This is a genomic window from Pelagicoccus mobilis, assembly GCF_016595505.1.
GTDB classification, from domain to species: domain Bacteria; phylum Verrucomicrobiota; class Verrucomicrobiia; order Opitutales; family Opitutaceae; genus Pelagicoccus; species Pelagicoccus mobilis.
The window spans coordinates 1-54,695 of record NZ_JAENIL010000049.1 but is presented as its reverse complement, the minus strand read 5'-3'; the positions used below and the strand labels follow the sequence as shown (position 1 = coordinate 54,695).

At 50.9% G+C, this 54,695-nt stretch carries 46 protein-coding genes; 31 read left to right on the top strand and 15 right to left on the bottom strand.

Annotation, left to right across the window (positions count from 1 at the left end; translation table 11 throughout):
* Positions 1–22: 22 nt before the first annotated feature.
* Together gltB and JIN87_RS21720 are read right to left on the bottom strand one after the other, a co-directional pair.
* On the bottom strand, positions 23–4,555 hold the full coding sequence (gltB, locus tag JIN87_RS21725; protein ID WP_200357731.1) for a glutamate synthase large subunit: 4,533 nt from the start codon (positions 4,553–4,555) through the stop codon (positions 23–25).
* Positions 4,556–4,681: 126 nt separating this feature from the next.
* Positions 4,682–5,023 carry a glutaredoxin family protein gene (locus JIN87_RS21720; RefSeq protein ID WP_200357730.1) on the bottom strand — a complete coding sequence of 114 codons (342 nt, stop codon included), beginning with the start codon at positions 5,021–5,023 and terminating at the stop codon, positions 4,682–4,684.
* Positions 5,024–5,357: 334 nt separating this feature from the next.
* Between JIN87_RS21720 and recA the strand changes: the two genes are divergently transcribed.
* The 6 genes from recA to trmB all read left to right on the top strand — a co-directional run bounded on the left by recA (position 5,358) and on the right by trmB (position 12,743).
* Positions 5,358–6,419, top strand: a complete 1,062-nt coding sequence (recA, locus tag JIN87_RS21715) for a recombinase RecA (protein ID WP_200357729.1) — start codon at positions 5,358–5,360, stop codon at positions 6,417–6,419.
* 196 nt (positions 6,420–6,615) lie between these two features.
* Positions 6,616–7,974, top strand: coding sequence for a tRNA uridine-5-carboxymethylaminomethyl(34) synthesis GTPase MnmE (gene mnmE / locus JIN87_RS21710; RefSeq protein ID WP_200357728.1), 1,359 nt, complete (start codon positions 6,616–6,618; stop codon positions 7,972–7,974).
* Between the two features lie 63 nt (positions 7,975–8,037).
* The gene (gene mnmG / locus JIN87_RS21705) at positions 8,038–9,888 is read left to right on the top strand and encodes a tRNA uridine-5-carboxymethylaminomethyl(34) synthesis enzyme MnmG (protein ID WP_200357727.1); all 1,851 of its coding nucleotides are present in this window, start codon (positions 8,038–8,040) and stop codon (positions 9,886–9,888) included.
* A gap of 181 nt (positions 9,889–10,069) precedes the next feature.
* Positions 10,070–10,759, top strand: a complete 690-nt coding sequence (locus JIN87_RS21700) for a response regulator (RefSeq protein WP_200357726.1) — start codon at positions 10,070–10,072, stop codon at positions 10,757–10,759.
* Positions 10,760–10,765: 6 nt separating this feature from the next.
* A complete protein-coding gene (locus tag JIN87_RS21695; protein ID WP_200357725.1) occupies positions 10,766–12,094 on the top strand; it encodes a sensor histidine kinase in 1,329 nt (442 codons plus the stop codon).
* A 58-nt stretch (positions 12,095–12,152) separates the two neighbouring features.
* Positions 12,153–12,743 (top strand): tRNA (guanosine(46)-N7)-methyltransferase TrmB, encoded by a 591-nt coding sequence (gene trmB, locus JIN87_RS21690; protein WP_200357724.1) that lies wholly within the window; start codon positions 12,153–12,155, stop codon positions 12,741–12,743.
* Positions 12,744–12,804: 61 nt separating this feature from the next.
* On the opposite strand, the gene JIN87_RS21685 is transcribed toward trmB, so the two are convergent.
* Positions 12,805–13,002: a hypothetical protein gene (locus JIN87_RS21685; protein WP_200357723.1), complete on the bottom strand. Its 198-nt coding sequence runs from the start codon at positions 13,000–13,002 to the stop codon at positions 12,805–12,807.
* Positions 13,003–13,174: 172 nt separating this feature from the next.
* On the opposite strand from JIN87_RS21685, the gene JIN87_RS21680 reads away from it, so the two are divergent.
* The 10 genes from JIN87_RS21680 (at position 13,175) to JIN87_RS21635 (ending at position 22,447) form a co-directional block, all read left to right on the top strand.
* Entirely contained in the window at positions 13,175–14,017 is an 843-nt protein-coding gene (locus tag JIN87_RS21680; protein WP_200357722.1) for a F0F1 ATP synthase subunit A, read from the top strand.
* Positions 14,018–14,100: 83 nt separating this feature from the next.
* On the top strand, positions 14,101–14,304 hold the full coding sequence (locus JIN87_RS21675) for an ATP synthase F0 subunit C (RefSeq protein WP_200357721.1): 204 nt from the start codon (positions 14,101–14,103) through the stop codon (positions 14,302–14,304).
* An 83-nt stretch (positions 14,305–14,387) separates the two neighbouring features.
* Positions 14,388–14,927, top strand: a complete 540-nt coding sequence (gene atpF, locus JIN87_RS21670) for a F0F1 ATP synthase subunit B (protein WP_200357720.1) — start codon at positions 14,388–14,390, stop codon at positions 14,925–14,927.
* Between the two features lie 24 nt (positions 14,928–14,951).
* Positions 14,952–15,347 carry a F0F1 ATP synthase subunit delta gene (locus tag JIN87_RS21665; protein WP_200357719.1) on the top strand — a complete coding sequence of 132 codons (396 nt, stop codon included), beginning with the start codon at positions 14,952–14,954 and terminating at the stop codon, positions 15,345–15,347.
* 48 nt (positions 15,348–15,395) lie between these two features.
* The gene (atpA, locus tag JIN87_RS21660; protein ID WP_200357718.1) at positions 15,396–16,928 is read left to right on the top strand and encodes a F0F1 ATP synthase subunit alpha; all 1,533 of its coding nucleotides are present in this window, start codon (positions 15,396–15,398) and stop codon (positions 16,926–16,928) included.
* Positions 16,929–16,966: 38 nt separating this feature from the next.
* Positions 16,967–17,845 carry an ATP synthase F1 subunit gamma gene (gene atpG, locus JIN87_RS21655; protein WP_200357717.1) on the top strand — a complete coding sequence of 293 codons (879 nt, stop codon included), beginning with the start codon at positions 16,967–16,969 and terminating at the stop codon, positions 17,843–17,845.
* A gap of 36 nt (positions 17,846–17,881) precedes the next feature.
* A complete protein-coding gene (gene atpD, locus JIN87_RS21650; RefSeq protein ID WP_200357716.1) occupies positions 17,882–19,300 on the top strand; it encodes a F0F1 ATP synthase subunit beta in 1,419 nt (472 codons plus the stop codon).
* A 91-nt stretch (positions 19,301–19,391) separates the two neighbouring features.
* Positions 19,392–19,796 carry an ATP synthase F1 subunit epsilon gene (gene atpC, locus JIN87_RS21645; protein ID WP_200357715.1) on the top strand — a complete coding sequence of 135 codons (405 nt, stop codon included), beginning with the start codon at positions 19,392–19,394 and terminating at the stop codon, positions 19,794–19,796.
* Between the two features lie 227 nt (positions 19,797–20,023).
* On the top strand, positions 20,024–21,316 hold the full coding sequence (locus JIN87_RS21640) for an MBOAT family O-acyltransferase (protein ID WP_200357714.1): 1,293 nt from the start codon (positions 20,024–20,026) through the stop codon (positions 21,314–21,316).
* A 3-nt stretch (positions 21,317–21,319) separates the two neighbouring features.
* The gene (locus tag JIN87_RS21635) at positions 21,320–22,447 is read left to right on the top strand and encodes an alginate O-acetyltransferase AlgX-related protein (protein WP_200357713.1); all 1,128 of its coding nucleotides are present in this window, start codon (positions 21,320–21,322) and stop codon (positions 22,445–22,447) included.
* Between the two features lie 22 nt (positions 22,448–22,469).
* Here JIN87_RS21635 and JIN87_RS21630 read toward each other — a convergent pair whose 3' ends face one another.
* From JIN87_RS21630 to JIN87_RS21610, 5 genes are all read right to left on the bottom strand, one after another.
* A complete protein-coding gene (locus JIN87_RS21630) occupies positions 22,470–23,960 on the bottom strand; it encodes a glycosyltransferase (RefSeq protein ID WP_200357712.1) in 1,491 nt (496 codons plus the stop codon).
* A gap of 83 nt (positions 23,961–24,043) precedes the next feature.
* Positions 24,044–25,285 carry a glycosyltransferase family 4 protein gene (locus tag JIN87_RS21625; protein WP_200357711.1) on the bottom strand — a complete coding sequence of 414 codons (1,242 nt, stop codon included), beginning with the start codon at positions 25,283–25,285 and terminating at the stop codon, positions 24,044–24,046.
* A gap of 3 nt (positions 25,286–25,288) precedes the next feature.
* A complete protein-coding gene (locus tag JIN87_RS21620; protein ID WP_200357710.1) occupies positions 25,289–27,328 on the bottom strand; it encodes a hypothetical protein in 2,040 nt (679 codons plus the stop codon).
* A complete protein-coding gene (locus tag JIN87_RS21615) occupies positions 27,325–28,683 on the bottom strand; it encodes an ABC transporter ATP-binding protein (RefSeq protein WP_200357709.1) in 1,359 nt (452 codons plus the stop codon). Before JIN87_RS21615 ends, JIN87_RS21620 begins: the two co-directional genes overlap by 4 nt.
* Before the next feature lies 1 nt (position 28,684).
* On the bottom strand, positions 28,685–29,470 hold the full coding sequence (locus JIN87_RS21610) for an ABC transporter permease (protein WP_200357708.1): 786 nt from the start codon (positions 29,468–29,470) through the stop codon (positions 28,685–28,687).
* Positions 29,471–30,095: 625 nt separating this feature from the next.
* Between JIN87_RS21610 and JIN87_RS21605 the strand changes: the two genes are divergently transcribed.
* Complete coding sequence (locus tag JIN87_RS21605) at positions 30,096–31,064, top strand: GDP-mannose 4,6-dehydratase (RefSeq protein WP_200357707.1); 969 nt, start codon at positions 30,096–30,098, stop codon at positions 31,062–31,064.
* A gap of 335 nt (positions 31,065–31,399) precedes the next feature.
* Positions 31,400–32,647, top strand: coding sequence for a glycosyltransferase (locus JIN87_RS29090; protein ID WP_200357706.1), 1,248 nt, complete (start codon positions 31,400–31,402; stop codon positions 32,645–32,647).
* Here JIN87_RS29090 and JIN87_RS21595 read toward each other — a convergent pair.
* Complete coding sequence (locus JIN87_RS21595) at positions 32,610–33,830, bottom strand: glycosyltransferase family 4 protein (protein WP_200357705.1); 1,221 nt, start codon at positions 33,828–33,830, stop codon at positions 32,610–32,612. The two genes, JIN87_RS29090 and JIN87_RS21595, sit on opposite strands and share 38 nt — an antisense overlap.
* Positions 33,831–33,960: 130 nt before the next feature.
* Between JIN87_RS21595 and JIN87_RS21590 the strand changes: the two genes are divergently transcribed.
* Positions 33,961–34,563 carry a methionine biosynthesis protein MetW gene (locus tag JIN87_RS21590; protein WP_200357704.1) on the top strand — a complete coding sequence of 201 codons (603 nt, stop codon included), beginning with the start codon at positions 33,961–33,963 and terminating at the stop codon, positions 34,561–34,563.
* A 124-nt stretch (positions 34,564–34,687) separates the two neighbouring features.
* Positions 34,688–35,209 carry a hypothetical protein gene (locus JIN87_RS21585; protein ID WP_200357703.1) on the top strand — a complete coding sequence of 174 codons (522 nt, stop codon included), beginning with the start codon at positions 34,688–34,690 and terminating at the stop codon, positions 35,207–35,209.
* A gap of 41 nt (positions 35,210–35,250) precedes the next feature.
* Here the strand turns inward: JIN87_RS21585 and metX are convergent, their stop codons facing one another.
* The gene (gene metX, locus JIN87_RS21580; RefSeq protein WP_200357702.1) at positions 35,251–36,390 is read right to left on the bottom strand and encodes a homoserine O-acetyltransferase MetX; all 1,140 of its coding nucleotides are present in this window, start codon (positions 36,388–36,390) and stop codon (positions 35,251–35,253) included.
* A 214-nt stretch (positions 36,391–36,604) separates the two neighbouring features.
* Here metX and JIN87_RS21575 point away from each other — a divergent pair, with 214 nt between their 5' ends.
* From JIN87_RS21575 to JIN87_RS21550, 6 genes are all read left to right on the top strand, one after another.
* The gene (locus JIN87_RS21575) at positions 36,605–37,165 is read left to right on the top strand and encodes a hypothetical protein (RefSeq protein ID WP_200357701.1); all 561 of its coding nucleotides are present in this window, start codon (positions 36,605–36,607) and stop codon (positions 37,163–37,165) included.
* Between the two features lie 40 nt (positions 37,166–37,205).
* Positions 37,206–37,772: an RNA polymerase sigma factor gene (locus JIN87_RS21570; RefSeq protein ID WP_200357700.1), complete on the top strand. Its 567-nt coding sequence runs from the start codon at positions 37,206–37,208 to the stop codon at positions 37,770–37,772.
* Complete coding sequence (locus JIN87_RS21565; RefSeq protein WP_200357699.1) at positions 37,765–38,613, top strand: anti-sigma factor domain-containing protein; 849 nt, start codon at positions 37,765–37,767, stop codon at positions 38,611–38,613. The genes JIN87_RS21570 and JIN87_RS21565 overlap by 8 nt, the downstream gene beginning before the upstream one ends.
* A 141-nt stretch (positions 38,614–38,754) precedes the next feature.
* Positions 38,755–40,008 carry an ammonium transporter gene (locus tag JIN87_RS21560; protein WP_378924254.1) on the top strand — a complete coding sequence of 418 codons (1,254 nt, stop codon included), beginning with the start codon at positions 38,755–38,757 and terminating at the stop codon, positions 40,006–40,008.
* Positions 40,009–40,240: 232 nt separating this feature from the next.
* Positions 40,241–41,152: a TRAP transporter TatT component family protein gene (locus tag JIN87_RS21555; RefSeq protein ID WP_200357698.1), complete on the top strand. Its 912-nt coding sequence runs from the start codon at positions 40,241–40,243 to the stop codon at positions 41,150–41,152.
* Positions 41,153–41,311: 159 nt separating this feature from the next.
* Positions 41,312–42,340, top strand: coding sequence for a TRAP transporter substrate-binding protein (locus JIN87_RS21550; RefSeq protein ID WP_200357697.1), 1,029 nt, complete (start codon positions 41,312–41,314; stop codon positions 42,338–42,340).
* A 106-nt stretch (positions 42,341–42,446) separates the two neighbouring features.
* Here JIN87_RS21550 and JIN87_RS21545 read toward each other — a convergent pair whose 3' ends face one another.
* From JIN87_RS21545 to rpmH, 4 genes are all read right to left on the bottom strand, one after another.
* Positions 42,447–43,190: a YebC/PmpR family DNA-binding transcriptional regulator gene (locus JIN87_RS21545; RefSeq protein WP_200357696.1), complete on the bottom strand. Its 744-nt coding sequence runs from the start codon at positions 43,188–43,190 to the stop codon at positions 42,447–42,449.
* A 41-nt stretch (positions 43,191–43,231) separates the two neighbouring features.
* Positions 43,232–45,061, bottom strand: a complete 1,830-nt coding sequence (yidC, locus tag JIN87_RS21540; protein WP_200357695.1) for a membrane protein insertase YidC — start codon at positions 45,059–45,061, stop codon at positions 43,232–43,234.
* 78 nt (positions 45,062–45,139) lie between these two features.
* Positions 45,140–45,553 (bottom strand): ribonuclease P protein component, encoded by a 414-nt coding sequence (rnpA, locus tag JIN87_RS21535; RefSeq protein WP_200357694.1) that lies wholly within the window; start codon positions 45,551–45,553, stop codon positions 45,140–45,142.
* A gap of 30 nt (positions 45,554–45,583) precedes the next feature.
* Complete coding sequence (gene rpmH, locus JIN87_RS21530) at positions 45,584–45,721, bottom strand: 50S ribosomal protein L34 (protein WP_200357693.1); 138 nt, start codon at positions 45,719–45,721, stop codon at positions 45,584–45,586.
* 193 nt (positions 45,722–45,914) lie between these two features.
* Here rpmH and JIN87_RS21525 point away from each other — a divergent pair, with 193 nt between their 5' ends.
* The 5 genes from JIN87_RS21525 to JIN87_RS21505 all read left to right on the top strand — a co-directional run bounded on the left by JIN87_RS21525 (position 45,915) and on the right by JIN87_RS21505 (position 54,337).
* A complete protein-coding gene (locus JIN87_RS21525) occupies positions 45,915–46,838 on the top strand; it encodes a metal ABC transporter solute-binding protein, Zn/Mn family (protein WP_200357692.1) in 924 nt (307 codons plus the stop codon).
* A 593-nt stretch (positions 46,839–47,431) separates the two neighbouring features.
* A complete protein-coding gene (locus tag JIN87_RS21520) occupies positions 47,432–49,012 on the top strand; it encodes an LGFP repeat-containing protein (RefSeq protein WP_200357691.1) in 1,581 nt (526 codons plus the stop codon).
* A gap of 27 nt (positions 49,013–49,039) precedes the next feature.
* Entirely contained in the window at positions 49,040–52,000 is a 2,961-nt protein-coding gene (locus JIN87_RS21515; RefSeq protein ID WP_200357690.1) for a phage tail protein, read from the top strand.
* A 109-nt stretch (positions 52,001–52,109) separates the two neighbouring features.
* Entirely contained in the window at positions 52,110–53,039 is a 930-nt protein-coding gene (locus tag JIN87_RS21510) for a C25 family cysteine peptidase (RefSeq protein WP_200357689.1), read from the top strand.
* Positions 53,040–53,137: 98 nt separating this feature from the next.
* Positions 53,138–54,337, top strand: a complete 1,200-nt coding sequence (locus JIN87_RS21505; protein WP_200357688.1) for a YncE family protein — start codon at positions 53,138–53,140, stop codon at positions 54,335–54,337.
* A 115-nt stretch (positions 54,338–54,452) separates the two neighbouring features.
* On the opposite strand, the gene JIN87_RS21500 is transcribed toward JIN87_RS21505, so the two are convergent.
* Positions 54,453–54,695: hypothetical protein (locus JIN87_RS21500; protein WP_234033552.1), on the bottom strand; the 243-nt coding region annotated here is incomplete at its 5' end.

The following is a 54,695-nucleotide window of genomic DNA, read 5'->3' as shown; positions in this document are numbered from 1 at the left end:
CTGAAGCACCGCGCTACGGATTCTACGCCAACGCTGGAACTTTCAATTCATCTAACTTCAAAACGTTCTTGGGTGTTTCGGGAGTTGATGGATGGGGAACTACTTTCCAGAACTTGCTGGTGGTTGTTTGCCAATCATCAAGCAATGCCTTCGCGTGTGGGCTGAGCGTAGACTCGTAGTGAGCTTCGACGAGTTTTTTGAGGACGTCGATTTCACCGCCATCGCCGAGTCGTTCGATCCCTACCATGGCTGGATTATGGAGGGGTTCGAAACTGTTGTCGGTGTCGTAGACGAAGGCGAGACCGCCGCTCATGCCGGCTCCGAAGTTTGTACCCGTTTTTCCGAGACAGACCACAACTCCACCGGTCATGTATTCGCAACCATGGTCCCCTACTCCTTCCACGACCGCGACCGCTCCGGAATTACGCACTCCGAAACGTTCCCCTGCTAGACCGGCGGCGAAGAGGTTTCCTCCGGTAGCGCCGTAGAGGCAGGTGTTGCCGAGAATCGTGTTTTCGTTCCAGGTGTATTCTATTTCATCTTCTGGACGGATAATGATTTCGCCGCCACTCATCATCTTGCCGACGTAGTCGTTGGCTTCCCCAAGAAGTGTGACCTTGATCCCATCTGTAAGAAGCGTGCAGAAGCTCTGCCCTGCTGTTCCTTTGAAAGTGAGATCAATAGATCCTGGTGGGAGATGATTGTTGCCGCGAACGTATGCGACTTCACCAGATAGGTGGGTACCGATACAGCGGTCTGTGTTTGCGACGCGGTACTTGCCTTTGAAGGAGGCGGCTCGGTTAACGATAACGTCGTGAGACTCCTGAAGAATCGTTGCATCGAGACTACCTTCGAATCCAAGGCGCTCGTTACGCGGACGCGTGTGGATACGAGGAGCTTCGCCGCTAGGATCTGGGTTGTGCAGAAGTCCGCTTAGGTTGACGGTTCCGGTTTTCGGATTGTCGGGATCATCGATCTGTTCGAGGAATTCGGTGCGACCTACGAGCTGATCCAATTTCCGGACGCCAAGTTTCGCCATGTAGTAGCGAACGTCTTCCGCGACAGCATTGAAGTAGTTGATGACGTTTTCGGGAGTCCCTTTGTATTTGGCGCGTAGGTCTTCGCGTTGGGTTGCGACTCCAACTGGGCATGTATTCAAATGACAAACACGGAACATAGCGCAACTCGCAGCGATCATGGCTGCCGTTCCGAAGTTGAATTCTTCAGCTCCGAGAATTGCAGCGATTATGATGTCGCGACCTGTCTTCATGCCTCCGTCGGTGCGAAGGGTCACGCGATTACGGAGGCCGTTCATCATCAAAACTTGATGAGTTTCAGCCAATCCGATTTCCCACGAGGAACCTGCGTGCTTTACTGAAGAAAGTGGTGAAGCTGCAGTGCCCCCATCGTGGCCAGATACCAGAATCACGTCGGCATAGGCTTTTGCGACACCCGCGGCTACGGTACCGACTCCAGAACTGGAAACGAGTTTTACGCAGACCTTAGCACGAGAGTTTACTTCCTTCAGGTCGAAGATGAGCTGAGCCAAGTCTTCGATTGAGTAGATATCGTGGTGCGGTGGTGGTGAGATGAGGGTAACGCCGGGAACGCTGAAGCGGAGTTTCGCGATAAGTGGTGAAACCTTGTGACCTGGTAGCTGCCCGCCCTCGCCTGGTTTTGCTCCTTGGGCGACTTTGATCTCGATCTCCTTTGCTGAGGCCAAGTATTCCGCGGTCACTCCGAAGCGACCAGAGGCAACTTGCTTGATGGCTGACGAAGCATTGTCACCACTTTCCAGGAGTGAGTAGCGACGCGGTTCTTCACCACCCTCGCCGGAGTTCGACTTGCCGCCGATACGGTTCATGGCGATTGCCAAAGTCTCATGACACTCAGGAGAGAGTGCTCCAAGTGACATGGCTGCGGTGCAGAAACGTCGACGGATGTCTTCGGCCTCTTCGACCTGACTAATATCGACTCCGGATTCTGGATACTTGATACGAAGAAGGTCCTTGATCGCGTAAGGTTGATGTTCGTCGGATTCGGAACGGTATTTGTCGTAATCGTCTTTTTTACCTGTCTTGAGGTAGCGGTGCATGTTGCTGACCACGTTAGGGCTCCAGGCATGGAACTCCCCTCCTTTGCGCATCGCCTTATAGAAGCCGGCGCTTTCGAGTTCCGCGACAATGTCTTCGTCGTAGGCACGTTGGTGACGGGCGAGTGTTTCTTGTCCGATAAGATCGTAACCGATTCCGCCGATTGGACTTGGAGTCCCGACGAAGCATTCGTCGATGACATCTTGGGAAATCCCGATCGCTTCAAAGATCTGAGCACGGCAGTAAGAGAAAAGAGTGCTGATCCCCATCTTGCCCATAATCTTCAGCAAGCCTTTGTCGATAGCCTGTCGGTAGTTTTGGGCAGCGGTTAGTTCGTCAACATTTTCAACGTCACCGTTTTTTGAGAAGTTGGTTACAATCGCCAAACCGATGTACGGATTGACAGCGTTCGCTCCGAAGCCAAGCAAGCAAGCGATTTGGTGAACGTCGCGCCCCTCCCCTGTTTCTGCGACGATGTCGCACTTCATTCTGTATCCAAATTTTACTAGGTGTTGATGAACAGCACCTGTAGCGAGTAACATCGGAATGCCAATCCGTTCTTTGGATACGTTGCGATCGGAGAGAATGATTACTTTAGTCGAGTTCTTTTCGACGGCTTCCTGAGCCTTGGCGACGAGAGCTTTGATCGCTGTCTCTAGACCAGCTGCACCGTCTGATACATCGTAGGTAACATCGAGTCGAGTGACGCGATCCTTGAGGAACTTTACATCGTAAAGTGCTGCGAGCTCGTTGTTGAAGAGTACCGGTGAGGTCGCTTCGATGAACCCAGCGGACTGAGGAAGCTCTTCGAAAAGCCCGAGGCGTCCACCGAGGAAGGTATTGAGCGACATGACCGAACGTTCACGGATGGCGTCAATCGGTGGGTTAGTTACCTGAGCGAACAGTTGCTTGAAGTAAGTGTAGAGGAGACGCGACTTTCGAGAAAGGAAGGCGAGCGGAGTGTCGTCGCCCATCGAGCCGATTGCTTCTTGGCCGGACTCAGCCATGGGTTTGAATACGATTTCGTATTCATCCTTTTCATACCCAAAGGCGAGTTGGCGGTGGATTTCCTCGTCTTCTGGATTAGAGATCGGAGTCGTGGAGTCGCCGGCGAATTTTTGGATGTCTACGAGATGTTCGGAGCACCAACTGCTGAAGCGTGGATCGCTGCCGATCGCTTCCTTAATTTCGTGGTCATCGAGAAACTTTTTCTCCTCCATGTCGACGGCGAGCATCTTGCCTGGACCGAGTCGGCCGGAGCGAACGGTCTTCATGTCGGTCTCGTCTATGAGGCCGAGCTCAGAGGCGAGCATGAAGGTGCCGTCTTCGTAGATCTTGTAGCGAGCTGGGCGGAGTCCGTTTCGATCCAAGGATGCGGCGACGTAACGTCCGTCGGTGAATGCAATGGCGGCTGGTCCATCCCACGGTTCGAGCATGCAAGCGTGATATTCGTGGAAGCCACGCATGCTATCGCTCAGCAGGGAATTGTTTTCCCACGCGGGCGGCATCATCATGGTGACGGCTTCGAGGGCGCTGCGTCCACCAAGGGTCAAAAGCTCGAGCGCGTTGTCGAAACTGGCGGAGTCAGACATGTCCGGCTGGAGCATGGGACGGAGATCAGAGAAACGATCTCCCCAGATTCCGTGCACATTCGAGTTTTCGCGGGCCCGCATGAGATTGCGGTTGCCGCGGATGGTATTGATCTCGCCGTTGTGGGCCATCATGCGGAATGGCTGGGCGAGATGCCACTGAGGGAAAGTGTTGGTCGAGTAACGCTGGTGGAAGATGACGAAGTTCGTCGTGTAGGCCGGATCGCGTAGGTCGGGGAAGTATTTGCGGACCTGCGGAGAATTGAGCATGCCCTTGTATATAATAGTGCGGCACGAGAAGCTGCAGATGTAGAAATCGTGCAGTTCCGCTTCGAGAGCTGCGCGCTCTGCGTTTTTGCGAGCAAGGAAAAGTCGGCGTTCGTATTCTACTTCAGTCAGACCTTCGGTTTTGGCGATCAGTGCCTGGACCATGTGCGGCTGCGTTTTGTCAGCCTTGCGCCCGAGACAATTGGGGTCGACTGGGATGTAACGCCACGCGATGAGGCTGAGACCTTCCGCTTCGACGGCTTCTTCAACAATCTTGCGGCCGTGGGCTTGGGCATAGTCGTCGTTTCGAGGGAGAAAGATGACCCCTACCCCGAGATCTTCGTCGTTGAAGAGCTGCTTGCCTTGATCCTCGAGGAATTCGCGAAAGAGCTGGTAGGGAATTTGGGTGAGAACCCCTGCCCCATCGCCTGTGATCGCGTCCGCGTCAACAGCTCCGCGGTGGGCGAGATTTTTTAGCGCTTGCAGCGACTTTTGAAGCAGTTCGTGGGAGCGTTCGCCGTTGATGTTGGCGATGACGCCGACGCCGCACGCGTCGTGTTCGAAATCTTTCCGGTAAAGGAGCGGTGAGGCTTGGATCTCGTTCATGTTGGAAAAGGTCTGTCGGGTTTTGAGGGCTGGTTGGATTTCACCCTCAGAGTTGGGAGGCAAAAAAAGGCCGGATGTTTGTGTCCGGCCTTCGTTTTCTAAAAAGTGTTTTTGCTCGTCGGCCTGCTAGAAGAAGCGGATCGGGTTGGACTGGTTGCGCATCTTTTCGTGCTCTTCGTCCGTGCATCCTCGATCCGTTGGCGCAGCGGCTTCCGAGTCGTTTGCTTTCACGAGGTCATTTGCGAGCATGTACTGCTCGACTTCTTCGCCGGAAACGTCCGCCAGCATTACGCCGTCGATCTCGACGCATGGAGAAAGCGGTTGGCCTGACTTTTCGACCATCTCAGCGTAGTTGGCTGGGTTGTTGATGATGTCGATGTCTTCGTACTCGAGCTGGTGTTTGTCCATGATGGCGCGCACGCCCATGCTCCAGCCGCAAGTTGGTTTCAGGTAAGCTTTGATCTTCATAGGTTCGTTTGGTGTAAGGTGTTGTGCAATATCCGCGCCGCGGAGTGCGAATGTAGGCGTAGATTACCGACTTTCAAGCGGTGCCCGAATTTTCTGCAAGCTCTTTTGAGTGCAGTGAAGTCGGACTCTACTCGTCGTAGCCTGAACGTTTCACAAATTGGTTTTACGGCACAGGCGAAGAATTGCTCTCTATTTTCTAGGGTACGACAGAAAATGTCTGATCCTCTGTGTTATATACGTACTCATTAGCTCACTCGAATCTTGCCAGCCAAGTTTGGCGAACGCAGATTTGGGCCAACTAACAACTGATAACCCTAATCTTTCGAAACAACACATGGCTAAAGGCAAAACCAACCCTCTTCCCTCATCTGACGATCGCGAAAAGAACGTCGAACTAGCGATCTCTGCGATCACCAAGCAATTTGGCGAGGGATCGATCATGCGTTTGGGAAGTGGCTCGAAGCTTGATGTGGATGTTATCTCGACGGGTTCGATCTCCATCGACCTCGCCCTCGGTGTTGGCGGTTTGCCGCGTGGCCGTATCTGCGAAATCTACGGTCCGGAATCTTCTGGTAAGACAACCATGTGTTTGAGCCTGATCGCTGAGGCGCAACGCAAAGGAGGCTTGGCTGCGTTCATCGACGTGGAGCACGCTCTCGACCCACGCTACGCTCGCAAGCTCGGCGTTAACGTTGATGACTTGCTCGTTTCTCAGCCGGACTCTGGTGAAGACGCTCTCAATATTGCTGAAACATTGATCCGTTCGAATGCGATCGACGTAATCGTGATCGACTCGGTTGCGGCTCTTGTTTCCAAGAACGAACTCGATGGTCAGATGGGCGATGCGACAGTAGGTTCCCAAGCTCGTTTGATGAGCCAGGCGATGCGTCGTTTGACTGGTATCGTTAACAAGACGAAGTGCATCTGCTTGTTCACCAACCAGATCCGTGAAAAGATCGGCGTAATGTTCGGTAGCCCAGAGACAACTCCAGGTGGCCGTGCCCTCAAGTTCTTCGCTTCGGTTCGTATGGACATTCGTCGTATCGGACAGATCAAGGACAACACTGGCAGCGTGGTTGGTAACCGTACTCGCATCAAGTTCGTGAAGAACAAGGTGGCTGCTCCATTCACTGAAGCCGAGTTCGACATCATGTATAACGAAGGTATTTCCCGTACTGGTTCGATTGTGGATCTCGGTATCGAACACAAGGTGCTCGAGAAGAAGGGGGCTTGGATTTCCTACAATGGAGAGATGATCGGCCAAGGTCGTGAGGCCGCGAAAGCCCATCTCGCCGAGAACAAGGATGTGTTCGAAGAGCTTTCCACAAAGATTCTCGAAGCTGTGAATCCGGATCTTCTCGAGAAGAAGCAGCTCGAAGCTGCGGAAGCGAAGTAAGTTCAATTGCAAAGGTAGGGCTCGACCGCCGGGCGAGCCGATTTGCAGGATCGAACAGAAACGGTCCGCCCGGCGGTCGGTCCCTACCCTCTTTTGCAAAGCCGCTTGTCAAAGCGGCTTTTTTGTTGGATGGGTATCGGGAAGGGCGTGGTTCACAAATCGTGCGACCCTACCCTGTTTTTGATTTTTTGCCTGTATGGAAAATATTGATACGATATGTGCGTTGGGCACGCCTTCGGGCGAGTCGGCGATAGCAGTAGTGCGCGTTAGCGGAGAATTGAGTGAGAAGATTGCACTCGAAGCGTTTTCGCTAACGAAGTCCCCTGCCCCGCGTCGTGCTTGCCATGGTTCTTATACTTCTGTGTCGGGTGAAGTTTTGGACGATGTGGTCTACATTCTTTTCCGCGGTCCGAAGTCCTACACAGGTGAAGATGTGCTGGAGATCAGCTGCCATGGGAATCCGTTGATCGCGACACGTATCCTCGAAGACCTGCTTGCTCGCGGTTGTCGCCAGTCGGATCCTGGAGAGTTTACACGTCGTGCGTTCCTCAACGGACGTATGGATCTCACTCAGGCAGAAGCGGTTATGGAGTTGATTCAGGCTCGTAGTGATCGAGCTATCCGTGTGGCTAACAACCAGTTACGTGGAAATTTCGGGCGTCAACTCGATCAACTGAAGATGCGTCTGCTCACAACGGTTGCGACCGTAGAGGCGTACATCGACTTTCCAGACGAGGATTTGCCACCTGAACAAAAGGCGGCGGAGCTGGCCGCAATCCGTTCTGTTCTCGCTTTTTGCGGACGCATTATCGACAGCGGCAAGTATGCGGCCTTTTTGAGGGATGGCGTGAAAACTTTGATCCTTGGGGAACCGAATGCCGGAAAGAGTTCCTTGCTCAATTGCCTCCTTGGTTTCGAACGTGCCATCGTTAGCGACGAACCAGGTACGACCCGCGACTTTATCCGCGAGCGTGTAATGTTGGATGGTCACTGTCTCCAGTTAATGGATACGGCGGGACTTCGAGAGGCTACAAGCGGCATCGAGAGAGAAGGAATCCGCAAAACTGTGGAGCTGTCGGAAGAAGCGGATCTGTTTTTGTTGGTTTTAGACGGTACTCTTCCCTCTCCTACTCTGCCACCCGAAGTTGCAGAGCGAATCAGCTCGGAGAACTGTATTGTGGTGCGAAACAAATCAGATTTGGGCGACCCGCTGCCCCTTTCGGACCAGTTGACTGGTCTTGAGCTTGTTTCTCTCTCCGCAGTTTCCGGTGATGGTCTGGAAGATCTGAAGTCTTCGGCGGTCAAAATGATTGATGCTCACCTCGCTCAGGACCAAGACGACCTTATTCTAGTAAATGCCCGCCACAGTGCGGCCCTCCAGGAGTTAGCTGACTGTTTGGAAGCGGCGATCCGGAATTTCGAGGCGGATGAACCCGCTGAGTTTGTTGCGAGCGAGTTACGAGGTGCTGTTGAGGCGATAGGGCGAATTTTAGGGCGGATCGATAACGAAGATATGCTGGATATCCTGTTTTCCAGCTTTTGTATCGGTAAATAGGCTCTTCTCAGGGGCTTACGATCCTTCTTGAGCTTGGATCACCCTCTCCTATCGTCCCCGTCCATGAGCGGTTTTCTGGACGAGTACGATGTTATTGTTTGCGGAGCGGGCCACGCCGGATGCGAGGCCGCCCTCGCCTCTGCCCGTATGGGTGCCCGAACTTTGGTTTTGAGCGGCAATATCGACACGATCGCGGCCATGAGCTGCAATCCTGCGATTGGTGGTGTTGCCAAAGGACACATTGTCCGCGAAATCGATGCTCTCGGTGGCGAGATGGCTGTGAATGCGGATGTCTCCGGAATTCAGTTCCGATTGCTAAACGCCTCCAAAGGTCCGGCCGTTCAATCACCACGAGCTCAGTGCGACAAGAAAGTCTACGCTCTCCGTATGAAGCATGTGCTCGAGCTTCAGGAGAATCTCTCAATTTTTCAGGCTACTGTCACCGGCCTTATTTTCAAGAACGGTAAGGTCGTCGGTTGCCACACGAATCTCGACGTAGACTTCTACGGCAAGACTCTAATCGTGACCACCGGGACCTTTCTCCGCGGTTTGATGCACGTCGGCAAAAATAAGACCGAAGGCGGCCGTATGGGCGATTATTCGGCTAAAACGCTCTCATCGAGCTTTTTGGAGGCCGGAATCGAGCTCGAACGGCTCAAAACGGGCACTCCGCCAAGACTCCTCGGCAGAACCATCGACTTTTCCGGCCTCGACGAACAGAAGGGCGACGAGAATCCGACGCTCTTCGGATACTACGACACGCGTGGAGAACACGACTTGTTCCACGTGGAACATCGCGGAGAACAATTGGCCGGATGGAAACCGGGAACTGATCAAGTCTCGTGCTGGGTGACTTACACATCGCCCGATACTCAGAAAATCGTGAACGACAATCTGCACCTGTCGGCGATGTACGGGGGCGAGATCGAAGGCACGGGTCCGCGGTACTGTCCGAGTATCGAGGATAAGTTCGTACGTTTCGCGGACAAGCACCGTCACATGCTATTTTTGGAGCCAGAAGGGCGAAATACCGACGAGTACTATGTGAACGGCTTGTCGACCAGTCTGCCGTTTCAAACTCAGTTGGAAATGCTTCGATCGATTGAGGGGCTGCAAAATGTGCATCTTTTGCGGCCAGCCTACGCGGTTGAGTATGATTTTGCTCCGCCAACACAGCTTTATCCGCATTTGGAGTCCAAAAAGGTGGAGAATCTGTTTTTTGCGGGTCAGATCAACGGAACCTCAGGCTACGAGGAAGCGGCGTGCCAGGGTCTCGTTGCGGGCGTGAATGCGGTTTTGAAGGTGAGGGGAGAGGAACCGATGGTTCTGAAGCGTCACCACGGCTACATTGGGGTCTTGATTGATGACCTGGTTACCAAGGGGACGAAAGAGCCGTATCGAATGTTCACTAGCCGTGCGGAGTATCGCTTGTTGTTTAACCATGGAAGTGCGGAGACTCGAATGCTCGAGCACGCTGAAAAGCATGGTTTGGTTTCGGACGCTCGATTAAACCGTATGAAACAAAAGCAGAAGGACATCGAGAAGTGGATCGCTTGGCTTGAGGAGAAACGCCGTGATCACGCGACTTGGGCGACTCACATCCGCCGTGGGGTAGGGAAGGGCGAACTCCCGAAGGAGCTCGATTGCCTCTCTCCTGAAGCGTTAGATCAGGTCGTTTATCGGGTTCGCTACGCCGGTTATTTGGAACGAGAAACGAGGCAGATTGAGAAGTTGAAGGACGTTGAAAAGATCAAGATCCCAGCTGATTTTGACTATTCAAAAATCAAAGGCTTACGAAACGAGTCAGTCGCTAAGCTCAGCGAAACTCGACCGGCTACTTTGGCTCAAGCGAGCCGAATAAGTGGAGTAAATCCCTCTGATATCAGCATACTTATGATTGCTATGCGTAGTTAAGATGTTGATATGCAAGGATTAAAAAAAGGGGGGGGTAGGCACTGCCTCGTTATTCTTGCAGGTTGTTCACTTCTTTGGGTGAGTTCACCTGTATGCGTCACTAAATTGTAACCCTAGGGCGGTTGCGCTGTTACTTTGTCTCGTAACAATTCGAAGCGTAACTATTACGCCTATGGTAGCTATGGATGACTCCAAGAGAATTTTAGTGGTGGATGACGAGGTTGATGTAACCGAGTTGTTAAGCTACCACTTGCGCCAACGCGGCTTCGAAGTGAAGTCGCTTAACGATTCTCGCCTCGCACTTGAGACCGCTCGTCAGTTCAGACCAGAACTCGTGGTACTCGATATTATGATGCCGGACTTTAGCGGTCTGCAGGTTTGCCGTTTGATGCGGGCTGATTCTTCTCTGAAGGATATTCCGATCATCTTTTTGAGTGCGAAGACGGAGGAGGGTGATCGTATCGATGGTTTCGAAAGCGGAGCTGACGATTATGTGTGCAAGCCATTCAGTCCAAAAGAGCTCATGCTGCGTGTCTCTGCTATTCTAAAGCGTAGGGGAGAGGCCGAGGAGGCGAGAATTCTCGAAGTGAACGGGATCCGGATGGATATTGAGCACCATAGAGTCGAGGTTGAGTCCTCTGTGGTGGAGCTTACTGCTACCGAGTTTCGTTTGTTGAAGCTACTTCTAGAGGAACGCGGCAAGGTTCAGACGCGTGAGAAGCTTCTCCAGAAAGTGTGGAACTACGAGAATGACATTGAAACCCGCACCGTAGACACGCACATGCGCCGTCTGCGTGAAAAGCTTGGCAATGAAGCCTCTTGGCTTGAGACCGTGCGTGGGGTTGGCTATCGCTTGGTTGAAAGCAGATAGTCTCCAATGACCATTTTTATAGCAGGCGTAGCTTTTTGCTTCGCTATCTTCTTTGCAGTCAAGTACTTCCGTCAGAAGATTGCGATTCGTCTTCTGGCTGAGTCGCTCGCTAGCCGAACCTCGATTCTCACGCATTCCCGTGAGTTTCGCGGAGTAAGTGAAAACTGGGAGAGTTTGCTGCAAGAGCTCAACCGATTGATTGCTGACGTAAACAGCCTGAATCGGCAGAGCAGTGGTCAGTTGAATCAGATCGAGACTACTTTAGGTAGCTTGCAGGAGGGAGTAGTGATCGTGGATCGAGATAACTACATCCTTTTGGTAAATGATGCTCTGAAGAAGATCTTCCCCTCCATGTCTAACAAAGTTGGACAACGTATTGAGAGCGGAATGGGAAACTCGGAGTTTCTCGATTTCGTTTGGGATGCGAAAAAGGGGAAGGGGGCGAAGAAAAGGGAGATCGCTTTCAAAAATGGGCAGAACGAAATCTGGTTAGATGTTACGGCGGCCCGCCTCTCGGAGGCGCTCGAAGGAAACGGTCCATGGTTCCTTTTCGTACTCCACGACACGACTCGGCAGAAATTGCTCGAACGAGCTCGAAAACACTTCGTCGCAAATGCGTCGCACGAGCTGAAAACGCCGGTGGCTGTGATTAAAGGCTACTCGGAAACTTTGGTGACGGATCACGATACGATGCCGAGCGAGGATCGGAACCGCTTTATTCAGATTATCTATCGTCATTCCGAGCGCTTAGCGTTGTTGATCAACGACTTGTTAAGCCTTTCTCGCTTGGAGAGCGATTCACCAAACTTCGAATGGTCCGAGTCTGATATCCTCTCTTGGATTCGTGAGATCGCCGTCGACTATGGGTCGAATCCGCGGAAATCTGGGCTCAGCGTGGAGACCGGTTTTCCTGAGGACTTAAGTGTCCGTGTTCGATACGACGTTTTGAAGCTTCGGCAGGTTTTCGATAATCTTGTGGAAAACGCTTCGAAGTATTCTCCGGATGGGGGGCAGGTCACAATTGGTGCCCGTGTGAGGGGGCGTGAGCTTTTGATGTGGGTGCAAGATCAGGGGCCAGGTGTTCCGGAAGAGGATTTGGGTAAGATCTTCCAAAGGTTCTACCGTGTGGACAAAGGGCGATCCCGCGAAACGGGAGGAACCGGTTTGGGGTTAAGCATCGTGAAGCACATAATCGAGTGGCACACAGGAAATATCTGGGCGGAAAACGCGAAAGAGGGCGGTTTGAGGGTTGTTTTCGCTTTGCCGATTCTCGATTCACCGCAACGAGTTGCTGGTTCCTCGAAAATTGTGAGCTCAATTAAAGACACGGCCTAGGCCGACATGAGAATTGCGGGTTGAAAAAGACCGCGAAACTTCGCTTATACCGGCTGCTATGAATTCCGGTTACGAACAGCATCTAGATTGGGTGAAGCAGCGAAGGGAAAAGCTCAAAGGTGAGCTTACTGCTATGTTTCCAGAGCCGACCAACCTGAGTTTGGAAATTGGTTGTGGGCATGGGCATTGGCTCGTGGCTTTCGCGGAGAACCATCCGGAAAAGAAGTGTCTAGGTGTCGACTTAATCGGCGATCGCGTGGAGCGGGCCGAGAAAAAGGCGAGACGAGCAGAGCAGGGGGATGCTCGTTTTCTGAGAGGTGAGGCGTTCGAGGTGCTGGATCTGATGCCCGAGCATGTCCGTTTGGATGAAGTGTTCATCCTGTTTCCCGACCCTTGGCCCAAGAAACGCCATTGGAAGAATCGCCTTTTCAGCAAAGCGTTTCTCGTGGAACTTGCAAAGCGTTGCGAATCAGGAGTTCGCTGCCATTTTCGGACGGATCATGACCCCTATTTTGAGTGGGCGGAGGAAGTCATCGAGGAACAGGATATTTGGGTGAGAGATCGGGAGATTTCTTGGCCCTTTGAGCAGCAGACCGTCTTTCAAAACCGAGCGGACAGCTACCAATCGCTCATTGTTGTTAAGAAGTAGCTGTCACACTCTTAACAATTGTTCCTGCTACACTATATATATGGCTCCTTGAGAGTTTGGCTCAGGAGTAGAGGGCGATCGCGACAAACTGAAGTCCTATGGCGAGCAGAACCAAGATACTGCAAAACATGTAAAACGGATCGAAAGCCTTAGGCCGTCCGCGTTTCGCTCGACGTTTCTTTTGATGCTTCTGTGGAGACCGTTTTTTCTCCACCTGATTCAGTCCGGTAAGGGCGTTGGTCAGGTTATCCTTTGCCATTGGGGATCTAAAAACCAGATCGGGGAGGGGAAGCCAAGACCTTACGAATGGTATTAGAATTCTTACTAACCATGAATTGATTAACTACAATTTGCCCTAATGGGGACAAAAAGGAACTTCGAGAGTTGACGGCCTCCCTAGGAGAGTACAACTAATCCTCCTTCTTTCACCTATGGCGGGCAAAAAGACACTTCTCCTCTCATCTGCAGCTTTGCTGCTTCCAGTAGCTAACGCTTCAGCCGCAGTCAGTCCTGCAGCAGATGAGCTCTTCTCTGTATTCGGTCTACCAGTTACCAATTCGATGGTAACGAGCTGGGTCATTTCGATCCTACTCATCGTCGGCATTCGCATGATGGTTGGTCGTCCTCAACTGGTTCCGTCCAAGGGCCAAGCGATCATCGAGGGCTTCCTCGTATTCGTTCGCGACATGACCGGACCGATCGTTGGTAAGAAAGCATTCAATGCGGCACTCCCATTCATCCTCGCTTTCTTCTTCTATATTTTGATCCAAAACTGGAGCGGTTTGATTCCAGGTGTGGGTAGTCTCGGAATGGGCTACACTGGTGAAGATGGTCACTTCCACGTGACTCAACCTTGGATCCGCCCAGCCAATGCTGACTGGAATGGCACCATCGCACTCGCCCTCGTGGCTATGGCATCTTGGCTCGTGATTGTTCTCAAGTACGACGGTCCGGCTGTCCTCATCAAAGACCTTTTTGGAAACAAGGCTGACAAGAAGGAAGTTGGAGCTGGCATGTGGATGGCGCTTTGGCCGGTGTTCCTCATGGTTGGTGTGATCGAAGTTATCTCGATCTGCATCCGCCCGTTCACTCTTTCAGTCCGTCTGTTCGGTAACATCTTCGGTGGTGAGAATCTTCTGCACCAAACGAACTTCTTCCCGATCTTCTATTTCCTAGAGCTCATGGTTGGCTTCGTCCAGCCACTCGTCTTCATCCTCCTCTTCAGTGTCTACATCGGCCTGATCTGTAACCACGGCGACGACGAGCATCACTAAGATTGAACAACACTTTGCTGCCGGGACCATGTACTAAAACGTGGGCGGCATCATCCATCGTAACAAAATAACCACTACTCAAGATGAACATCATCGCAGAAATCACAGGTAACATCGCATCAGGTTTGGGTGTACTCGGCGCCGCTATCGGCGTGGGTCTCACAGGCTTCAAGGCTGCTGAAGCAGTTGGCCGTAATCCAGGCGCTTCTGGTAAGATCCTCGTTCAGTCCATCCTCGGTATGGCACTTGCGGAAGGTCTCGGCGTTCTCGCACTCTTCCTCGCGTAAGTTAATCGCTTTTGCGACGCGTCGTCGAAATCGGCGGCGCGTCCTTTTCCACTTTCTCTGACTTTCATCATCCGCAATTCGAAATGATCGATCTAATCCAAGTTGTAGCCGCAAGTGACCCAGGGTCTGCTGGTATCGCTGAAACATTCGGCATCCACACCAGCCACATCGTAATGCAGCTGATCAGCTTCACCATCTTGGCAGCTGTTCTCTGGAAGTTCGCGTTCAAGCCAGTCTTCAAGACTATGGAAGAGCGTGAAGAGAAGATCGACTCCGGCCTCAAGTACGCCGAGGAGATGAAAATCAAGCTCGCCGAAGCCGAAGCTGAAAAGAAGAAGATCCTTCAAGAAGCATCTGCTGAAGCAAAGGCTATCGTTACTGAAGCTCGCCAAACCGCTGAAGCTCGTATCGACAAGTCAGCTCAAGACGCGATCAAGGCGGCTGAAGACATCACTAAGAAGGCTGAGCTCCAGATCGAAAACGATCGCAAGCAAATGCTCGCCGAAGCTCGCAGCGAAATCGCACGCCTCGTGGTTTCCACTTCTGCAAAGGTTCTCTCCAAGGAACTTACCGCTGAAGAGAAGGCCCGCTACTCCGAGAGCGCGAGCTCAACACTTGTTTAAGCTAAGAGCTGTCCTTAATTTTCAATGACACGCGACAAGCAAATCTCCAACTACGCGAAGGGCCTGCTCAAGGTTTCTCTCGAGGATGGCCAATTCTCGGAAGAGCGTGCAGCTGCAGTTCTGCAGGCTTTGGAAAAGAATCCACCGCGTAACTACGCTTCTGTTCTCAAGGAATACTTGAAGCTCGTGCAACGCGAAGTCGCGAACAGCACTGCCGCTGTAGAACACGCTGGCGAACTCAGTGCCTCCGCTCTCGAAGCGATCAAGGCCAAGTTCACCGCTCACTACGGTCGTCCGATCACCGTAACCGCTAGCCAAAACGACGATTTAATCGCGGGACTCCGCGTCCGCGTCGGCTGCGACGTTTACGACTCCTCCGTTGCCGGAGCTCTCAAAGAGCTGGAGGCATCTCTCTCCTAATCCACCACACCCTTTCAGAAACGCATTCTTTCTAAACGCTAGAGCACTATGAGTTCAGTCATCGAGCAAATCGAACAACAGATCGCTAACCTCCAGGCCACTACGGTCCAAAGCAACGTCGGCAAGATCGTCACGATCGCTGATGGTGTTGCTAAGGTAGACGGTCTTTCCGAGGTCATGTACAACGAGATGATCGAGTTCCCAGGTGGAACGATCGGTATCGCCCTCAACCTCGAAGAAGACGAAGTGGGTGTTGTTATCCTCGGTGAATCAACTCACCTCAAGGCAGGCGACGAAGCCAAGTGCACTGGCAAGCTTCTCTCCGTTCCAGTTGGCAAGGGTCTCCTCGGTCGCGTTGTTGACGCGCTTGGACGTCCGGTTGACGGTAAGGGCCCAATCGAAAGCAACGAAGCTTACCCAGTCGAAAAGATTGCTCCAGGTATCATTGAGCGTAAGTCAGTCGACCAACCACTCGCGACTGGTATCATGGCGATCGACTCTATGATTCCAATCGGTCGTGGTCAGCGTGAGCTCATCATCGGTGACCGTGGTACTGGTAAGACAACCATCGCGATCGACACCATCATCAACCAGGCGAAGATCAACGAAGTCGGCCTCGCATCTGGTGACGAAAGCTTCCGCCCTGTTTACTCTATCTACGTAGCAGTTGGTCAGAAGAACTCCAACATCGCTCGTACGCTCGGCGTTCTCGAAGAAGCAGACGCTCTCAAGTACACAATTATCGTAACTGCTCCAGCTGCTGACTCTGCAGCCAACCAATACCTCGCTCCTTACTCTGGTGTAGCGATGGCCGAGTGGTTCATGACAAACGGAATGGATGCCCTCATCGTTTACGATGATCTCTCCAAGCACGCTGCCGCTTACCGCCAAATGTCTCTCGTACTCAAGCGTCCATCCGGTCGTGAAGCGTACCCAGGTGACGTTTTCTACCTCCACTCTCGCCTCCTCGAGCGTTCCGCTCGTGTTAACGAAGAGAATGGTAACGGTTCCGTAACTGCTCTCCCAATTATTGAGACGCTCGCGGGTGACCTTTCTGCTTACATCCCAACCAACGTGATCTCCATCACCGACGGTCAGATCTTCCTCGAAACCGACCTCTTCAACCAAGGTATCCGCCCAGCGGTATCGGTTGGTCTCTCGGTCTCTCGTGTTGGTTCCGCGGCGCAGATCAAGGCGACCAAGCAGGTTGCGGGTAAGATCAAGCTCGAGCTCGCTCAGTTCCGTGAACTCGCGGCCTTCGCCCAGTTCGGTTCCGACCTCGATGCCAAGACCAAGGCTCAGCTCGACCGTGGTGCTCGTATCGTTGAGCTCTTCAAGCAACCAGCCTTCAACCCGATTCCGATCGAGGAGCAAGTCGCAGTACTTTGGGGTATCCAAAACAACTACTACGACGACATCGAAGTTTCCCTGATCGTTGCCGCTGCAAACGCGATCCGCGAGTTCTTCACTTCCCGCAAGGAAGCCCTCCTCGTAAGCATCCGCGAAAAGGCTAAGATCGACGACGAACTTCAAGCCGAACTCAAGAAGGCTTACGACGAGTGGAAGCCAAGCTTCGCTTAATCTGATTCGTCGAGAACCCTCGCGAACCTCTCACTTAGATGCCTAGCACTAAAGAAATCAGAAACCGAATAAAGTCGGTTAAAAACACTCGCCAGATCACTAAGGCGATGGAGCTTGTTGCGGCTTCCAAGATGAAGAAGGCGCAGCAAAACGCTTCAGCAGGGCAGCCTTACGCTGCTCTTCTCGCAGAAGTGTTGGCGAATGTTTCTGGACGCATCGATGGAATCGAGCATCCGTTTTTCGAGGAACGCGAAGTTAAGAAGCGTGGTATCCTCGTTGTCACTACAGACCGTGGACTTTGTGGACCGCTTAACAGCAACCTTTTCCGCGAAGTTCTCAAGGTTAAGGACGAAGCCAAGTTCGTAACCATCGGTCGAAAGGGCGTACAATTCGTAAGCCGCAACAAACTCGACCTTCTCGCAGATTTCTCTGTACCCGACGAAGTGCCTTACCTCCAGGTGAAGCAAATCGTCGAGTTCATGATCGAGAAGTACGAAGCGGGCGAAATCGATACGATCGAGATTCTCTATCCTCGTTTTGTGAATACACTGATCCAGGAAGCTTCCTTCGGAAAGCTTCTCCCGATCAGCAACCTCGACGAGATGATCAACGGCCTCCGTGGCAAGGACGCAGAGCCGTATCAGGAAAGCTTGGACGAACGTAAGATTAAGTTCGAGCCAGACCCAGAGACAATTCTCGCTTCGCTTCTTCCTCTCTTCGTGAACCGCGAAGCTCACCAAGCGATCCTATCCGCACGTGCCTCTGAGCACAGTGCTCGAATGGTGGCGATGAAGACTGCAAAGGACAACGCATCCAGCTTGCTCGACGCACTCACGCTCCAGTTCAACAAGGCCCGTCAGGCGGCCATCACCCAAGAAATCCTCGAAATTGCCGCGGCTACATCGTCCAACGGCTAAATCCTTTAAAAACAAAATTCCATCACCGATCACGCTATGAGCAACACCGGAAAGATCCTCCAAGTCATTGGACCTGTCGTAGACGTCCAGTTCACCGAAGACACGATCCCGCCAATCTACCAGGCGCTCACCATTCAGTACCAAGCTGCGGGTGAAGATATCGATCTGACTCTCGAAGTTCAGCAGCACCTCGGTGAAGGCGTTGTTCGCGCGGTTGCGATGTCCTCAACTGAAGGTCTCAAGCGCGGCATGGAAATCGCCGACTCTGGCGCTCCAATTTCCGTACCAGTAGGTGAGGGCGTTCTTGGCCGTATCTTCAACGTAACGGGCGACCCAGTTGACCAGCGCGGCGAAGTTAAGTTCGACAAGAAGTACCCAATTCACCGCCCAGCTCCTCCGCTCACTGAGCAGGACACGAAGGCGACCATCCTCGAAACCGGAATCAAGGTTATCGACCTCATTTGCCCATTCATCAAGGGTGGTAAGGTTGGAGCATTCGGTGGTGCTGGTGTTGGTAAGACCGTTGTTATCATGGAGCTGATCAACAACATCGCGAAGACTCACGGTGGTTACTCCGTTTTCGCAGGTGTTGGTGAGCGTTCTCGTGAAGGTAATGACCTTTACCACGAAATGTCTGACTCTGGCGTTATCGACCAAGAGAACATCGAGAACTCGAAGGTTGCCCTCGTATACGGTCAGATGAACGAACCACCTGGTGCACGTATGCGTGTTGCGCTCTCAGCTCTCTCTATGGCTGAGTACTTCCGTGACGAAAAGAACCAGGACGTACTTCTCTTCGTAGACAACGTATTCCGTTTCTCCCAAGCAGGTTCTGAGGTATCCGCACTTCTCGGACGCTCTCCTTCTGCTGTTGGTTACCAGCCAACACTCTCTTCTGAAATGGGTGCTCTCCAAGAGCGTATCACTTCGACAACCAAGGGATCCGTTACTTCCTTCCAGGCGGTATACGTACCTGCGGATGACTTGACCGACCCAGCTCCAGCAAACACTTTCGCTCACCTCGATTCCACTATCGTACTCGAGCGTTCTATCGCTGACTTGGGTATCTACCCAGCGGTTGACCCACTCGCTTCTGTATCGAAGGCACTCGAGCCAGCGGTTGTTGGCCAAGAGCACTACGATGTTGCTCGTGGCGTTCAGCGCGTACTTCAGCGCTACAAGGACCTTCAGGACATCATCGCGATCCTTGGTCTCGACGAGCTTTCTCCAGAAGACAAGCAAACCGTCTTCCGTGCGCGTAAGATCCAGAAGTTCCTCTCCCAGCCATTCAACGTGGCGGAAGTCTTCACCGGATTCCCAGGCAAGATCGTTCCCGTTGCGGATACCATCAAGGGCTTCAAGCAAATCCTCGATGGCGAGCTCGACCACATCGCCGAAAACGACTTCTACATGAAAGGCGGACTCGACGAAGTTCTCGAAGCATCCAAGGCGTAGTTTTAAGTGAGAAGTATGAGGGCTTAAGGATGAAACCAACGGCCCGAATCATGACTTCATAATTCATAACTCAAACTTCCTACTTTAAAAGATGTCCCTTAAACTCGAAATAGTAACGCCGAGCGGCAAGGTATACGACGAGGAGATTGATTCCGTCGTCATGCCGACGACGTCCGGCGAGGTCGGCATCATGCCCGGTCACATTCCGCTTCTCACTGAAATCCAGCCAGGCGACATCGCCGTGACCAAGTCCGGTACTGTTGACCATCTCGCTGTCAGTAAAGGCTTTGCGCAGTGCATCGGTGACAAGGTTTCCATCCTAGCCGAAAACGCCATTAACGATGACGACATCGACATGGCCGAAGTTGAAGCCGCGAAGGAAAGAGCCCAAGACGCCCTCAAAAACGCCAAAGAAATGAGCGAAGAGGAAATCAACCAGCTCGAAACCACCATCCAGTACGCAAATATCCAGCAACTACTGAAGAAAAAGAAGTAGCGCTATCTTAAGCGAAAATTGATTAAGAGAAGCATTAACCGATTGTGGTTAATGCTTTTTTTATTATTCACTTTAATGTGGTATTCTCTTCGAGTATTTTTCTTTACCTGTTTCTCCCATGCTTGTTGGTCTTGTATTACATAATACGGGTCGAATTAAGAAACTATGTTTTACTGGCTTCAAGTTTGGTTTTTTACGCGTGGGGAGAGCTTGGTTATGTTATCCTATTGCTGATCTCTATTATAATCAATTATACGATAGGATTTGCTATCAACAGGTTTTTATCAAATGGTGAGGCTACGCACGCGAAAGCAATTTTGGTAATTGGAATAATAGTTAATTTAGCAATATTAATATATTATAAATATGCTGGTTTCCTTATCAGTTCAGTTATTTTCCCAACTGTAGGCGAAGTTGATTTGTTGGTTTTATTCAGTGATGTTATCTTACCTTTAGGGATTTCGTTTTATACCTTTCAATCGATTTCCTATATTATTGATGTATATAGAGATCCAGATAATGTTCAGAAAAATCTACCAAATTGTGCGTTGTATATTTCTTTTTTTCCACAACTCGTGGCTGGCCCCATTGTAAGGTACAAAGAAATTAGGTTGGCGCTAAGTGAAAGGGAACACTCGATTAAGAATATCAGTTCTGGAGTAGAACTGTTCATTATCGGTCTGTTCAAGAAAATAGTAGTCGCAAATACCATATCGAAAATCGCGGGAGAGGTGTTTGATGGAGAAGTTTCCGGAATAGGGGCTTTGGCCAGTTGGTTGGCCCTTTTGTGTTATAGTTTACAAATTTATTATGATTTTTCTGGATACACTGATATGGCGAGAGGGTTAGCTCGCATGTTTGGATTCGAATTACCCGTTAACTTCAAATTGCCTTACTCTGCAAAAAGTGTGCAAGAGTTTTGGAGAAAGTGGCATATCACTTTATCGAACTGGTTTCGGGATTATCTTTATATCCCTCTAGGAGGGAATCGTGTTTCAATGTTTAAATCTGTTCGAAATCTGTGGGTAGTCTTTTTGCTTTGTGGACTCTGGCACGGTGCGAGTCTAAATTTTGTAATTTGGGGAGCAATTCATGGAATGCTTTTAAGTCTAGAGAGAGGTAGGTTTAGCGATTTTCTAAAAAGTACTCCGACTCTGTTTCAACGATCGTACCTTCTTTTTGTTGTTATGATTTCTTGGGTATTCTTCCGAACAGAAGATTTAGAGGCATCTAAGATCTACCTGGTTGAATTATTCTCATTCAATTTACGCCCCCTCGATGTAGAGGTGACTCAGTATCTCGACTTTCGATTTATCGCGATTTTAGTACTTGCTATTGTTTTTGCTGTCTTTGATTTACGCAATATTATCCTAACTGTTGCATCAAAATTTAGCCTTTCGATTAAATCATATTGGATTACTATTACTCCAAGGATCTGTTTGTATGTTTTCATGATGTTGTCATGCATGGCTCAACTTGCTATAGACAAACATAATCCTTTTATTTATTTTCGATTTTAGGAGATGAAGTATTATCAATATATCGTTAGTGCGTTTTTCTTTCTCTGTATAGTTTTACCTTTGGTACTTGTTGGAAATAATGAACGCTCTCTTATTACCAATAAAAAACTAAATAGGTTTCCTAATTTAGAAGAGAATGACACTCTGGGCCAGAGTGTTGAAAAAATAGAGGCATACTTTGACGATCAGTATGGACTAAAGGAAGTTGTTCAGAGAGAGGCAGGGCACTTTCTATACTCTATTGGGAGCTCTTCAAACAAAGTTGTAACTGTAGGGGAAGATGGGTGGCTTTTCTATACGTCTAAAAATGATGGAAACCCATTTAAAGATATCGTCAGGACAGAATATTATACCGAAGAACAAAAACAAAATTGGGCTGAACACATTAATGAAAAAGTATCCTACTTTTCAGAGATCGGGGTGGAATATTACTTTATTGTAGCTCCTAACAAAAGTTCAATATACAGGGAATTTATTCCAGATCGACTAAAGCCGAATAATAGTAAATCAAGGTGTGAGGACCTATTCGATCATTTTCGAAATAACGGCATAGAACGAGCTCTATTCCTTCTAGATTCACTAACTCATGTGAACATGCGTGAAAGTAGAAATCTATATAGTAAATTTGGAAGTCATTGGAACCACTTAGGAACCGCTTATGCACACGAAGCCATAAGCAGTGGTTTTAGACTCCCTAAGTTTGAGAGAGTTGATACCGATTCGATTGTGCAAAAAATAGAATTGAAAGATGGTGTCGCAGATATGGATTTAGCCAAATTACTAACAATGCACAAGTCGATGAACGATACTGACTTTGCTTTGGTGAGCGATGAACTGTACAAAAATAAGGTCTATTTAGATCGAAAAAAATACGGTTTAGATAATGGAAGACCCTTTTACTCCTTGGAAAGCAATTCCATTGAAGAAGGAACACTCTTGTTTGTTGGAGACTCCTTCGGTGAACATCTTGCCCCATATTTTTGTAGAAATTTCAAGACAGTCATTGTGGTCTGGTATAGACCTAACCGTAAGATGTTTTACGAACTCGTGAATGATTTTAATCCTGACTACATTATTGAACAGAGAGTGGAACGCTACATGAGTGCTGTTCCTCCTCCTCGGTTTGAATAGATAATTGCATTTTGGTTAGGCATTACTGCTCATTCACCTTTGTTATCAGCTTCATGAACAGAGCGATATGGCTGTTTGCCCAATTCTCCCAATTGAGATTTCTAATTTTAGAAATTAGGGGCTCGTTCCGTACATCATGTTGAAATACTAGCTCGCTAAGCGTTTCCTTAAGCGAATCGAGGTTTCCAGTTTCGTAAGGTATATGTGGAAATTCTGGAACGACTCCAATTCGAGGAGCGATCGATAGGGTGCCACAAGCTAGTGCCTCCATAAAGGGAACTGGCCCCCCTTCGATGGTAGCTGGAACGAGAAGATAATCGATTGATCGGTAAAAATCCTGCATTGTAGGAAGATTCCAAACTTCGACGCCCCAACTGTCATTTGTTGATACAATTTGAAGTTTTGAAAGTAGAGATTCATCCTTTATCAATTCCTTTACCAAAGACTCTCCTTTTCTTCCTCCAGGGTAAACTCTACCAACTACTCCTAAAGTTAGCTTTGGTTTGAAGCTTGAATCTGCCCCTACAGGGATCGTTGTAATTTTTGTTGGAGGAATACCTCCGTTTACCAATAGCTCTGTTGTTAGATTAGATACAGATACACAGTGGTCTACTTCTTGAGCGACTTCGAAAAACTTGTTCCCAAGTCCATCCGGATCGTAGTGGGTAAAGTTTGCTACAACTAATCCGTTTTTGGGGCGTTTTTGAAAAAAGCCGTAGTTGATATAATAGTGGACATGCGCGTCAAGCATATCTTCGTTTATAACTGAATTGGGTATATGCTTTGTAATTTCGGAAGCTTTCCGATGCATGATCCATCCCTCCTTCTCAGTTACAACTCTTAGCTTTAGTATTTTTCTGAAATCTTGATTCTCAGGCTTAACTTCGAAGTAGCAGTTTCGAATTCGTTGGAGATCATGGGGAGGGGTTAATCTCTGCTTGGTTACTCGCCTTGTTTCGTTCTCTGCGTGGAGCGCGGTTAAGTTTCCGCAATAAAGAATGCTCTTTTTAATAGTTCTTTTGAATTCAAGCGAAAAGACGATGTCTTCACCCGCTATTTCAAAATTTTCGTCGAATTTTACCTTAGCGAATTCATCCTTGCGTACCAAAATAAAAGCACCTGTAACAGCTGGTACTATTTCTACATCTTTAACCCTTGGGTCACTATAATGAACGGCATGCTTATACCGGTGGTAAGGAGTACCATCTTCACGAAAGTAAATACCTGCGTGTTGAACCGTTTCGTTTCTGTATCTAAGATTTATACTGACTAGACCGATCTTTTGGTTCTGTAATCTCTCTAGGCAGGGAAGAAGAACATTATCGTCCAGCACTACATCATCGTTTATGAACAACAAGTAATCACCTTGGGCAAACTCTGCTAGTGCATTGTTGTTTGATGCAAAGTGATAGGGGCGAATATGATGAAAGTGTATTGGAAACGGGAAGTTGGTGGCAAAATCTTCGGGAATTGCATCAGCATTCCAGCTGACATGGAGGTCAACTTCCTTCATTCCCTGACGCGCAATGGATTCGCATAGGAGCTGAAGATTCTTCTGGTTTCGTGAAATAGTAAGTAGGCTTAATGAACTCATTTTCAGTGTAAATCAACAACCTCGAGGTAAGTCTTCTGGTACTCGTGCATGAGGGACTCGAATGAAGGATGCTCCCTTGCCTGTGAAATTGACGCTTTTCGCATTTGCAGAAATTGATCTCTATTCGTGAGTAGGTAGATAATCTTGGATGAAAGATCTTCAATGTCTCCGGCTTCGTAAAAGAATCCGTTTACATTTTCGCTCACGACTTCCGGCACGCCATTTACAGGGGTGGTTACGATCGGGAGACCGAAAACAAAAGCCTCCAAGATTGAACGGGGAAGACTTTCTAGTCTCGAACAGAACACAAAAATATCCGCTGCTAGATACAGGGGTACTACTTCACGAAAAGGTAGTTCGTTTACGAGATGAACGCGCTTCTGCTTATTTAGAGGTAATTTTCTAACCTCCGAGCGTATTCTTTGCGAATATTTGTTTCTACCTATTCCAGCAACAACGAGGTGAGATCTTTCGAGAATCTCAGTTTTATGTCGTACTGCGGCGATCAGGTCCAGTTGGCCTTTTCGTTCAGTAGTTGTACCCGTTGTCAAAATTAGTTTTTCTCCGCAACCGATACCAAAGGCTTCTCGAAGAGAGAATCTATCGTGTGGAGAAGTGAGCCTAGCCATTTTCGAGTAGTCCAGGGAGTTATGGAGTGTTTTTGAATTTTTGACATTAAACGCATCACACCAATTCCTCTGACTACTTCGCGAAACAAACAGAACGGAATCGGCGATTGAGAAGGCTTGTTTTATGGACTTCTCTACTAGCTTAGGTGAACTTTCGAAGTACTCTGAAGGAGAATCACTTTCCCGTATATTCCAAATGACTGGAATACCTAATTGTTTTGCAGCATGAACTGCGTAGTGAGTCTGAAGAGTGTTAGCATGAACTATATCAATCTTGTGCTTTAGAAAAAGATTCTTTAGGGATGAAAGCCTAGAATCATAATCTTCTTGGGAAGGATCGCCTGCATCAGGGCGGTGAAACAAGATGATAGGTATTCCTTTTTCTTCGTAGTGTTTGGCTAGTACATCTCTTCCTGATGAAAAGAGTAAAGACTTGAATCTAGGATTCTCTTTAGTTGCCGTCGCAATGTCTAGAAGACTGTTTTGAGCCCCTTGTGACTTAAGGTTGTGAGTTATGTAAGCAACGGACAGTTTCTCCGCCTTGATTTGAGTAGACGATTGCGGGCACTTGTATGATCCAAGCGAATATATGTGACTTCGAATATCGCTAAGCATAAGTTACTTCTCTGCCCCAAAAATATTGCGAAAGAAATAGTAGAGATGGATCCAGACTCTATTATAGAATTTATTCCGAAGACGCTCGTAGCTCATTCCTAATTGATTAAGATCGATTCTTGTTTTCTCAAGTTTTCCAGAGAGGCTCTTATTTGTAGTTTCCAACTCCGATTTTGTTGTGATCGATTTTTCATATTTATTTCGAATCGAGATGGCTTGCTCATCGGCAATTCGAAGCTTCGTTATTAGTCTTTTTATTGTTTCTGACCTCGTGTTCGATTGTCGTTCTAGAGATCTTATACGTGTTAAACAATTTGTTTCCGACTCTTGTACTGATTCTAGATCACCTCGCAAAGATTGAGCTATTGACAAGCATTCAGCTAAAGCTGCACCCAAAGCTGTCGCCGTTTTGAATCCTGCAGTAGGGTTGCTTTTTACATCTTGTTCTAGATGAAGAATTTCTGATCGTATCGAATCGAGCAAACTTCCGACCCTTTCGTCTCGACTTGGCGATATCTCAGTAACTCTGACCCTTGAGAGTTTAGACTCAAATTTACTTAGAGAAGAATCTATCACCAATTCATCGACTCGTTTTGATAAAAGCTCTACGCGACTATGTGATTCAGCCAACTGCTTATCTTTCAAAGTTAAGCGTCTCTCAAGTTCGGCACATCTTTCCTCCAGATTTTCAACTTCCAGAGTTTTTCTGCTCAATTCCTGCAGGCAATTGGTCAGTTCAAATTTGGTCTTATCGTATTCGCGAAGTTCTTTGGACTTTTGCTCAAGCGCTATTTGCTGCTCTTTGAGTTGTCTTTCTAATCCCTCCAGCTGAATCCTAAACTGTAGTTTTTGTGCTCTTTCATTCTGCAGTGTGTTTCCCAGATCTCTGAGTGCTTCTACTTCAGAGTTTGCACGATCTAACCGCTCTTCTGACGAATCGAATCTGAGCTTAGAGGTGAGAAGATCTTGTTCGAGTTTCTCTCGTTGCTTCAGACTTTCCTGAAGTTGTTGCTTCAGGTCTTTTTCTGATTCCTTAATCGCGAGTAGCTTTGAAATTTCAGAGTTTGATTTTTTGAGCTCTGATTGAAGACTGGCTAACTCTGTCTCTGCACTCTTTTGTGCAGACCTAGTGCTTTCTAGCTCTCTCTTAGATTGTTTAGATTCATCTTCAAAACGATCAACCTGTCTGACGATCTGGTTGTATCCATCTTTCGCTTTTACAAGCTCCTGCGATAAGGTGCGTATAGATCGTGGGTTGTAAAGTGAGCGGTGAATATCAAGGACTTTCTTTGACTCGGAGCTCAATTCTATACTCTCTAAGTCAACCTCTGATTTTGTTAGAGCCCTGAAGAGATCAGTGTATCTTTTCAGTTCTGCAGTTTCCTCCTTGGCTTTGTTATGCCTTAAATCTATACGAATCAGGTCTTTGAGTTCACTATAATTGGAATCGACTTTTTGTCTGTTGTATTTTTTTATAAACTTTAATAGATTCTCTATTTCTCCCTTTGGATCTTCGAGAAGATTATTGTAGTTATAAAAATGCCGCTTGAGTTTTTTCGTGTTTTTTATAGCATCGATTGTATAACTTTCCCAAAGTGCTAGTCCTAGGTTCATTGGAATTCCGTTTCGCGACGATAGGGACTTCGCAACTTCCACAGGGTTACGGAGGGCAATAATCGCAAGAGCTGGTTCCTTGTTATCCAACCAGTAGGGAAGCGTTATAGATAGCCTCGGGTCTTTGATGTAGAAGGGGTAATTGCTCTCCATCCGCACTCGAATTGTGTTTAGGTCTTGAGCTATGTCTGGGCTAAGATTCTTTGAAGGAAGTGTGATTTGCGGAGGACAATCCCAAGTCGAATCGAATTGGCCGAGGATCTTATCGTTAACATCACGAATATCCCGCCTTTCCCAAAAACCAGAAGGATTATCATCCTTGGGAGGCATTATTTGGTCTTCTGGACCCAAATAAAATCCCATTCTTGATAGTAATCTACCTAGAACCGAAGTTCCGGAGCGGTGCATTCCGAGAACGAAAATATTCATCTTTTTTGAATTGAACTTGTAGTATTAAAATCGACGAAGGAGCTCACCGTAGCGTCCTTGATTGGGTGAACTCGAAATGTGACTGCATCGATGATTCGGTGCACAAAGTACTCTTTCTCACCTCCTATTGCTTTTACTCCTACGTTCAGAAAATAGGTGCTGTGAGCTAGGTTGGCATCGAACTCAAATTTAACTAAATATGTTTGACCCGAATCTACGCACTCTATCGCCTTTGTCCTGTGATGGCTCAGAGCCCCTCCTAGTTGTGTGCCCTGCAGGGTTTTGACAAGATAGCTGAAAAAGACGTTCGTGTGTGATTGGGTGAATGTTACATCAAATGTTACTTTGTAACGTTTCCTAGCGGTGATGTGTGTCAAACGCTTATTGCTAAGGTCAGAAAGAGCTACGTTTTCGATATAACCTCCTTCTGGATGGTATGAAATTCTACTTTCAGGTAGGAAATCGCTTGAGTAAAAATCTTCTTCTTCCTTTTTTGGTCCCTCTTCCTTGGATTTCTTTTGAGTATCTGATCGACTTAGTTCAGCTCTTATCTTCTCGACCGAGGGTTGGGTACTTCTTGATGTAAACTGTTGGTATCTATTTGTTACTTCTTTAGATGGACCTGACAATAGGAGCTCTCCTCCATGTATCCAATGTGCGTTATCACATAGTTGAACTATGTTTGCTGAGGAGTGTGAAACTAAAAGGAAAGTGATTCCCTTTTTTAATAAGTAATCTAGGCGACTATAACATTTTCGTTTGAATGTATCGTCTCCGACCGCTAAGGCTTCATCAATGATGAGAATTTCTGGCTCCAGGAAGCTTATTACCGAAAACGCTAGCCTCATTTTCATACCGCTAGAATACGTTTTCAATGGTTGGTCTATGAATTTGCCAATTTCTGCGAATGCTTCGATTTCGGGGAATAGCTCATAGGTTTTCTTCTTTGATAGGCCTAGGATTGAAGCGTACAAGAAGACGTTGTCCCGACCGGTAAACTCTGGGTTAAATCCACTTCCTAATTCGAGGAGAGCTGCAAGCTTTCCCTTGACTGTGACTGTTCCTGAGGTGGGTGGTACAGTCCCAGCAATTATTTCTAGTAATGTTGATTTTCCTGCTCCGTTCTTTCCGATGATGCCGTGGGAGCTTCCTGTTTCGATTGTTAGGTTAAGATCTTTAACAGCGTGGAAATCCGAATAGAATTTCCCCTGCATTTTTTTTAGAAGTGATTGGCCAACGTTAAGTGGGAGCGTACTAACTATCAGATCGAAAAGAGCAAATTGTGATTTTGCAGAGGGATTCTTCCACAGTTTGTATGTTTTGGTTACGTTTTTTAACTCGATAGCATTTGGCATTTTACAAGGCGTCAGAAAATGACCGTTTTAGGAATTTAAAGACACGATAACTTGCAATGAACGCGACCAATCCGATTCCATTAATTATTGCTAGTTTTGGAATGTTCACTGGTTCGTTCCAAAGAACTATTTTTCGTGCAGAATCAATTAACGGGACAATCGGATTGTATTTTAAGACACTATAGTATGGTTCTGGTATGTCTTTAGGCTGGTAGAAAATTCCACTTGCGAACATCAGTCCAAGACTAATCAAAGAGCCAACTTGAGATATATCTCGGAGGTAAACGCATATGGCGGAAAGGAAAAGTGATATTGAAGCTGAATACAATATGCAGGCACACAACACGGGTATTAACAAAAATAGCTGGGTGCTTGCGTTGTTATATTCAATAATTGAAAGAATTATCGCTATCGCTAGGCTAAATATGGAGCTTACAACCGAGGAGAGCGTAGACGATATAGGCAATACTTCTAGTGGGAACTGTACTTTTTTGACGAAATTTGGTCGTGAAATAATCACGTTTGGTGACGCAACGATGGCAGCAGCAAATATTTGGTAGATTGAGATTCCGATAAACAACCCAATCGCATAGTCGTATATCGTCTCCTGGCCATTTTTATCGAAGGTTCTTCCGAAAACAATCCCGAAAACGAAAGTGTATACTGCGAGCAAAAAGCATGGTGTGAGGATCATCCAAAGAATGCCGAAGGCAGTTCCTTGATGTTTTGCTTGAATCTCTCTTTTCGTGAAATCGACTAGAATCCCAAATTTTTGTTTTGCAGTCATTGCCCAGCAGGTTCTTCAGATAAGAACGGGTTTTCGGGATGCAACAGTGCAAATAGGGAGTCAAACCCTAAGACTTTCCAAATGGTTTCATAGAGGGATACTTAGAATCAATCCGTTTTTCGAAACTCGAAAAGGCGATTGGTGCTGGTCGAACTCCACTTTAGCACGTTCGGCCGGAAAGCGGCCTCTCATAGCCGCAAGAAACAACCCCTTGGTTTCGATTGTGATCGTTAATGAGGTGGAGTATTGGGGAACGTCCGCATCCGGGGTGTGTGGCTCGACGAATCCGTCGCTCTCGCGTTTTCGATACGTTGAGTCTACTGAACTCTGCACGGTAAAACGTTTGAGCTCAGCAAGGTGATTAAAAAGAATCAAATAGATTAAGAAGTGACTTGCTTAGGAAGAAATCGTCTATGGCACGAATTTCGATTACAACTGCTTTTCGTTTGCGAAATGGAGTTGCTGTAGGGGCTGTTCGAAATTCTCGAATCGAATCAGGATCTACTTCGATTTTCAACAGTTAGGTGACCTCGCAAGCAATAGTTCTGTCATTTCATTGATTTAGGCTGCTCAAAGTTCCTCATTGCATCTCACCTTTTTGCCCGAGAGAACATCCTCACAAACTATGAAGATTCTTGTAACGGGATGTGCCGGGTTCATCGGCTGGAAAACAAGCTCGATGCTACTCGAGCAAGGTGTAGAAGTCGTAGGCATTGACAATATCAACGATTATTATGATCGAAGACTTAAAATCTGGAGGCTTTCACAGCTAAGAGACAACAACTCATTCGAATTCGTTGAGGGAGATATCGAAAACCGCGGCCTGCTTGGCTATCTCTTTGTAAATCATACTTTTGACGCTGTTATCAACTTAGCTGCCCGTGCGGGGGTACGATACAGTATGGTTAACCCGCACATTTACCTTAACTCTAACGCCGACGGAACACTCAATCTCTTAGAGTGCATGCGTAAGCATAGAATAAAGAAACTTGTACTGGCCTCCACCTCTTCACTGTACGCAGGCCAGGACATGCCCTTCGTTGAGACTCTTCCTGTCAATCAACCTATTTCTCCATATGCAGCATCCAAAAAGGCCGCCGAAACGATGGCCTACACCTACCACTATCTATATGGATTTGATGTTTCTATTGTTCGTTACTTCACAGTCTACGGACCTGCTGGACGTCCTGACATGAGCCCTCTTCGCTTCATAAAATGGATCGACCAAGGAACTCCCATAACTCTTTACGGTGACGGATCGCAGTCTAGAGATTTTACCTACATCGACGATATTGCTACGGGAACAATAGCTGCCCTCAAACCATTAGGCTACGAAATCATAAATCTCGGCGGAGGTAAAAATCCAATCTCTATCAACAGGATGATTTCCGGCATCGAGAAGATACTCGACAAAAAAGCGATCATTGACGAGCAGCCCTTCAACAAGTCGGATATGCTCCATACCTGGGCCGATATCACGAAAGCAAACAAACTCTTAGATTGGCGCCCCCAGACGACTTTCGAGGAAGGTTTCCTCGAGACCGTAGAATGGTACAAAAACAATAAGAGCTGGTTAGACGAAATCGAACTCTAGGTCATGAAGGATAAATACGCATCGAGGCGTTATGCGGCACTAAGCCGATCCTAGATGACCTCGTCTGATGGGGTGTGTCTACCTCAGCCCAGCCTTCCTCATGCGGTTGTTTGTTGGTTTGAGAAAGATGATAGCTTCGCTGGAAGCTCGCACAGGTGCACTTCGTCGAAAGTAAAGAGGATTTCAAGTGACTGAACTGTGATTAGGCTTCTGTTGCATTCGGATTGCATCTCATAGGGATGCGTTGCTAGAGCAACAGCGAGTGTCGTTACGAACATTGATAAATTGAGTTTGGAGTTAGTTGACAATTGCCATGGTCACGCTTGAAGGGAAGAGTGCATCTCACAGGCGTCAAAAACAGCCCTCTCGTTTCGATCGTTGTCGTCGACTACAATGGTCACCGTTTCTGGCCGAAGTTGTTGTGCTCCCTGGAAAATCAGGTTTTTAGAGATTTTGAACTTATCGTTGTAGATAATTCAGGTCGATTGGATCCAGAGTTAGTGTCGGGAGGCCTTTGTTCGAGGATAATCAAGAGCCCTGGCAATGTCGGATTTGCCGAGGGGAGTAATCTTGGATTCAAGACTGCCAAAGGAGAATACGTTTGCTTGCTGAACAACGATACTGAGCTTGAGGATCAGTGGTTAGGTGCGTTGTTCGATTGCATTGTGAGCTCACGAGATATAGGGGCGGTTTGTTCGAAAGTTGTTTACAAACAACGTTTTGCGAGGGTTGAAATTGAAAGCGATACGTTTCGCCCGATTGGAGACTCAAGGAGATTGGGGGTTCGAATAGAGTTTGATGGCCTCGGTTGCTTCCCATTTGAAGGAGTTGAAAAAAATGGTCTCTACTCTACCGAAAAGGATGGTGTTCACGCATGGGCGTGGACAAACGGAAAGGCTACTCTATGGCTCCCTTGCGAAGGGGACCGCACAGTACAGTTTTCATTGTCTTCGGCGACGGAATTACACGGATCGTCTGTTCGATTGCTGTGGGATTGTGGTGAGCAAAGTTTTGTTATAGAAAATGAAGCTACCGTCGTCTCCTTGGAGATCCCCGACGATCAGCAGTTCGACATCGTGAATAACGCAGGTAGCTATCTGGATGAGGCTTGGCGAGTAAAAGAGAGAGGTTTGTTCAAGAAGGATTGCCCTGAGTTGTGCCAGCCTATCGAGCTTGAGGTTGCTAGTGGATGCTCTATTTTGATCAGGCGATCTGCTCTGTTAGACGTTCCTTTCGATGCTGAGTTTTTTGCCTACTTCGAAGATACTGATTTGTCGTTAAACTTGAAGAGAGGCGGCTGGCGTCTTCTATACGAGCCAAGAAGTCTCGTGCGCCACTACGGAGCTGCCACGTCCGGAGTTCAATCACCTTTTCAGGTCTTTCATTCAACCCGAAACAGGTTTTGGGTGATAGCTAAGCATGCTCCCTGGAATGTTGTCTGGAAAACGCTTTCCAGAGAGTTGTGGGAGTTGGACCGGTACGAGGGATGGATGAATGAGGAGTATTCTCTGTCGCGTTTGAAGTGGGAAACGTGGAGCGGGTTTCTCAAACGGATCTGGCGACGCCTTTGCGACAGCGATTAGCTGCTTCTTTGATTCTGTGAATCCAATTTTTGGCTTCTTGGGGGAGTGTGAAACGCTCGAGCGCGTTTGTCTCACCTCGGTATCCCTCAGCCTCTGAATGGAGTTTCAAGAGAGTTCCTGCTAACTCGGATTTATCTGCTGTTTCGAGATTTAGAGACTCTGGTGAAGCTACTTGAGTCAAACATTGACTATTGCTAAGTGCCGTTGGCTTTTGGAAGTGCATGGCTTCTAGGATGGGGATACCGAAGCCTTCGTAGAGGGAGGGGAAGACCAGAGAGTGGCAGAGTTCCCAGAGGGCTTTGTAGGTGGGCATGTCTTGGTGGCCGATCTGGTGGATCTTGTGGGTGAGGCCTAGTTCTTCGATTTGCTTAGCTCGGGCTTGGCCGAGGTCGTTCATGTCGCCGGTGAGTACGAGGTGGAGGGCGTCTTCTCCTGCTTCTTTTTCGTAGAGGGCGTAGGCTTCGATGAGACGCTTGTGGTTTTTGTGGGGCCAGTAGTTGGCGGGGTAGAGGAAGTATTTGTGGGGGATGTGGGCGATCTCGAGGGGGAGTTGGCCCATTTCGACGCGATTGAAGCGGCCGTGGACGGGGACTCCGATGACGAAGATCTTGTCGGGGTCAGCTCCGAATTCGTCGATGAGCTGCTGTTTGCAGTACTCGGAGTTGGTTTGCACGAGCGTCGCTTTCTCGAGTTCCTCGGCGTACCACTTGTCGCGGAAGGCGACTTCCTCGGGCGGCAAGGACTCGGGGTAGACTCGGTGAAGAACGTCCACGATGAGGCTGACTTGGGGTACGTCCGGTGTGTAGAGCTGTGAGAAGCCGAAACCGGCGTAGAGGACGTCGATACCCAAGAGGGAGAGTAGATTTTCAGGTGGCTCTGGCCAATAGTGGAGGGGGGGCAGGTTTTTCTCGAAGTCTCGCGGTTCGAAGGCGGCACGTGAGCCGAGTATGTGGATTTGATGGTTCCCGCCGAGTGTTAGGAAATCGAGTTCTGGCACGATTTCTTCCAGGCAGAAGATGTGCAGTTGCAGTTGGTCGGAGAAGTGTTCGGCGAAGCAGCGGAGAAACTCGTAGTGATGTACCTTAATTCCTCCATTGGCTCCGCCTGCGGTGAGGCGTGCGATGTCGTACGCTACTTTGAGGGGACGGGAGGCTTGTTGGTTCATCGAAACCTTTGCTGCCATCGGTTTAGGGAAATGCGAGCAATTTACCGCCGGGACTTGTGAACTGGGTTTCTGGTTGACTGGCGTTTTCTGCCTTGTGCGTGTTGCGGGCGGCGGCTTTTGTAATCGCTTCCGGCCAAGGAGCTAAGAGATGAAGGACAAACGGACAGTTGATATGAGAGTGATGAGCGAGTGGGTGAAGCCTGGCTCGCGGGTGCTCGATCTGGGCTGTGGCCGTGGTGTTCTGCTTGAGTACTTGAAGAACAAGCTTGGCGTTCAGGCGGTGGGCGTGGATTTGGATCCGGCTAAGGCGAGCTCCTGCGTGAAGCGGGGGCTTAGCGTCTACATGGGAGACATGATGGAGTTTATGAACTCCTTTCCGGACAAGCATTTCGATTACGTGATCTGTTCGCGCACCTTGCAGGAGCTGAATGCTCCGGCTGCGGTGATCGAGGAGGCGCTGCGCGTTTCGCGTCATATGCTGGTCGGATTCGTGAATTTTGGCTATTGGCGAAACCGTCTGAGTATGGCGTTCAATGGCAGGATTATCCGTAACGAGGTTTATCCGACGCCTTGGTCGACGTCGCGGCCGTCAAATCCGCTTTCTGTGCACCAATTCGAGATTTTCTGTCGCAAGCACGGGATAGTGGTGGAGCGGCAGCTTTGTCTGGGAGGCAATTGGTCCTCGGAGCGACGAACTTTGCGAAACGTGATGAGCGGGTACGCGCTTTTCAATTTGTCCGCGGGAAAGTAAGTTGTGGCGATCGATTTGCGTGTCGAAGCGTTTTCGTTAGGTTAAAAAATGGCGAAAACGAGCCGTGGAGTCGCTCTGTTTTGACTTCGGGCTTAGCTACTACCCCTAACTACCAACCACTGCCATGTTCAGTTCCCAGATGACCCCTTTCTTGGACCTAGCGACGGACGATATCCCTGCGGGTTCGCGCGAGGAGATCCTTCGCGAGTTTGATCCTAAGCTCGAATCGGTGAACAGCGATTTCGAGTTTGATCTGATGCTTTGGTCCCTTGCCCAACGTCTCCACGTGGATACGGAGGAGTTGCTTCGCCAGGTCGGAGCCCGTTGGTTCCGAAATTCCCTGTTCGCTGGAAATCTGGCGGTTGCGGGTAAGAGCGAACCGCCGCTCAAGACCTTGCAAGGGCTCGTCTCCAAAGTGGATACGGTAAAAAACGTTCCTTTGCCCGGACTGGACGATTTTTCGATCGAGTCGACCACTCTTTCCTCAGGTCGTTTGCAGGTCGCTTGCGTCGGGCCTCGGCGTTGCTGCTCGTTTCTGGAGGGAGTCGCGCGGGCTGCGTGCCAAGAGCTTGGGGTGTCGGTTCGCTACCTGAGGCAACCGAAACGGGCGACTTACGTGGTGATCACGTTTAGCTGTTTCGAGTAGGGGTTGTTTGGGTGGTCCTTCGGGATGGCGGCCGCCACTGTTTACGCGAGGAAGGCTCGGGTGAGATCGAAGAGCTCCTGGGAGTCGACTAGGAATGAGTCGTGCCCAAGATCGAGGTCGACCTGAAGATAGGAGGCTTCCTTGCCTTGCCGGAGTAGGGCCAGAGCGATTTCCCGGTTTTGGGCGGGAGGGAAGAGCCAGTCGGAGGTGAAACCGACCACCAGCGCGCGGCAGTTCATCTTGGCAACGGCTTGGTCGAGGCTGCCGTAGGCGCCGGCTAGATCGAAATAGCCGAGGGCCCGGGTGAAGTAGAGGTAGGTGTTCGCGTCGAAGCGATTGGTGAAGCTCTCCCCTTGGTAGCGCAGGTAGCTCTCGACCTCGAATTCGATGTCGAAGCTGTACTTGCTGTCCTTGCCGGCTTGGCGGCGGCGACCGAATTTCCGGTCCATGCTGGTGTCGGAAAGATAGGTGATATGGGCCATCATGCGGGCGATGGCGAGGCCGACATTGGGACCTGCGTCAGGCTCGTAGTTGCCTTCGTGCCACTCGGGATCCTGCATGATCGCCTGGCGCCCCACCTCGTCGAAAGCGATGGCTTGGGAGTTTTGGCGCCAGGTCGTCGCCATGGGTAGGATGCGTTCCACGAAGTCCGGATACTCGATGGCCCATTGCAGCACTTGCATGCCGCCCATGGAGCCGCCTACGACGGCGTGCAGCTTTTTGATGTGGAGGCTGTCGAGCAGAAGCTTCTGGCTTCGTACCATGTCGCTGATGGTGACGAAGGGGAAGGTGAGATTGTAGGGGGCGCTTGTTTGCGGGTTGATGGAGGTCGGGCCTGTGGAGCCTTGGCAGCCGCCGATGCAATTGGAGCAAATGACGAAGAAACGCTTGGTGTCGATGGGCTTGCCGGGGCCGATCATGTTGTTCCACCAGCCGGGCTTGCGATCACGCAGGCTGTGGATGCCTGCGGCATGGTGGTCGCCGGTGAGAGCGTGGGCGATGAGGATGGCGTTGGTACCGTCGGCGTTTAGTCGCCCGTAGGTTTCGTAGCGTAGGGTAAATTCAGGGATGCTCTGTCCGCTCGCGAAAGTGAAGGCGTTCGGGTAATGGAAGTCGAGTGGCTCGACGAGTCCTACCTCGCCTGCCTCGTCCAGCCCATGATCCTCTTCGCTTGCGTTCATGCAGGGAGTTTTTGCGGGGGCTGGCGCGGCTGTCGAGCGCGAAGCGGCAGTAAACTGCTGGTAGGGCGAAGCTTTCGAGTGGAGGGGCGGCTGCGATTAGCATTTTTTCCAGCTCGCGCTATACTGAGGCGAAGTTTCTGAATCCAGAATTCCTCTCCCTGCGAATTCACTACCAAGGCAGAGCGAATAGCCCTGCCTCGTGCTGTGTGAACCAATGAGAACCTTCCTTTCCATAATCTGCATTTTGTCGCTCGTTTGTTCGAGCGTGGCGAAGCCCCGCAAGGACAAGCCGTACATTACGCTGCGTCCTGCGGAGACCTTGCATATCGAGGTGATGGACCAGCTTTACATGAGCGGGTTTGGCGAGGACGACCGTTTTCGCCGGATTGAGGAAGTGATCGAGGAAGTGATTGAAGAGGTCGACTTTCCGATGCCTTACAAGATCGAGCGTTTCGGGGCACAGCGTACTCCGCCGAACCAGCCGCGTCTGGACGTCACCATCATGAAGTGGGGCGATAACGGGTTGAGTGAAATCGAGGTACGTTTCAGCGCGTTGCTCAGACGGAACCATGACAAGAATCGCATGGGAGTGTTTTTCGCTCGCGACGCGGCTCCGATGGGCAGTTACAACCGTACGCGGCGAGCGCACGACGAAGTCATGGAAAAAGCGGTCAAAGACATGGTGAAAGAGCTCAAAACACGACTTTCGGCGAAGGTTCTCGAAGAGGTGGAGATGGATTTGAGCGAAATCGATGACATTTCAGGAGACGAATAGGGAAGACGCGACTCGGAGGGTGCACGAGCATACGCGAACAATGGATGACGCTAGTATCGAGGCTGAATTGATACGCCGTATCGCCAAGGGCGAACGAGCGGCGTTCGACGATCTGTACGCTCGCTACTCGCGCCCTTTGTTTTCCTATATCCTTAAATTTCTCGGCGACCATGGCCAGGCGGAGGAGGTGCTGCAGGATGCGTTCGTCAAGATCTGGCGCTCCGCTCCTCGTTACGACCGGGCTTTGTCGCGCCCGTTCAGCTGGTGCGTGCTGATCACCAAGCGAATTTGCATCGACAAGATCCGAGCCCGCAAGCCGGTGACCGTTTCCGAAGATCCTGTCGCTTTGCGCCCAGTGGAAGACCAGAAACTGGCAGAACGTGACCCGTCCGAGCTGGTAGAGGTGGACGATGAGCTGAGCATTCTCAGCGAAATGGTGGAGCGCCTGCCAGAGTCCCAACGGGTGACGCTCCGCCTCGTCATGCGTACTGGGCTCACCCAGCAAGAAATTTCCGACAAGCTCAATATGCCGCTCGGCACGGTGAAGACCGCTATGCGCCGTGGCATGCAACGACTCAAAGCCATGATGGCATCCAGCCATGAATAACGAACTCTTAGAAGAAAAGGCCCAGCTCTACGCCTTGGGCATCCTGCCTGAATCGGAGAAGGAAGAATTTGAAAACCGGATTCGCGAGGATCGCGCGACGCAAGCGCTCGTGCACGAGTACCAGCAATTGACCGAGTTCGACGCCTCTGGCGATGAACGTAATCCCTCGTTTCAGGTCTACGCTGGGATCATGGATGAGATTGATGACTCACGTTCCTCTGTTTCTGAAGCGCCTGAGCGTAAGGCAGCTTCGCCGCTCGTTTCGTTTTTTGCCTGGGGCGGCTGGGCGGCTGCGGCTTGCGTGGCTGCGGTGTTTGGAGCTGGATTGCTGGGGCCCGGAAACTCGCCCGAGGGCGAATCGGATATCGTGGTGAACAATCTAGCGAGCCCTCGTATCGTGGCCGTACAGACGCCGTCGGACGAGTTCACGGTCGAGGACCGGATGCTGGAACTTGCTGGCTTAGCGGAGGCTTATTGGTTTTCCAGGGAGGGGATCCCTAGCGGGCAGTTGCTAGATTCGAGCGACACGGAGGTGGCTCAGCTATCGGGCGGGTTCACTATTTTTGACCGCCAATACAACATCGGCTTTATCGCGGTCGAGAATCTCCCACGCGAGGCTCCTGAAAAGACTTACCATGTTTGGGCTAAGACCAAGGGCTTGGATGCTCCAATCCGGGCGGGGACCTTGCCGATCGGCGACCAGTCGCGTGGTCTGTTTTTCTTCGACCTGACCCATATGCCGGAAGGTACGAGCAACGATTCGCTGAGTTTCTTCGTGACCGAGGAGGAGAGTGCTGCGCCGCAGCGGCCAAGCCCGATCGTGGTCTTGAGCGACGTCTAGAAGCAGGCGCCTTTACACTTTGGTTACATTTTAACATTGCCGCCCTAGGGGCGGCTTTTTTTGCTCTTGGGCGTTCCGAAACCCTCGAACCTCCAAGTTGTTAGGCAAATGAAACGCTTTATCCCTCCCTCCCTATTGCTAATGCTTCCTGCCCTCGCTCATGCTGAGGATGGAGCTTCTTCCCTGGATTCGGGCGATACCGCCTGGATGATCGTGGCTACGGCTTTGGTCCTCTTTATGACATTGCCCGGACTCGCGCTTTTCTACGGTGGCTTGGTTCGAGCCAAGAACGTGCTTTCGATCCTGATGCAATGTTTTGCGATCTGCGCGATCATGTCTATCCTTTGGGTGCTCTTTGGATACAGCTTGGCGGTCACGGGCGAGAATCCGTTTATTGGAGACCTTAGCTTGGCCTTTCTGAATCATCTGACGGTCGACTCGATGAGCGGCACGATACCGGAAACCGTGTTTATCACGTTCCAGATGACCTTCGCGATCATCACTCCGGCCCTGATTATTGGCGCGTTCGCGGAGCGTATTAAGTTCTCGGCGGTGGTCATCTTTTCGATTCTCTGGTTCGTACTCTCGTACATCCCAGTGTGGCACATGGCTTGGTCGGAGCACGGTTTCTTCCATAACTGGAGCGTGATGGACTTCGCGGGTGGCACCGTGGTACACATCAATGCGGCGATGGCCGGTCTGGTAGGCTGTATGATGGTAGGCAAGCGCAAGGGCGCTTTCGAAGAGCCTATCAAGCCGCACAGCCTTCCACTCACCGTGGTCGGCGCGTCAATGCTTTGGGTTGGATGGTTCGGCTTCAACGCGGGTAGCGCCGTGGCGGCAGACGGCACAGCTGGTATGGCGATGCTTGTCACCCAAATCGCCTGCGCGACCTGTGCGGTGACTTGGATGCTGATCGAGTGGTTCGTTCACGGTAAGGCATCGGTACTCGGTATCGCTACTGGCGCGGTTGCAGGTTTGGTTGCGATCACCCCAGCCTCCGGAAACGCAGGTCCGATGGGTGCGATCATCATCGGTGTCGCTTCCGCGATCTGCTGTTACCTGGTAGCGGTTAAGCTAAAGTTCGTTTTCAAGATTGACGACTCGCTCGACGTTTTTGGCGTACATGGCATTGGTGGTATTGTCGGAGCCGTGCTGACTGGTGTTGTCGCTTCCGAATCGCTTGGCGGTACGGGTTATGGCGAAGGCGTTACCATGGGCGCTCAGGTGTGGGGCCAAATCGTGAGCGTGCTGATCACAATCGCCTGGAGTGGTGTGGTTTCCTTCATCCTCTTTTTCATCATCAACAAGGCGATTGGCTTGCGGGCTGAATCCGACGACGAGCTCCGCGGTCTCGATCTCAGCGACCACGACGAACAAGGTTACGATATCTAACCCGCTTTCGTTCAGAACAAATTTCCCACAACCCGGGCGCGATTGGCGTGCCCGGGTTTTTATTGTCCTCATACGCCCCTTCCATACGAGATGCTCGCATTCGTTGGTGGCTCGGTTGCGCAGTTTCATGTCGAACATTCGACATGAAACTGCGCAGAGGAGATCGGTTGAGATGCGGGTTGATGGGGAGGGGGCTTGAAATGGTGGAGGGTTTGCCTAAGGTCCGCTGGCAATGATTACCCGCCGCTTTCTCTGTCTGCAATTTGCCATTGCGAGCCTGCTTTTGAGTGGGTGCTCGGTTAAGAAGATGGCCATGAACCAACTGGGGGACGCCCTCTCCGGTGGGGGCGATGTTTTTTCCTCGGATGAAGACCCGGAACTGGTGGGCGACGCGCTGCCGTTTAGCTTGAAGTTGATGGAGAGCGTATTGGCGGAAACGCCTGATCATGAGGGCTTGCTGATCTCGCTCGCCAGTGGCTTTGCTCAATACTCCTACGGTTGGGTGCAGCTGGAGGCGGATGAGGTGGAGGACGACGACTACGAGCGGTCCGAAGAGATGCGAGGGCGGGCTGTGAAGCTTTATCAGCGGGCTAACCGTTACGGAATGCAAGCGCTTGAAGCCAAGTATCCGGGCTTTGGGTACGATTTTCGGGAGGACGCGGAATCCGCTTTGGCTGATTTGAGAGCCGAGGATGTGGAGGCCTTGTATTGGACGGCCCTTTCGTGGGCAGGGGCGATTTCCTTGTCTTTGGACAACATGGATTTGGTGAGCGACCTGGCTTATGTGGAGGCGATGATGATGCGTTGCCTCGAGCTTGATCCGGAATGGGATATGGGATCGATCCAGAGTTTCTTCATTACTTACGAGATGAGTCGGATGAACGGCGAGGGCGACCCGGTGGAGAACGCGACGCGCTACTACCGTCGAGCTCTGGAACTATCCGAAGGAAAGTTGGCTTCGGTGTATGTGGCTTACGCGGAGGCGGTTGCGGTCGAGCAAGGCGACAAGGCGCTTTTCATAGATCTGCTGAACAAGGCGATCGAGATCGATGTAGATGCAAATCCGTCGCTTCGCCTGAACAACTTGCTCTACCAGCGGCGGGCCAAGTGGCTACTGACGCGTTTGGATTGGTATTTTTTGTAGGCGGCGTTGCGACGCTTTAGATTTTCCCCGACGGAGGGTGGAAAATTTCTTTTGCGTTCTAATGAAACGATTCCGCGAATCGCTTGTATAAAAGGTTGAAGCTTGTGCCCGCTTTGTCCGTTTTACCGGAGATCGAGCCTTAAAACCCTCTCCTAAAAGATGAAAGTATTCTCAAAGTTTTCTCATTTGCTCGCTATCGGAATCGTGGCGGCGGCGACGTTTTCGATCGCCCCTGATGCGGACGCTCGACGTCAGCGTCTTCGTCTCACGACGCTCGCTCCTAAGGACTCGTCCTTCGACAAGTCGCTCCGTAAGATGGGGCAGGAGTGGAAGAAGGAAACCAGCGGTCAGGTCGACCTGATCATCTTTGCTGGTGGCGTACAAGGTGGCGAAACGGCGATGATTGATCGCATGCGCGTAAACCAGACGCAGGCTGCTTTGATTTCGGGAGTCGGACTGGCGGAGATTGATCCAGGAGTAGCAGGCCTGCAGCAGATTCCGATGATGTTTAGAACGTATGAGGAACTTGAATACGTTATGAACAAACTAGGTCCGAAGCTCGAAGAGCGGCTTCGCGCTAAAGGTTTTGTGGTTTTGAGCTGGGTTGACTCGGGCTGGGTTAAGATTTTCAGCAAGGAGGAGCTTGCGACTCCGGAGGACATGAAGAAGGGCAAGCTCTACACTTGGGCTGGGGACAACAAGCAGACCGATTTGCTAAAGAACATGGGATTCCGTCCGGTTCCGATCGATGCGACCGAAGTGACTTCAAGCCTGCAGACTGGCTTGGTGGATATTGTGCCGCTCCCGCCGTTTTTCGCGCTTGCGACTCAGACGTATCGTCCTGCTCCGAACATGCTCGATATTCGTTACACGCCGATAGTGGGTGCTATCGTGGTATCTGAGCAGTCTTGGAAGCGCATCGCTCCAGAGCACCAGGCGAGCATGATCGAGGCTGCTCGCAAGTATGGTAGGGAGATGACGCTTGCGGGACGTGAAGAAAACGAAGAAGCGATTCGGGTCATGAAAGACAAGTGGGGGCTGCAAATCCGGGAAGCGGATGACATGGTGAACGAAGCTTGGCAGAGCACTTCCCAAGAGGCGTATTCACTGATTCGCGACAACACGGTTCCTGCCGACATCTTCGACGAGGTGATTCGCCTGTTGGAGGAGTACCGAGCAGCAAACTAGTTTGTTGAGGCGTGACGCGTCAGTCACGCCCTACCATTGAATTTGAATACAAGAAAGGCCGCCTCGTTTTCGAGGCGGCCTTTTTCGTAAAAGTCTGTTGTTCGAATTAGTCTTCGATCAGGCCTTCGGCGATGTCGGCGTTGTGGAAAACGTTTTGCACGTCGTCGAGATCGTCGAGGGCGTCGATGAGGTTCATGATGGACTTGGCCTCGCTCGCTTCGGTGATGGGAGTGAGCGTTTCTGGGAGATAGGCGAGCTCGGAGCTGGCAACCTCGATACCGGCGTCGGCGAGGGCTTGAGAAACGGTGTCGTACTCGGTGATTGGAGCGAGCACTTCGAAGCCTTCTTCTTCTGACTTGATGTCTTCTGCTCCTGCCTCGAGAGCGATGTCCATCAGTTTCTCTTCGTCGGTTTGGTCATTAGCGATGAGGAACTGGCCGCAACGGTTGAACATGAAGGCGACCGCGTTGGCTCCGGCGAGATTGCCGCCGCGCTTGCCGAAGGTGGAACGGATTTCGGAAGCGGCTCGGTTCTTGTTGTCGGTTGTAACTTCGACCACGACCGCGATGCCGTGTGGAGCGTAGCCTTCGTAGACGAATTCTTCGTAGATAACGCCTGGGAGTTCGCCGGTACCTTTTTTGACAGCGCGATCGATATTGTCGGCTGGCATGTTGGCGGCACGAGCTTTGAGCAGCATGGTGCGGAGCTTTGCGTTGGCATCTGGATCGCCGCCGCCGGCTTTCGCTGCCATGGTGATGTCTTTGGAAAGACGGCTGAAAATCTTGCCCCGCTTCGCGTCAACAGCTGCTTTGCGGTGCTTGGTATTGGCCCATTTACTATGTCCTGCCATTGTTTTCTAGGTTTTTGGTTTTTGGGTCCTAGGTTGGGTGATTACTTCTTCTTACGACGGCTCTTTCGGTCGCCGCCTTCCATGGCCTTTTTTAGGGCGGGAGGAAGTTGGGCTTCGAAGTCGTCTGCTCCTCGCTTGGTGAGCCATTGTTGTCCGATGGTGAAAACGTTGCTTACGGTCCAGTAAAGTACAAGGCCGGAGGAGAAGGTGTAGGTGAAGGGGAAGAAGATGAAAGGCATGAACTTCATCATCTTGGCTTGGGCGTTGTCGACTGAAGGAGTCGGCATGGTCCACATCTGGTAAGCGAGTGTGATAACCCAGACGAACGGGAGGAGGTTGACTGGGAAGTCGCCGATCCAAGGCATGTTTGGAATGGTGGCGATGGTGTCTGGCTTGGAGAGGTCGGAGATCCAGAGGAAGTCGGCGAAACGGAGTTCCGCGGCGCTACGCAGCATGTAGAACAAGGCGAAGAAGATCGGGATCTGCAGGAGCATCGGCAAGCAGGCGCCGACTGGGTTGACCTTGTTGAGGCGGTAGAGCTGCATCATCATCTCTTGCTGTCTCTTCTGGTCGTCAGGGAACTTCTCCTTGATGGCCTTCATGGGCTCGGAGAGCTTGGACATTCTCTTCATGGATTTCATGCTTCCGAGGGTGACGGGAAGCAGGGCTCCGCGAACGATGAGGGTGAGGAGGATGATTGATACGCCCCAGTTGCCGATCACTCCGTGAACTCCGTTGAGGATGAGGAGAAGGAACTTGGAGATGAAGCCGACGACGGGGATCCACTGCATCGCCCTGTCCTGTCCTTTGTCGAGCTTGGCGAGGCGTTTGTGTTCTTTGGGGCCTGCGTAGAAGTCGAAGCGTTTGGTGATGCTTTCACCCGCTTGGAGGTTCGCTCCGGCAAGCTTGATGTCGGCGGTGATGCCGGTCTTTGGCTCGCCGTTGGATTCGGTTTCCGGGAAGTCGACAGGGCGGGCTACGTAGCCAGCGGCTGGCTCTTCGGGAGTGATGAGGGTGATGAAGAACTGGTTCTTTACCGAGGCCCAAACGACGGTGTCGCTGCCTTGCTCATAGTCCTTGGGATCGTCCTTGAAGATGATGCCGCCGCCCATGAAGTCGCTTTGGTCGGTGAACTCCACGTCTTCTCCGTTGGAATAGCCGAAGGTTTGCAGGAAGCGGTCCTGGTTTCCGGAAGGAGCGACGGTGCCGATGTTGAGGAGCATTTCGCCGACTGGAAGGATGGCGTCGGTGATGTTACGGATCTGGAGTTCGTGGGAGATGGTGAAGGTCTCCGCTCCTTTGAGCTCCTGGGAAATGCTGTAGGTGCGGGTGACTTCGACTTGGTTGTTGAGGACTCCGCGGAAGACGACGGTATCGGGAGTGGAGGTTTCGACTAGGTCGAAGGCGACGTCTTTGGCGTTGCCGAGGTAGTCGAGGTCGAGGTTGAGGGCCGGCGCGTAGCGCAGCTCGTTCATGATGTAGGGATCGTCGCCGTCGAGCGTCTTAAGTTCGTCCTTGAGAACTACTTCTCGGATGGCGCCGCCGTAGTTGGTGAAGCGGACTTCGTAGAGTCCGTTTTCGAGGGAGACGATGGATTCTCCGTCTTTGTCGCCGTTTACTTCGACCTTGGCGTGACCGTTGGAGGGGATGGGGGTGGCTGTTGTGGAGATCGGCGTGGCCGGCAGGGATTCAGGTTGGCTTCCGCCTTCGGCTGCCTGGGCGGCGGCGGATTCAGCGGCTTGTGCGGCGGCTGCCTCTTGCTCGGCTTGCTGGCGAGCTGCTTCTTCTTGGGCTTGCTTGCCTTGTTTGAACATGAGGAAGAGCGCGGCCAGTAGCAGCGCGACCCCTATAATAGTGTTCTTCTTGTCCATCGATTTGCTGGGAAATTGAGTTTCTGACGCGGGTCAGAGGAAAGGGCTGATAAAAGGACCGGCTTGAGTGCTAGCAAGCTATTCCTCGACTTGGGCTTGGGATCGCTCTTCGGAGTCTTCGTTCCGCTTGAGCAGGCGTTTGTATTTTAGAGCGTGCAGGAAGCGTTGCTCCAGCTCCTCGTAGCTGGCTCGGCCGGCCGGTTGGCGAAGACTGAGCACGATGTCCGCGTGATCTTTGAGCTCGTGCTGGTGCAGGCGGAATAGTTCGCGGAAGCGTCGCTTGATCTTGTTGCGTACCACTGCGTTACCAACTCGGCGGGCCGCGGAGATGCCGATGCGTGGACACAAAACATCCGCACCTTCAGAGGCACGGATGCGGGAAAATAGTGCGAAGTACTGACAGCGGTAAGGCTTGCCAAGACTGCGAATTTGCAGGAAGTCGGCGTTGCGACGCAAACGGCTAACAGGGCGGAGTTTGTATCTCCTAACCATGATCAAGCCGGTTGGGCCCGGAACACCGGACTACGCGACGGAAAGACGGGCGCGGCCCTTCTTGCGGCGTGCGGAGATGACGGCACGTCCACCGCGGGTGGCCATGCGTGCGCGGAAGCCGATCTTGCGTACTCTCTTGAGGCGATGTGGTCTGAATGTAGGTCTCATGACGTGAAAATTAGAAAAAGAGCGAGAAAATGGGCGGCACCCAGCGGGGCTGTCAAGCACGTATGGCTCAATTTCGGGGTCCAGCTGCTCAAATAAGGGGGATTCCCGGCACTTATTCTATTTTGAGTAGTCAAAGTTGCGATTGACAGTGGCTCAAAGAACTTGGCAGTAATCGTGCCGAGCCGACTTTCTTATGAAAACACGTTTCCAGAGGATCTTCATTCTAATCGCCGCCTGTGCCTTTTGCTTCTCAGCATCAGCCAAACTTCGAGTGGTGGTGAGTACATCGCAGATAGCTGATATCGTGAGAAATGTGGGAGGCGAGACAGTCGACCTAACCGTGCTGATGGGGCCGGGAGTGGATCCGCATCTGTTCAAGGCGACCGCTCGTGACGTGGTTTCGCTGCAGCGAGCGGACTTGATCCTGTACAACGGATTGCATTTGGAGGGGCGTCTGGCGGAGACATTTGCGAAAGTCGACAAGCTGGGACGCACGGTGGTCGCCGTAGCGGATGACCTACCTGTTGACCGTCTGATTCCCTTGGCTGATTACGAAGACGCCCACGATCCACACGTTTGGTTTGATCCACAGCTTTGGGCAATGGTCGTTGGCAAGGTGGAAGAGTCGCTCGCGGCAGCCGATCCTGAGAACGCGACGAACTACGCTAAACAGGCTTCTATATATAGAGAGAAAGTTCTCGCTCTTGAAGACTGGGCGAAAGAGCAAATCGAGGCGGTGCCTGCCGAGTTGCGAGTCCTGGTTACAAGCCATGACGCATATAACTACTTTGGCAGATCTTTTGGATTTCAGGTGGTGGGAGTACAAGGTGTCTCAACTGCGACTGAAGCCGGGCTGGCAGATATCGCCAAGACTGCGGACTTCATTAAGGCACGCGGACTCCCTGCCATTTTTGTAGAGAGCAGCGTGTCGCCTGCTACGATCAAGAGAATCAGTCGCGACTCCGGGGCAACTGTAGGTGGTGAGCTGTTTTCAGATGCCTTGGGCGCTCTAGGAGAAATGCACGAGGGGGCTAATGAGGAGAGCTATGATGTCGGTACCTATATTGGTATGTTCAAGTACAACGTGCATACTATAGTAGAAGCTCTTCAGCCTTAGGGCGTGTTCAATTTAGTCAGACGATCGACTGCATCGTTTTGTAGGGGGGCGTTTGTCGGTGTAACGCAGAGCGCTGATCAAACCGGTGTGCACTAGTGGTATGCGCCAACCTTTGTCTACATCGGACCAAGCCCAACGGGAGCGTCTTTTGCTTCTGGGGTGAAGCAGGTGGAGGTGTTGTTCCAATTTTTGGTTACAAAGAAGGTCGTGACGAAATTGATGCTGACGGTAACTAAAGTATGAATACCAAGACACGATAAATCCTCGAACCTAGGTCGAGGTGAGACGGAATTCGGATAGGCATGGGTAGTCTTATTCGGGTTCCGTTTTTTTGTGCCTAGGGTATTGTTGTAAGGGTACAGAGTTGGTTTTAGAGGATCTTTGAAATTGAAAAAAACATCCGTTGGAGTAAGGTTCAGGTCGTAGCTTAACCTACCAACTGTCCTCCTAATCCAAGCTCCTATCCGTTACCTGTATCACCCCAAGTAATTTGAGGCTGTTTGCCTTCGAGGGATCATTGTATCCAGACGTAGGCTGCTTGTTTGTGAGGTTGGTTTTGTAGGTGTGTCCACTGAAACACTACACATCCAACTATGCCAAAAATACAAGCTGTGTCGCTTGCGAAAGCCGCAAGCGTGAAGATAAAACCGTCGGCAAGTTCTTTGAAGGTTGCGAAAGCAGTCCGTGTCAAAGCTGGCGTTAAGAAGAGAATTCCCGGTCGGACGAAACCAGTGAGGCGAACACCGATCCAGAGGGCGACGCTCGCCATAAACGCAAAATTCAACGAGCAGGGAGGTGCCAAAGGGTGGTTGCGAAAGGCGACAACTGAAGTGCGTCAATGCCCGGACAAGATTGGATACTTTCGCCATCATGCTGGAGGATCGATTTACTACAGCCCAAGCACAGGGGCTCATGCGGTGAAAGGCGCTATCCGTAAGTTGTGGTCGGAGCAAGGTTGGGAACGGGGAGATTTGGGGTATCCGACGACCGACGAGGAGCGAGGTCGTAATGCCGACGGTGAGGGACGTTACTCTGTATTTCAGGGGGGAGCTGTATTCTGGAAATCTGAATACGGAGCGATCCAACTCGATGGTCCCATATGGAGTAAGTATCGAGATACTGGAGCAGAGGTTGGACCTTTGGGCTTCCCAAAACAGGCAGAGCGAGGAACGCCTGACAGACGAGGGCGTTTCGTTCACTTCGAGTTCGGCTCGATTTATTACACTGCCCAAACCGGAGCGTGCGAGGTCCACGGCTCGATTCGTGGCTACTGGGCGAGTAAGGGGTGGGAGCGGAATCCGAAACTTGGATACCCTCTTTCGGATGAGTTGATTCCTGATCGAGCCCTTGGGTGGAAGAGTCCCTTGAATTTCAATATCGCTCGGGCTGCTTTTGTCACGAACGCTGTCAAGCTAAGCTCTGCGGGAAGCTCAGGAGTCGGTAAGGTGGGTGTCGCAACGTTTGCGAACAAGAAGAAGCTGACGCTCAACCCAGCATTGGTGAAGAAGAAGGTTCCTGCGAACATGCTTGTCGCGAAACCGATCGTTCAACCGAAGGCAGTGCTGGATGCGATCGCAGGACAGGATAGCGAAAACCGGTACAGTGATTTTGAGAACGGAGTGCTCTTTTGGAACCGGAAAACACGGCAAGTGAGCGAACTCTCTCCCTGGCTGAGAACATCCAGGGGAACTTCTTTGCGTTTCTCGGGAGTTCAAATGGCGAACAAGGTGAGAGCGGAGCTCAGCAAGAAGCTTAAGTTGCCAAGTTGTACTCTGACATCGGTCGTGTTCAAGAGAGTGAGCTCCTATTCGTTCGATGGAGCTGGAGTACGTAACCGAAAGCACGAGTTCGAAGTGAACTATCGCGGCTCAACATTGGTGGCTGGCAAGTATAAACCCGCTGACCTGACTTTAAGGGTGTGGGCGGTTGTATCTTGGAATCCAATACATCGGTCCATCGACCTGGCTCTCACTCATTTCGGGTACAGGAAACGACCGGCAAAGATGAAAGGGATGAGCGATACTCGGGTTTCGGTCGGACGTCGACTGGATCCTCTGCTCTGGCAGCGCTTTGTGATCGCCTCGGTACCGGCTAAAGACCGGTCGAGGAATGTAGCGGTCTTGTCGGTAAAGACCTTGAACAATGGTATGGTGCAGCTGTACCGCGAACCGTGATCTAAATCCTTCAATTGTATTTGAGATATGCCTACGAAAAAGACTATCAAATTGGCCAATCCCCGCGTGTCGCTGGCAAGCGTTTCCAGAAAGAAAACCATCAAGTCACCGGTAAAGCGAAAGGCCACTGTTTCGGTCAAGAAGACACTTAATCCACATTTGCGACTTTCCGCTCGGTTGATGAAGATCAACCTTTCAAGCACCAAGGCTGCGAAGCTCGAACTCAAGCGACTCAACCCGAATGTTGCCGAGTTTGCTCCAGTACTTAAGAATTTGCAGAAGTCCGATAAGGTGAAGGCCCGACGCTTTGCGGCTGCCTTTGCCACTAACCTTAGGACAGACGATCAGATTCGTCGCTTTTACGGAGATATTGCGGCAAACGCTGCAACCGAGCGAAAGGAGTTGATCAAAGCGATCCGTTTGGAGAAGAGGGGACTGCAGATTGTTCATGCGGTCGCGCTAATGCCGTCGGCTCAAGGGAAATCTCTGATGCGTGACTTTGCTAGAAACTCCCGAGGGGATCTCGATGACGCGGCGGCGAAGGACGTGCGTGATTGGTTGCAGAGAGCCGGAAAAGCGATGCGTTCGCGCAAGATGGCTTTGCCGCATTACGACTCCCCTTTCGACAAGCCGGTGGCTGATTTTGTATCCGATGTCGCAGACGCGGTGGTACAGGGGGTGAAGTCGGTGGTCAATGCGGTGGTTGATGCAGTAGGGAATGTCGTGAAGGCGATCGCCAAAGTCGTCAAAGACATCGTGAACTGGACGGTGGATCAGGTTGCGAATCTCGTGCAAGCGGCCATTACCGCGGGCAAGAAGATCGCAGACTTGGTAAAAGGGGCTCTGCAAGCAGGAGCGAAGGCTCTGCGGATGATGATCAAAGGGATCCAAGCTGCGGGCAAGGCGATCTATGATGTGCTGGAGGCAGCCGCTAGATTCACATACGAAGCGGCTCGCTCGGTGGTCGATGCGATTAAGAAGATCGGTGGCAAAATTCGGGACCTCGTCAGTTGGTTGGCCAAGAAGACTTTTTCTGTGGTTAAGAAGTTCGTGGACAGCTTGATCAAAATTGGCGAATCGATCGTGAATATCCTCAAGGAGGCGATCAAGTTTGGAGCGAAGCTTGTGCAAAACGCAGTTCGGGCGATGCTCGAGGTTGGCAAGTCGATCGCAACTATCTTGGCAGCAGCAGTGACCCGCCCGGGGAGTCTGTTTGAAACAGTAGTCCGCGAAATGAGACGACTGGGCAAAGTGGCCAAGACTATCCTCAACGATATCAAAAACGCGGCTAGCAACTTAGTGAGCAAAACAGTAAAGGCCTTGACCAAGATAGGCACCACTATGGTGGAGTTCACATCCTACCTTGCGACCGCGACGCTCTCTGTAGCGAAAAAGGTACTACAGGGACTCTTGGATGCTGGGAAGATAATCAAGGATGTGGTTGTTTCCATTGCGAAAAAAGGCATCTCTGCGATCAAGAAGGTGTTCCAAGCAGCCTTCCAACTCGGAAAGACACTTGTGGATCTAACGGTTGATCTCGGCAAAATGGTAGGCAAGGTTCTGGTCGATTCTGTCAAAGCCCTGTTCCAGTTGGGGCAGACGGTTGTGAACTATGTGAAGGCCACCATGAACTCCGCCTTCGACCTCGCTGGCAAGTTGCTCGACGCGGCGATCAAGGCTGGCAAGGCGGTAGGCAATATATTGACTTCAGCCTTAAGCCAAGGGTTCGCAATCTTCCGTCGTTCGGTGTATGCGATTCTCAAGCACGCAGGTCCTATTGGCGATATGGTCGACTGGGCTCTGAAGCAGGTGGGTGATCTCGCTGTGAATTCTCTGCAGATGATCGTGGACGCGATTCAAGTTGCGGGTCGAAGCATGAAGCAGTTGCTCGATAAAGCAAAGACACTCACGAATGCAGCCTTCAACAAGGTGATCGAAGCTATGAATGCTGCGGGTGTATTCATCTCGGATATGATCGAGTGGGCGCAGAAGGCAGGAGCCTTAGCTCTGAAACGTATGGGTGAAGCCCTCGTCAAACTCGGTCACTCGGTTGAGTACGTGTTGCTATGGATTGAGAAGGACGTCTTTGAAGGCTTGGAGAAAATGATGGAAGGCATGTACAAGGCGGGAGCTGCTATTGCGGACTTCGTGTCTTGGGCATTGAATAAGCCGGTGGAGATTTTGGAGCGTGTGTTTACCAAAATCCTCGAGCTTGGCGGTACGATCCAGGAGTTGTTGATCGATACGATTAACCACCCGGACAAGATTTTTGAGAATGCTTACAAAGCCCTCAAAGCTGCCAAGCAGACGACTAAGGATATCATTGCGGAAGCGGTCACCTTGCCTGCAAAGGAGTTTGTGGAAAAGGTGGTGAATACGGCTCTCAAGCTTAAGGAATCTGCGTTGGATATTCTAGAGGGAGCGGCGATCATTGGCGGCAGCGCGCTGGGTGTCGTGGTAGCCTTGCTACTCGAATGGTTTCCAGGCGAATACCGTCCGCTTACTCCGGAAGAAACCGCGGAAGCGAAGAAGGTATTTGGTAATTCGATACGACTTGAAGAGGTGCGTCTTAGCGTGAAGTCGATTCCGATCGATATCATTCAGAAGATCAACAACGAGCGTCCTTTCACGACGATGTATCTGATCAACTTCGCAAGCTGGAACACCTTGAGCAATCCGGTGCTCATCCACGAGCTAATGCACGTTTGGCAAGCTGTTCAAACTGGACCCTTCTATATGGCGCACGCGATTTGGGCCCAAGAGACAGAGGGGGAAGGATACAACTACGGCTACACGGATGCGTACGACGGAGATGGAGGCGCGGACGCGCTCAATGCCGAGGGTGGCAACTTGGATGCGTTCAATCCAGAGCAACAGGCTCAGATAGCGGAGCACTACTACGTGCGCCGTTTCCTCGAAGAAATGGCTCCGGCTGAATATGCGGCGTGGCAACCCTATGCGGATATTATCAAAGCAAAAACAGCTTAGGGGAAATAGGCGGGAGGTTCTGCTTTTGGCGGGGGCTCCCTCATTGTACCCGTTTCTTGAGCCTTGGGTCAGGGTTAAAAGCCGGAGGTTTGATGTGCGCTACCTGGAGATGTCTCCGGATAATGGGGACACGTTGGTGGACGGCGATCCTCGCTTGTTGGGTGTGGATGCCTTCGCGTTATTCGGGTTCTCAAGGCAGGCTCCGAGCAAGACTCTGCCCGGTCTGGGAATGCGGGACGCGAATGGACGATTTGTGGTGGGGGCTTTGCTGCCTGTTTCGAGAGTGTCGGCGGATGCTTTTTGCCGAGCCGCTGGAAGGGTAGAATCGAGAGCGGATTCAGGCTTGTCCTTGGGGCCCGCTTTGTTCCTTGGCGAATGGGAAGCTCGAGCTCGAAAGATGGTCGAGCGATCCAGTCGCTGCCTAAGCAAGGCGGAAATCCCGTGCTTCGATTGGTCCGCGGAACGCGTCACGCGCGATGTGTTGCGTCACGGGCTGGCCTGTGGAGCAGGATTTGCCCTTTACTACGGTCATGGACGATCCGTTGGTTGGGCTGGCTATCATGGTTTTCGAGCCCGCCACTTGCCGGATTCAGTTGCGGAACCGATCGGGGCTATGTTTTCCATCACCTGTAGTACTGCGAGTCGAGGCGGAAGTGGCTTGAGCTATGCGGAGCGGCTTATCACTCAGGGAATGAGCGCTGCGAGTATGGGCGCGACTCGGAAGACGAGGCATTTGTCCAACGCCTATCTGGCCAGTTCGATTTGCGAGGCGATTGCTGCTGGGGAAGGGCGAGTTCATGATATCGTTTACTCGGCCAGACTTCCGGAAGATCTTTTGTTTAGCTCCTATCGGATATTCGGGGATCCGACTGCTGAGGTGAGAGGAAGCCAATCGAGTTTAGAGAAGGCGCGTGCTGTTTATGCTCCAGCGCCCGAGGAGCGTTTCGACTTTCGAAAGGCGAGCTCCTGGACTCATGGCGTTTTGCCGGAGTCGGTGCGAGAGGAGGATGTTGATCTAGCTGAGTTGATCGGTATCTGAGGCTTGGATACTTAGATTACTAAACGTAAAGGAGGAAATCTCTTGAGAATACGCGTCAAGCGGGCAGCGTGTGACTTTTAACTTCTACCCCTAGTTACATGACACGCTTGATCCACTTGTCCGCCGTATCACTCGCTCTTTGTGCCCAATCTGTTGCACAAGCAGCCGAGTACTTCATCGCAGGAAATGACGAGAAGATTTTCTGGGACGCATCTGGGAACACTCTGTTTCTGCCAGATAACGACAAAGACACGATTGATATCCTCAAAATTGGAGACGACCGCAGTCGTCCAGAGATCGTCGCCACGTTAACGGTCGAGAACTCGATCTTTGGTCCGCCAACAAACGCAGCGATTTCTCCCGATCAAAAATTTGCCTACGTGGCGAATTCGATGAAATGGGTTGAGGCTGATGGTAAGTGGTCTGCTGTACCCAATAATGAGATACACGTTTTGTCCCTTGGAAAGAAATCGAAACTGCTGAAGACGATCAAGCTTTCGGAAATGGGCCAACAGCCTTCGGGGATGGATTTGACAGCGGATGGGAAGTACCTGCTAGTTGGAAATCGGGCGGGGAAGTCGGTACTTGTTTTCGAAGTGTCGGGGGCTGATCTTGAGGAGGTCGCGTCCATTGATGTTGGCAGCCCTGCCGCGGGGATAACGATCGAGCCTAATGGGAAGCGTGCCTTGTTTCTGAAGAAACCCGAACACAAGGTGGGGATTCTCTACCTAGACTTTGAAGCGGGGAAATTTTCTCACGATCCCGCAGAAGATATCAATGTTGGGCAGGAACCTTACAACGTTTGCGTTTCACCGCTTGGAGATATCGCACTGGTAAACAACCAGGGACCGACCGGTGGTAATGATGGAAACGTGGATACTGTCAGCGTTATCGATCTAACGGGAGCTCGCCCGTATGTCTGCGATCAAGTGGTAGTCGGAGATGGACCAGAAGGGCTGGCGTTTAGTCCCGACGGGAAGTTCGCGGTTTCGATCTGCATCAACGGAAGCCAGAATGCGAAAGCGAATCCAGTGAACGCTTGGGCGGCTAACGAAGGTGCTTTAGCGGCGATTCTGAAGATCGATGGAAAGTCGGTCGAGAAGGTGGCCGCCTACGAGGTGGGCGGTATGGCTGAGGGCGCCGTGTTCACGCAGGATGGAGAGTACCTCTATCTCGGGAATTTTCTCTCTGGTGACTTGAGTGTGCTCAAGCGTGTTGGCGACAGCTACGAGTTGCTGCCCGAGCGTGTAGAGCTCTCCGGGCATCCCGGCTGGATGCGCGGAGTGGAGAAGTGGTAGAGGAGGGCAACGCTCCGTCGTTGCCTCGATTGGATCCTGCAGTGAGTGAGGCAACGACAGACGGGCTGTTGCCCAAAGGCGAAGAAACTGGTCGGTTTCCCTGAAAACGAAAAATTCAGCGAGAAAGTCTGACGAGGGCCGAATCTGGAGAGATGCTGCCTTCAAATGCTTCAAGTCGGCTCAAGGCCCGAGCAACAAGGACTCTGGCGGACCTCAAGGCGCCAACGACCTCTATGACCAGCAGCGAGCAAGCTCCACCAGTGCTGTCCTTGCCTGCCGCGCTGACTAGAATCTTCATGTTCTGCACTGCGGCAATGAGATGGTCCTGGATGCCTTGGCGCCATAGTCGCCGCCAACG

Coding starts and splice junctions, on each gene's coding strand:
- mnmG (WP_200357727.1), top strand. CDS start 8,038: ATGAGCGGTTTTCTGGACGAGTACGATGTTATTGTTTGCGGAGCGGGC.
- rnpA (WP_200357694.1), bottom strand. CDS start 45,553: ATGGTTAGGAGATACAAACTCCGCCCTGTTAGCCGTTTGCGTCGCAAC.
- JIN87_RS21685 (WP_200357723.1), bottom strand. CDS start 13,002: ATGGCAAAGGATAACCTGACCAACGCCCTTACCGGACTGAATCAGGTG.
- JIN87_RS21625 (WP_200357711.1), bottom strand. CDS start 25,285: ATGCTTAGCGATATTCGAAGTCACATATATTCGCTTGGATCATACAAG.
- JIN87_RS21550 (WP_200357697.1), top strand. CDS start 41,312: ATGAAAGTATTCTCAAAGTTTTCTCATTTGCTCGCTATCGGAATCGTG.
- JIN87_RS21515 (WP_200357690.1), top strand. CDS start 49,040: ATGCCTACGAAAAAGACTATCAAATTGGCCAATCCCCGCGTGTCGCTG.
- JIN87_RS21510 (WP_200357689.1), top strand. CDS start 52,110: ATGTCTCCGGATAATGGGGACACGTTGGTGGACGGCGATCCTCGCTTG.
- JIN87_RS21595 (WP_200357705.1), bottom strand. CDS start 33,830: ATGGCAGCAAAGGTTTCGATGAACCAACAAGCCTCCCGTCCCCTCAAA.
- mnmE (WP_200357728.1), top strand. CDS start 6,616: ATGGAAAATATTGATACGATATGTGCGTTGGGCACGCCTTCGGGCGAG.
- atpG (WP_200357717.1), top strand. CDS start 16,967: ATGCCTAGCACTAAAGAAATCAGAAACCGAATAAAGTCGGTTAAAAAC.
- gltB (WP_200357731.1), bottom strand. CDS start 4,555: ATGAACGAGATCCAAGCCTCACCGCTCCTTTACCGGAAAGATTTCGAA.
- JIN87_RS21620 (WP_200357710.1), bottom strand. CDS start 27,328: ATGAATATTTTCGTTCTCGGAATGCACCGCTCCGGAACTTCGGTTCTA.
- atpA (WP_200357718.1), top strand. CDS start 15,396: ATGAGTTCAGTCATCGAGCAAATCGAACAACAGATCGCTAACCTCCAG.
- JIN87_RS21585 (WP_200357703.1), top strand. CDS start 34,688: ATGTTCAGTTCCCAGATGACCCCTTTCTTGGACCTAGCGACGGACGAT.
- trmB (WP_200357724.1), top strand. CDS start 12,153: ATGAATTCCGGTTACGAACAGCATCTAGATTGGGTGAAGCAGCGAAGG.
- JIN87_RS21545 (WP_200357696.1), bottom strand. CDS start 43,190: ATGGCAGGACATAGTAAATGGGCCAATACCAAGCACCGCAAAGCAGCT.
- atpD (WP_200357716.1), top strand. CDS start 17,882: ATGAGCAACACCGGAAAGATCCTCCAAGTCATTGGACCTGTCGTAGAC.
- JIN87_RS21525 (WP_200357692.1), top strand. CDS start 45,915: ATGAAAACACGTTTCCAGAGGATCTTCATTCTAATCGCCGCCTGTGCC.
- JIN87_RS21615 (WP_200357709.1), bottom strand. CDS start 28,683: ATGCCAAATGCTATCGAGTTAAAAAACGTAACCAAAACATACAAACTG.
- JIN87_RS21700 (WP_200357726.1), top strand. CDS start 10,070: ATGGATGACTCCAAGAGAATTTTAGTGGTGGATGACGAGGTTGATGTA.
- JIN87_RS21575 (WP_200357701.1), top strand. CDS start 36,605: ATGAGAACCTTCCTTTCCATAATCTGCATTTTGTCGCTCGTTTGTTCG.
- atpC (WP_200357715.1), top strand. CDS start 19,392: ATGTCCCTTAAACTCGAAATAGTAACGCCGAGCGGCAAGGTATACGAC.
- JIN87_RS21565 (WP_200357699.1), top strand. CDS start 37,765: ATGAATAACGAACTCTTAGAAGAAAAGGCCCAGCTCTACGCCTTGGGC.
- JIN87_RS21570 (WP_200357700.1), top strand. CDS start 37,206: ATGGATGACGCTAGTATCGAGGCTGAATTGATACGCCGTATCGCCAAG.
- JIN87_RS21610 (WP_200357708.1), bottom strand. CDS start 29,470: ATGACTGCAAAACAAAAATTTGGGATTCTAGTCGATTTCACGAAAAGA.
- JIN87_RS21605 (WP_200357707.1), top strand. CDS start 30,096: ATGAAGATTCTTGTAACGGGATGTGCCGGGTTCATCGGCTGGAAAACA.
- JIN87_RS21675 (WP_200357721.1), top strand. CDS start 14,101: ATGAACATCATCGCAGAAATCACAGGTAACATCGCATCAGGTTTGGGT.
- JIN87_RS21555 (WP_200357698.1), top strand. CDS start 40,241: ATGATTACCCGCCGCTTTCTCTGTCTGCAATTTGCCATTGCGAGCCTG.
- metX (WP_200357702.1), bottom strand. CDS start 36,390: ATGAACGCAAGCGAAGAGGATCATGGGCTGGACGAGGCAGGCGAGGTA.
- recA (WP_200357729.1), top strand. CDS start 5,358: ATGGCTAAAGGCAAAACCAACCCTCTTCCCTCATCTGACGATCGCGAA.
- JIN87_RS21635 (WP_200357713.1), top strand. CDS start 21,320: ATGAAGTATTATCAATATATCGTTAGTGCGTTTTTCTTTCTCTGTATA.
- JIN87_RS21720 (WP_200357730.1), bottom strand. CDS start 5,023: ATGAAGATCAAAGCTTACCTGAAACCAACTTGCGGCTGGAGCATGGGC.
- atpF (WP_200357720.1), top strand. CDS start 14,388: ATGATCGATCTAATCCAAGTTGTAGCCGCAAGTGACCCAGGGTCTGCT.
- JIN87_RS21680 (WP_200357722.1), top strand. CDS start 13,175: ATGGCGGGCAAAAAGACACTTCTCCTCTCATCTGCAGCTTTGCTGCTT.
- yidC (WP_200357695.1), bottom strand. CDS start 45,061: ATGGACAAGAAGAACACTATTATAGGGGTCGCGCTGCTACTGGCCGCG.
- JIN87_RS21520 (WP_200357691.1), top strand. CDS start 47,432: ATGCCAAAAATACAAGCTGTGTCGCTTGCGAAAGCCGCAAGCGTGAAG.
- rpmH (WP_200357693.1), bottom strand. CDS start 45,721: ATGAGACCTACATTCAGACCACATCGCCTCAAGAGAGTACGCAAGATC.
- JIN87_RS21590 (WP_200357704.1), top strand. CDS start 33,961: ATGAAGGACAAACGGACAGTTGATATGAGAGTGATGAGCGAGTGGGTG.
- JIN87_RS21665 (WP_200357719.1), top strand. CDS start 14,952: ATGACACGCGACAAGCAAATCTCCAACTACGCGAAGGGCCTGCTCAAG.
- JIN87_RS21695 (WP_200357725.1), top strand. CDS start 10,766: ATGACCATTTTTATAGCAGGCGTAGCTTTTTGCTTCGCTATCTTCTTT.
- JIN87_RS21630 (WP_200357712.1), bottom strand. CDS start 23,960: ATGAAGGAAGTTGACCTCCATGTCAGCTGGAATGCTGATGCAATTCCC.
- JIN87_RS21560 (WP_378924254.1), top strand. CDS start 38,755: ATGCTTCCTGCCCTCGCTCATGCTGAGGATGGAGCTTCTTCCCTGGAT.
- JIN87_RS21505 (WP_200357688.1), top strand. CDS start 53,138: ATGACACGCTTGATCCACTTGTCCGCCGTATCACTCGCTCTTTGTGCC.